Consider the following 55,110-nt stretch of genomic DNA (forward strand, 5'->3'; position numbering starts at 1 on the left):
CTCGTACGGCGCGGTGAACACCTCGCCGCTCGGAAGGTTGTGGGAGTCGTACGCGACGGATGCGGCGCTGTTGACGGCGGTGCGTCCCTCGATAGACATCGTGAGGTCGGTGTCTTCTTTGACCAGACGGACCTCGCTCCCGTCGTCGAGGACCTCCTTCATCTTCGCCATCTCGCCGGCTAGTTCCTCCCAGTCGCGGAGCACGGCGTCGTAGACGAAGTCCCGGTACTCCTCGAACGCCATCCCCGCCTGCTGGGCCAGCGACCGCGTGGGGTGGGCCGTCGACACCCAGTCGGAGTCCATGTACGCCTCGCGGACGCCCTCCTTTGCCTTCCGGTTCGCCTGCCGTCGCTCGCTCGGCACGTCAGCGGTGCCGGCGGTGTTTCGCCCGCCGCCGAGCGAGAGGACGGCGTCGGCGTTTCGGAGGAGTTCGAGTTCGTGGTCGGGGTTCTCGTCGAACTCGTCGTCGTGGGCGCGGAGGTACGCCCGCATCACCTCGCCGGAACTGTACAGCGTCACGAGGTTTGCGCCTCTCTCGCCGAGTTTCTCCGCGACGGCGACTGCCAGTTCGTGGGCGTCCGGTCCGACGTTGACCACGACGTCGTCTCCCTCCTCGATCTGCGCGCTCCAGTCGACGAGCACCTCGGCGTGCTCTGACACTCTGTCGTCCATACCAGTCCATCGCACAGCGGGACAAAAGGATCCGCGGATCCATGGTGAGAGAACGACCGCTCCTCGACCACCACCCGACCTCATGTCGTCTCCGCGTTCCTTCGCGAGTTAGATAGCGACGTTCCCGCACTTCCCGGTCGTCGAGCCGTCGCACTCCTCAGCGGTCAGAGAGGCCCTGTCGAGTACGTCGGCGGAAGCCAGCGGTCGTCCGTCGGACGAGGAAACTCGAAACGAGCGGAACGTTTTATACTACCGAGACGTACGGTACCGATAGACTATGACAAACCTTGTCAAGAACGTCGGCGAAGTGGCCGCCAACCGCCCGGAGGGAACGGCCGTCCACTTCGACGGGAGCGACGTTAGCTACGGCGCGCTCTGGCAACGAACGGGCCAGTTCGCCCAGGCGCTGGCCGACTGCGGGATCGGTCCTGGCGACAGCGTGGCCGTCTACCTACCGAACCTGCCGCAGTTCGTCACCGCGTTCCACGGGACGCTCCGCGCCGGCGGCGTCGTCGTGCCGATGAACCCGCAGTACAAGTCCAGAGAGATACGACACCTGCTGGACGACAGCGGTGCCGAGGTGGTCGTCGCGCTCGCAGACCTCGTCCCGTTCGTCGAGGAGGTGCGTGACGATACCGACGTGGAACACGTCGTGACCGTCGGCGGGGACGCGGACGCGGGAACGAAGTTCGAGTCGTTTCTCGCCGAGGAACCGCACGACGTCGTCGACCGCGATGGCGACGACATCGCGGTACAGCCGTACACGAGCGGAACGACCGGTCGTCCGAAGGGCGTCCAGTTGACTCACCGAAACCTCGAATCGAACGCCGAGATGGCCGCCGGGCTCGTCCCGGGGGGGATCGGTCCCGACGACAGGCAACTCGGCGTCCTCCCGCTGTTTCACATCTACGGGATGACGGTCGTGATGAACGCGACGCTGTTCGGCGGCGGCGCGTACTATCCGCTTCCGGAGTGGGACGCCCAGCAGGCCGTTGGCCTGATCCAGTCGGCCGACCTGACGCTGATGCACGGCGTGCCGGCGATGTACAACGACCTCGTCAACCAGCCCGACGCCGAGTCGTTCGACCTCTCGTCGCTCCGCCTCTGCGGCGTCGGCGGTGCCGGCATCCCCGTCGAAGTGCTCCGTCGCTTCGAGGAACTGTTCGACGCGACGATATACGAGGGGTACGGTCTCACCGAGACGAGTCCGGTCACACACTTCAACACCCCCGACGCCGGTCGTCGCGTCGGCAGCATCGGCAAGACGTTACCCGACGTCGACGCGAAGGTCGTCACGGAGGAGTTCGAGACAGTGGCCCCCGTCGAAAAAGGTCCCGTCGACGAGGCGGCGGTGGACCTCGACGACATCACCGGCGAACTGGTCGTCGACGGCCCGAACGTGATGAAGGGGTATTCGGGTCTCCCGGAGGCGAACGAGGCGGCGTTTACCGAGCGAGACGGCCACCGCTGGTTCCACACCGGCGACGTGGCGTATCACGACGAGGATGGCTACTACTACATCGTCGACCGCGAGAAACACGTCATCGTCAGCGGCGGCTACAACGTCTATCCGCGGGAGATAGAGGAACTACTGTTCGAACACGACGCGGTCGCCGACGCCGCCGTCGTCGGTATCCCTGACGAGCGCCGCGGTGAGACGGTCAAGGCGTTCGTAGTCCCGACGCCGGACGCCGACGTGACTGAGGACGAGATCAAGCAGTACTGTCTCGATAGGATGGCCGAGTACAAACACCCCCGCGAGGTCGAGTTCGTCGACGAACTCCCGCGGACGACCACCGGAAAGGTCCAGAAGTTCGAACTCCGCGAAGAAGAGTGAACGCTACGGGCCGCCGAACACGCCCGCGTACAGGGAACGAGTCACAGCCGGAACCGGCGAAGGGACCGACTCACCGGTCCAGTGACTGGTCACCGACGACCTCCGCGGCCCTGACGGCGAGCAGCGGCAGGCCGACGAAGACGTTCGCGCCGCCGAGCGCGAGCACGACAGCGAGGCCGGCGGGGTGGTCGGGGAGGACGGCGACTGCGACCGCCACGGCGAACGCGGTGGCGGCAGCGCCGACCAACAGCGCGGCGACCAGCGCCGCGGCGAGGGCGGCGTCGGCCAGGCCCAGTGCGCGGCGCGCGGCCGGTGCTACGCGGCCGACGGCGGTTGCGGCCGCCGCGTTCGCGTGATTTGCAAACGATTCGTCGTCGCGTCGGGAGCGATACCCGACGACTGCGTGGACTAGTTTCTCTAACATTGGTCCGAATCCGAAAGCGGTTATCGAGCGATGCGTCGTGGGTCGGGGACTCCGCGAGCGGTGTGTCGGCGGTCGTGCCGGCGTCTCCCCGACGATCAGGCGGTTTCGACCTCGACGGTCGACACCTCGTCTACGCCGAACCCGTCGGCGAGCGTCTCGCGGAGGCCCGCGGCGTCGGTCCCGGTCGAGTCGTCCGGGTCGAACCGCAGGCGGACGGCGACGCCGACCTGGAGGTCGTTCAGCGTCGGAGTGACACCGGTCAGACCCTCCACGTCGGCGCGAACGACGCCGTCGACCCGTTCGAGGACGGTTTCGGCGTCTCGCTCCAGCCGTTCGCCGTCGCGGGGTACTCGAAGTTCGAGTTCGGCGGTGGCGGTCACCGTGGGAGTTCTCTGTGCTTGCATGAGGCCCCTGGCGCGAATCGAACGCGCCCGTCGCGCGGAGCGACGGTCCGGGACCGCGGCGACGCGCCGCGGCAGGGGTGGGCAGATGCTGTCGGTCGGAGGGCAGTGACGCCTCTACCAGGTGCCGGAGCGCCCGCAACGAGCGTCGCCGCGGAACGGGCGACAGCCGCTCGGGAGCGTCAGCGGGGCACGGGCAGGGTCGCGGACGGCCCACGACCGTAGCCATCATCGGGTGCCCGGCGCTCGCCGGTACACTGTCGGACGTAGCCATCGGGGATCCGCCGGGCCGTGGCGGCGGACCCGCGGAAACGGGGGCGCTGACAGTGTGGAATCGCCGAAAGTGACGGAGAGTCGGAGAACCGTGCTCGGCCCCGACGTCCGTCAGGGACAGACCCCTCCGCGGAAACGTAGAGCCCCGGAGAAACGGTCCGCCCCTCGGCGACGCCTTTACGCGGCGAGGGTTTCGGACCGAGCACGTGGGTGAGTCACGGTTGCGCACCCATCACGGCCCGCCTCGCCGCCGTTGCCGGCGACGGCCGAGAAGGCATACCCGGCGGGAACGGACTCACCGCTCGTCTTGCGAGCGACGGTCCGGGATGGAAGTGCGATGATCATGTGATCTCACCCGTCTTCGCCCGGAGAACCGGGCTGATGACGTATGTACTCCTGTGAACGGTTGGTAAATTAAAACTATCGCCGGTGTGTGAGTGGATCACAACCAAGTATTATAATCCGAACACATGATCGACTCTCTGCGGATTACCAACAGTGAGTGATCCCTCTCGTCACGGTCGTTACCGGGCGGCCGCGAACGCCGGTACACGCCGCCGGCAACTGGCGCGCGCCCCGCCACGCTCTCTGTCCGGCACGGACCGCAGAGGGCAACGTCGCCGGATGCGTCTCACGCTAACAGGGACGGACCGGCGTGAGTCGCCTCGCTCGCACTCGCTCTACAGATAGCCCTCGTCCTTCAGATTCTCCATGATGTCGTCCACGAACGACTCGGCCGACTCGTACGGGAAGTCACCGCCGGGGATCTTCGTGTTCAGTTCCATGGCCGTCATTGAGAAGTCGCCGGATTCGAACTTCGTCCCCGGACCGTTCGGGAGTGCGGGAACGAGGTCCATCGGACTGGAGATGGGGTAGTCTGCGCCCTCGAAGGCGTCTATCATCTGCTGTCGGATCTCGGTCTCGTCTGCCATGGCCAACCCTTGTCGGGCATAAATATTAAATTTTGGTGTAGTTTCCTCGACTGATAGCCGTCTCGCCCCGCGATGAGAAAGCCGCGACGTGTTCCCGTGGCGCGCTGACGGACCTGCGTCTACGGAACCCAGTCCGTAACGTCTCGTTCACGTCGCTCCGGCGCCCGTCTCCCCGTCGCTAATCGTCCAGATGCCACAGACCAGACCGAAGTACGCTAATCCGCCCGCGAGGATCGCCGCCCCGAAATGGTAATCGGACGAGAGGCCCTCTGCGATCGAGAGGACTCCGAACACTGTCACTGCAACGAAAACGGTGCTCGGAGTTCCGCCGGACGCGCTCGCCAACCGGCGAATATCCGGACGGAGGACGACTGCGCTCCCGACGGCGTACACCTGACCGATCCCTGCAAGGAGAAGTGCGGAATCGGTAAGCGTGGCGGCGAAGACAGTGATCGCCCCGGAAATGACAAGTGCTAGCGCATACCGCGTCAAGCGGCGCATGTCGTGGAATTGATGGTCCGTTCGAATAGGTTTTTTGCTACGCCTAAACTCGCGAAAACCGTGGCGTACCACCGATGTCGGGCCGGAAAGTGTCGAGAACTGTTGGATCAGTTATCCACAGCGGCCGTCTAAGCTCCCGATGTGCGCGCGTTCGTTGTCCTGAACGTTCGTCAGATTGTTCGCATGTGTATCCCACCCATTCGAGACACCGAGTTCTACGACCGGGTTCGTAAACACCCATCCCTTGTCCTGGTCCCAGGGTGACACGGTGTATTTAGCGCCAGTGGCTATCGACAACAGCGTGCCGGCGACGATGCCCGCGAGACCGCTCACCCATCATGCCCAGCGGCGCGGGGCTTTTCGACAGGGAGGACGTACAGTGTCGTATGGACGACGACGAAATCGTCTCGGTCGCTCGCGCCCTCGTCGGGGCCGACCACGCGGTGGCGCTGACGGGGGCCGGCGTCAGCACCGCGTCCGGCATCCCGGATTTCCGCGGCGACGGCGGTCTCTGGGAACGCTACGACGAGAACGACTTCCACGTCCAGCGATTTCGCGCCAATCCCGGTCCGTTCTGGACGGACTGGGTAGACCTGCACGCGGAGTTAGCCGGCGACGCCGACCCGAACGCCGCCCACGAGTCGCTTGCAGACCTCGAAGCCCGGGGTGATCTCGACGCCGTCGTCACGCAGAACGTCGACGGCCTCCACCAGCGTGCGGGGTCGGGCCGCGTCGTCGAACTCCACGGCAACGGCGACCGCGCCGTCTGTCGGAACTGCGACGCGACGGTCGACGCGAACGAGGTGATAGCGCGCGTCCGCGACGGCGAAACGCCGCCGCGATGTGACTGCGGCGGTATCTTCAAACCAGACACCGTCCTCTTCGGCGAGCGCCTGCCGGAGACGGCGCTGTCGGCGGCGCAGATGCACGCGAGGCGGTGCGACGTGATGGTCGTCGCGGGCACGTCGCTGACGGTCGAACCGTCGGCCAGCATGCCGCGGCGGGCGGCGGAACGCGGCGCGACGCTTGCGGTCGTCAACGACGAACCGACGTCCGCAGCGAACCGCGCGGACTACGTCTTCAGAGGCGACGTGACCGACGTTCTTCCGGCAATACGGGACGCTATCGACGGAGATAGCGACGACGGCGGTGCTATCAGATAGAAACGGTCCGGGTCAGTCCATCGCCGCGGCGAGTTTCTCGATCGGATGCGCGGGCGACTCACCGCCCTGGCGGTCCCCGAGTTGCGTGCGACAGGACGCGCCGGGGGCGACGACTTCGTCCCCGTCGCTCTCGTCGACCTGCTCGAAGAGGATCGACCCGATCGCCTGACTCATCGAGTAGTGTTCTGCCTCGTAGCCGAACGACCCGGCCATGCCGCAACAGGTCGAATCCAGCGGGTCGACGTCGTAGCCCGCCCGGCGCAGGACGGCGACGGCGTGGTGGTCTTTCTTCGTCGCCTTCTGATGACAGTGACCGTGGTAGGTGAGCGCGCCGCTCGCGTTCGCGTCGAGACGCTCGTCCAGACGGAACGCGTCGAGATATTCGCAGACCCCGTAGGTGTTCCCGGCGACCTTCTCGGCGTCTCTCCCCGAATTCAGGTCGAGGTAATCGGACTGGAGCATGACGGCGTCGGACGGTTCGACGACGACCACGTCCCATCCCGTCTCGACGGCCGGCACGAGTTCGGCGACGTTCTCGCGGGCCGTCTCGCGGGACGCGTCGAGAAACCCCTTCGAGTGCGCGGGGCGGCCGCTGTCGGTGCTCTCTGCTAGTTCGACGTGGACGTCCGCGGCTTCGAGCACTCGGACGGCCGCCTTGCCGCGTTCGGGGTAGCTGTAGTTCGTGTACGTGTCCGGCAGGAGGATCACCCGGCGGTCGGCCTCGCCTTCGGCGACCGTCGACCCCCCGCGGTCCTCGAACCAGTCCCGCACCGTCTCCCGGCGGAACGTCGGCAGTTCCCGCTCGCGAGCGATACCGACTGTCTTCTCCATCAGGAGGCGCGCACCCGGCAGTTTCGGGAGCCAGTTCGACACGGGCGCGGTGGCGCTTCCGAGCGCCGAGAGCGCGTCGATGTTGGCGAACAACTTCTCCCGGAGGCTCGCACCCGTTCGCTCGTGGCGCTGATGCGTGACCTCGGCTTTCAGCTTCGCCATGTCGACCTCGCTCGGGCAGTCTTTCGCACAGCCCTTGCAGCCGATACAGAGGTCGAGCACTTCGTCGAGAAACTCCTCGGAGAGATGGGCTTGCTCCACTCCATCAGCGGCCCTCCCCGTCCGCTCCGCGGCGGCGTTCGCCGCCCCGAGACCGCCGCTCATCGCCTGTCGGAGCATGTTCGCCCGGCCGCGAGTACTCAGTATCTCCTCGTCTTCGGCGCGGTAGGTCGGACACATCACGCCGCCGGTGGTGTCCTGTCCGCCCCGACAGCCGCCGCAGCCGTGACACAGCTCCGCCATCCCCTGAAACCCGTTGTCGTTGTTCCAGTTCAGGTCGGGGTCGAAGCCGGCGTCGAACTCGTACTCCGCGTCGTAGCGGAGGTTCTCCGTCATGTCGTGGTCGCCGCAGACGGTGCCCGGATTCAGGATCCAGTCCGGGTCGAACGCGGATTTGAGGTCGCGGAACGTCTCCCAGAGCGCCTCGCCGTACAGCTTTCTGTTCCACTGCGTCCGGGCGCGCCCGTCGCCGTGCTCGCCGGATACGCTGCCGCCGTACTCCACGACGAGGTCCGTCACGTCGTCCGCGATGGCCTCCATCGTCTCGGCCCCCATCTCGGATTTGGTGTTTATCAGCGGCCGGATGTGGAGCACGCCGGGGCCGGCGTGGGCGTAGAAACTGGCGAACGTGTCGTGGTCCTCGAGGACCGCCCGAAACTCCTCGACGTACTCCGGCAGATGCTCCGGCGGGACGGCGCAGTCCTCGATGAACGAGACGTGCTTCTCGTCGGTCGTCCGCGACAGCAGGATCGGGAGGCCGGACTTTCGGAGCTTCCAGAACAGCGCGCGCTGGTCGGCGTCGTGGGCTTCGAGGGCGGCGACGGCGGGGGTACTCTCGGTGGCCGGCGCACCGTCCGGCACCGCGCCCTCGACGCCATTCCCCGGTACGCGGTCGGAGAGGAGTTCGGCTACCCTCTCGCGCCCCTCGGCGTCGTTCTCTGCGTAAAACTCCACGAGCAGTACGGAGTCGGTCCCCTCGGGCAGCATCGCGACCACGTCCTCGAACTCGGCCGTTTCGCGCGCCAGGTCGATCAGTACGTCGTCGACCAGTTCGACGGCGGCGGGGTCGTGTTCCAGGATCGGTTCGACGTCTGCCATCGCGTCGACGACGCTCCCGTAGGAGAGCAACGCCATCGATTTCGTCTCCGGAATCGGCTCAAGCGCCACCTCGACCTCGGTGACGACGGCCAGCGTCCCCTCGCTGCCGGCGAGCAGTTTAGCGAGGTTGACGGTGCCGTCCTCGGATGCCTCTAGCAGCGCGTTCAGATTGTATCCGGAGACGTTGCGCTTGAGTTCGGGGTACCGGGCCTCGATCTCGTCGGACTCCTCGTCCAGTATCCGGGCGACTTCGGCGTAGATACGCGCTTCGAGACCGTCGTCGCCGGCGCGTTCGTGGAGTTCGTCGACGCTCACCTCGCCGAACGCCGTCACGGTACCGTCCGCGAGAACGACCTCGCAGGACTCGACGTAGGCGTCGGTCTTGCCGTACTGCAGAGAGTGCGCGCCGGTCGAATTGTTGCCGACGGCACCGCCGACGGCGCTCTTGTCGCCCCACGCGGGGTCAGGCGCGAACTTCAGGTCGTGCGGTTCGAGTTCGGCGTTCAGGTCGGCGAGGACCGCGCCCGGTTGCACCCGCGCCCGGCGGGCGTCCGGGTCGACCTCGACGACGGCGTCCATGTGGCGGGTGAAATCCAGAACGACGGCCTCGTTGACGGTCTGTCCGGCGAGGCTGGTGCCGCCGCCGCGGGGGAGGACCGGTATCTCTCGCAGGCCGCAGTACTCCACGACTGCGGCCACGTCGTCGGGCGCGGCCGGGTAGACGACGCCGATCGGCGTGACCTCGTAAGCGCTCGCGTCGGTGGCGTACAGCTGACGGCTGTACTCGTCGAAGCGAACTTCGCCGACGACTATCGATTCGAGGTCGTCGACGAGGCCGGGTCGGTCGACGTCGCCGCCCTGGTAGTCGTAGTCCGCACGGTCGTCCGCGTCGGGATAGGCCGTGCTCGTTCGGGGGTCGCCGTGACTCGCAGTCACGAGCGGCCACCTCTACGCCGTGAACACGCCACTCGGGTCCCGTACGATCGCATACGCCCCCATTACGCGGCGGCGCTTGTGAGCGTTCGGATCGGGCGACCGCTACCGTTCGCCCGCGACACGCGACCCGCACTCACCGGCCAGAACGGCGGCGACGTACACCGCGATGGCGGCGAGGACGATGGTCCCGCCTGCGGCCGTCCCGTACCCGTAGGAGACGGTCACGCCGACGACGACCGCGATCTCGGCGGCGACGACGGAGAGGACGAGCGACTGGCGGAAACTCCGCGCGACCTGCGACGCGGCCGCGACCGGCACGACGAGCATCGCGGCGACGAGGATTATCCCCATGATCTGCATCGCAGCGACGACGACGCCGGCGGTCAACACGACCAGCACGCGGTTGTACAGCGTCACGTCGATGCCGCCGACCCTCGCGGCGGTTTCGTCGAACGTGGCGTACGTGAGTTGCTTGTACGTCACCGCGACGGTTCCGACGACGAGCAGCGTCAGGACGACGAGGTGGCGGACGTTCTCCTCGGTAACGGTGGCGAGACTGCCGAACAGGTACTGCCTGATCCCGACCGATATCCCGCCTTCCAGACTGATCAGAACGCTCCCGAGGGCGAACCCGCCGGTGAGGACGATCGCCATCGAGACGTCGCCGTAGGCGTCCGTCCGGTCCGCGATCCACTCGATCACGAGCGCTGCAAGCACCGCGACGACGAGGGCGGCCAGCTCCGGCGACACCGGGACGGCGAAGACGGACCCGACGAACAGGCCGATCGCGACGCCGGCGAAGGCGGTGTGGGCGAGCGTCTCGCCGACGAGCGCCATCTCCCGGTGAACGAGGAAGGTCCCGACCAACGGCGCGACGACGGCGACGCAGATACCCGCCAGGAACGCGCGTTGCATGAACCGGAAGCCGAGCATTTCGACGAAGTCAATCATGGGTGTGGTGGAGGACACGCTGGTTCGCGCCGTACGCCTGCGAGAGTGCGTCGCTCTCGACGAAGCCGTCCGGGTCGCCGTGATACTGTAGCGAGCAGTTGATGCAGGCGATGCTCGTCGCGCGGGTCGTCACGACGCCGATGTCGTGTTCGACCAGCACGATAGTCATGCCGTCGTCGTTCAGGTCGGCAAGCAGGTCGTAGAACGCGGCACGGGACTCGGCGTCGACGCCCACCGCGGGTTCGTCGAGGACGAGCAGGTCGGCGTCACCGGCGAGCGCCCGGGCGATGTACGCGCGCTGGCGCTGACCGCCCGAGAGGTCGCTGACCTTCCGGTCGGCCAGACCGTCGACGCCGACCGTCTCCATCGCTCGGTCGACGGCCGAGCGGTCGTCTCCGCCGAGTCGGCCGAACCCCGCGTGCGGGTACCGTCCCATCGTGACGACTTCGCGGACGGTGACCGGCATCCCGTCGGGCGACCGCGCGGCGTTCTGGGCGACGTAGCCGATCCGCTCTCCGTCTCCGAACTCGTGGGCCGGTTCGCCGAACAGTCGAACGGCACCGCTGTCCGGGCGGTGGAGGCCGAGCACCAGCGAGAGGAGCGTGCTCTTCCCGGAGCCGTTCGGACCGACGAGCCCGAAGAACTCGCCGTCCTCGACGGAGAGCGAAACGCCCTCGACGACGGGCCGCTCCCCGTAGCCGAACGTGACGTTTTCGATGTCGACGACGCTCATTCCGCCCCGAGCGCCGCGCGAAGCGACGGCAAGTTCACGTTCTCCTGAACCTCGACGTACCCCCACTCGTCCGACGCCCACGCTTCGGTCTGGCCGGGGATCGGCGTGATAGGCAGCACTTCGCTCGCGTCGGTTTCCTCGACGAGTTGCTCCGCGGCGCGGTCTGACTCGAACACCGGTGCGAGCACGTGGTCGACGCCGTGGTGGTCGATAGCCTCCTGGGCTTTCAGGATATCCCGCTGTGACGGCGAGTCGTCGGGAGAGATCCCCGTCAGCGCGTGTACCTCGAACCCGTAGCGGTGGCCGAGATACTGGAAGGAGTTGTGGCCGGCGACGAGTACCGTCTCGCGGGACGCTGACGCTAACGCGGACTCGAACGCCTCGTCGAGTTCCGCGAGCCGCTCCCGGTATGCGGCCGCGTTGTCGACGTACGTCTCCTCGTTTTCGGGGTCGACCGCGACGAGTCCTTCGCGGACCGTTTCGACCGCGGTCGCCGCGCGCGTCGGGTCGAGCCAGAAATGCGGGTCGACGTCGCCGTGGTCGTGGCCGTCTCCCCCGCCGTGGTTGTCTTCCCCGTCGTGGTCATCCGACCCTGTCTCCTCAGTGTGGTCGTCTTCGTCCGCCTCGTGGCCGCCTTCGTCCGCCTCGTGTCCCTCGTGGCCCTCGTGGTCGCCGTCGACCGAGAGCAGGTCGATGCCGTGGCGCGCCTCGATCACTTCGACATTCGCGTCGTCGCTCTCGACGTTCCGGACGATGTCGTCGGCCCAGGGCTGGAACCCTTCGCCCATGAAGACGAACGCGTTTGCCGTCAACACGTCGCGCTGGAGCTGCCCGGAGGGCTCCCAGCCGTGACCGTGCTGGCCGACCGGAACCAGCGTGTCCGCGTCAGCAGCGCCGCCCGCAACGTTCGCCGCGAAGTCGCCCAGCACGAAAAACGACGACTGCACCGCCGTTTCGCCGTCGCTTCCGCCCGATACGGCGTCGAGACAGCCTGCGGAACCTGCGGCTATCGTTCCCGCTCCGATGCTCAGCAGCTCTCGTTTAGTAAGCTGGTTCACTGTGTTATTAAGAAAATCAGTAAATTTAATAAGACTTGCTATTCAGGAGTGTGAGAATAATATACACGTCTCTTCGAACTCGTTCGTCGATGACGAGGTATGGACCACAGCACGGCCAGTGCGCGGCGAAAAGAGTACTCGACGCTGCGAACCGCTCAGTTTTCGATCTTCTCGACGACTTCTTTCGCCTTTTCCCGGGCCGTGTCCTCGCCTGCCTGTTTCTTGATCAGGACGCTCTGGACCTCCCAGTCGTCGCTGTCTTCCCGCTTGCCGGTTCGGACCTCGCTCCCCTCGGAGACCGAGTCCGACGCCTCGTCGGCCCAGTCCGGCGTGCGGATCGTGTCGAAGTCGTCCGGGTCGCGGAACCGGACGTGGTAGTAATCGTCGCCCTCTTCGACAGTGTCGACGGCTGGCGTGCTGGCCATACGTTTCTCTCCCACGGAAAGCGGCAAAAGTGTCGTTCTCAGTGTACTGACCGGACCGGCACCGTGATCCGTCGAGCGCTAGGCGGGCGCGACGCCGTCGCCCTCGTACTCGCGGACGGCCCCGACGATAGCGTACACGAAGGGCGTGTCCGCGACGGCGATAGCGAGTTTCAGCAGGTACTGGCCGACCATCAGTTGCGCGACGACGGTCAGGGGAAGCGCCCGACCGAGGCCGAGGAGCGCGGGTGCGACGAGGAAGGCGACGGTGACGAAGATGACCGTATCGATCGCCTGACTAGTGGCCGTCGATCCGACGTTGCGGAGCCACAGCGCGTCGCCGTCCGTGTACTCGCGGAGGCGGTGGAAGACGATCACGTCCCAGTTCTGGCTGACGACGTACGCCAGTAGGCTCCCGAGAACGACGTTCGTGCTCGCGCCGAGTGCCGCCTCGAAGACGTCCGGTGCGACGCCGTTGCCGGCGGCCGGCGCGGTGATGGTCGACCACACGAGCGCCAACACGACGAAGTTCATCGCGAACGCCACGTTGACGACCACCTGCGCCGCGCGACGGCCGTACAGTTCCGCGTAGCAGTCGCTCGCGAGGAAGGTCACGGCGTACGCGAGCGCGGCACCGGGCAGTATCAGCGTGCTGCCGGTCACCGGGAGCGAGAACGGGAGTTCGAACGCGAGGATCTTCGTTGCCGTCAACTGCGCCGTCACGAGCGCCGTCACGAACAGGGCGATCAGTCCGACCTGTCCGACCGGCAGCCCGCGACCGTACGTATCACTCATACCGAGAGGCGATGCACGACGCTTCCTTCAGTCTCCCGGCTCGGCGACGCACGGTATCACGCCGACTCGACGCCGTCACTGGCGTCTCGGCGCGACCCAACTCGTCGCTGCCCGGCACTCTCAACTCGTCGCCATCGCCGGGACCTCGACGCGACTCAGCACGTCGTCGACGACGGCGGCTTTCTCGACGGCGTTGACCGACGCCTCCGTCGTGAGAACGAGGCGATGTGCCAACACAGGGTGTGCGACCCGCTTGACGTCGTCGGGCGCGACGAAGTCGCGTCCGGCGAGGACGGCGTGGGCGCGGGCGGCCTCGAACAGGCGCTGGACTCCGCGCGGCGAGACGCCCACCTCGACGCGGGGATCGGAACGCGTCTCGCGACAGAGGTCGACGATGTAGCCGCGAACCTTGTCCTCGACCGTCACCGTCTCGGGCACCGCCTGGAGGTCCGGCACGTCGGCACCGTCGACGACTGTGTCCACCTCTGGGGCCTGTTCGTGCCGGTTCGACCGTCGCTTGAGGAGTTGAAGTTCGCCGCCGCGGCCGGGGTAGCCCATCGCCGTCTTCACGACGAAGCGGTCGCGCTGGGCCTCGGGGAGTTCGAACGTCCCCTCCTGCTCGACGGGGTTCTGCGTCGCGATGACGAAGAAGGGGTCGGGGAGGTCGTGCGTGTCGCCGTCGACGGTCACCTGTCCCTCCTCCATCGCCTCCAGCAGGGCGGCCTGGGTCTTCGGCGGCGCGCGGTTTATCTCGTCCGCCAGCACCACGTTCGCGAACACGGGACCCTGGTTGAACTCGAAGGTGCCGTCGGTCTCGTTGTACACGTGGGTCCCCGTGATGTCGCTCGGGAGGAGGTCCGGCGTGAACTGGATGCGGTTGAACGAGAGGCCGAGCGCCGTCGCCATCGACCGGGCGGTGAGCGTCTTCCCGGTTCCGGGTACGTCCTCAAGCAGGACGTGCCCCCGGGCGAGAACGCCGAGGAGGACGGTTCGAAGGAACTCTCGGTCGGCGATGACTGCGTCGTGGACCGCGTCGAGAACCGAGGAGGACTCGGCGGCGGCCTCGTCGACAGTGCGTTGCGGGGCGTCGCTCATCGTCTCACCGTAGCGGGGGCCGGTACGTATGCTTTCGGCTTCCCGGCGGTTGGGGTCGCTCCTCGGGCGAGCCAGCGAGTTTCCCGTTTACAGGTTCTGCGGAAAGCATCAGATAAAATCAATCTTTCATCGCCGCGGTTAACAGCCGAACGTTCGTCCCGAACTGACTGAGGAGCGCACGCGGGAACCGCTTTCGCGCACCTGACAGAGCGTCGTCCAGCGCCGCGTTCGCGTCCTCGAACACCCCGCCCCCGTGACCGAACAGGATCCGGTCCGGTTCGAGTTCGCCGAGCGTCTCCCGCGGCGGAAACAGTCGATGCGAGAGGGCCACGCCGACCCGTTCGTCGCTCACCGTGTATCCCGGGCCGGATCCAAGCAGATCCGGAACGATGAGTGTCCCGTCGCTCTCGCGATATGCGATCGCTTCCTGCCACAACGAGAGGGGTTCGACCCGAGTGACGTGGAACCCGGAATCGCCGAACGTCGTCTCGTACCGTTCGATAGGGGCGCTCACTCGCTCTGCGACGCGGTCCATCCACCGGGGAACGTAAACGGCAACGTCGTGACGGTTCGCGATAGCGCCGGCGTCCCGCGCGTGATAACTGCACAACACGGCGACACCGGCCACGTCGCCGAGTTCTTCGAGGAGGTCATCGATCCCTCGCGCGTCTACTGGGTCGATGACCCAGACGCCGTCGTCGGCTCTGATCGCGTGGCTCGCGCGCTCACCCTCCTCGTTCGGATGGGCCAGCCAACTGACACCGCCGCTCCATCGGCCGATCACCTGGAACTCCGTTGCGGAGGACCGTTCGTAGACGGGCATACGAAGATTTCTACCCACGAACGCCTTTAAAATTACTTCATGAGATGACACTACCTACCTACCGGACCTCAACTGATCCCCGGCAAACGGTCAGCGCAACCGCGATAGCAACAACAGCGTCCCGACGAACGCCGCAACCGCGCCGGCGGCGGCGAGGGTTCCGTCCGGAATCGAGCGCCGCATGAGGCCGTGCAGGGCAAACGCCGACAGGACGGTTCCGACGCCGACGGCGGCGCTCGTCAGTGCGTGTGTGAGTTCGCCCTGTCTGCTCCAGGCGTTCCGTCCCAGTTCCTCCGTCACGCCGACGCCGAACTCCCCCACGTCCCAGGCGACTATCGCCGTCGCGACGCCGACGTACACGACGACCGGCCGGTCGCCGATGACGCCCGACACCAGTGCGGCGACGAACAGGCCGCTACTCGCGACCGAGACGGGGGCGACCCGGTCGGTCAGGAAGCCCAGCCAACCGAGTACAGCCACCGCTCCTGCGAGGACCGTAAACAGGAGCAACGTGGCGGAGACGACGAGCAGCGCGACCGGCGTCTCGCCGACGACTCTGACCAGTTCCTCAAGCACCGGTATCGCGATGGCCGGCGTCCTGTCGCGAACTCTCGCGAGTACTGGTTCGGTAAACAGTACGACGGCGGCGACGAACGCTAACCCCGACGCGAACGGAACGATCCGCGGGGCCAGGTCCGACGCGGCGGCGTTGCGCGCCCACAGTAGCGCGTCGACGACGGTAATGACGACGAGGCTGCCGGCGAACGCGAACACGAGCAGCGTCCGCAGAAGCGACAGCGACGCGATGCCGCCCAGCAGGGCGACGACCGGTCCGGGTAGCGCCTCGTAGTGGCCCGCCCCGACGAGAGTCAGTATCCCGAGGAGAATGCCCGCGGGCGCGGCGAGACGGTACGTCTTTCTGAGGGTTTTGCGAGCGGTTCTGACCTGTTCGACCCGCCGCTCGACGTTCCGATTCCGCGCGAGTTCGGCGACCGGTAAGCGGTCTATCGCCGCCCGGACGACGTAGGCGCTGACCGCGAGCAAGAGGAGGAAGTCGGCGATTCGGGGCCCCGGTCCGGACGGCGCGACGAGTTCTTCCCACAGTCCGGCGAGGACCGGCTCGCCGACTGCGGCCGTCTCGACCGCGCCGACCTGCCACACCATCGCCCCGAGCGCGGTGACCGAAAGCGGGAACAGGGCGTACCCGAACCGGGAGATAGCCACCGTGAGCGTCCGGTTTCCGAGACTACCCGTCCAGAGGACGCCGAGGCCGCCGCTGGCGACGACGAGAGCGAGCGCCCGCAGCGCCCGTATCGGGGGGCCGCTCGCGATAGATATCAGGTCCCCCGCGAGCGACGCGCCGGCGGGAGCGAGGAGGAGACATCCGAGCGCAAGCATCTCCGGTTCGTCCTCGTTCAACAGCGACAGCGCCACGGCCACGACGAACGCGGTGAGGCTGCTTTCGACGACCTGACCGAACACCGTGCTCTGAGACCCGACGAACAGGACGCCTGCGCCGACGATGGCGGTGACGAGCAGGCGACTCGTCTCCGGTGGCGACGCGTCGCCGTTCGCCGCGCGGTCCGGGGAGACGAACGGCCGCGTCAGCTTCATTGCATCCCCTCCAGCGCGTCGGCGAGGGCGGTCGCCAGCGGCGCGTTCGGATGCCAGTCGATGACCGGAACCCCCGTGTCGCGGATGCTAGCCAGGCGGACGTCTCGTTCGAGCGTCGCGATCCGCTTCCCGGGTGAATCGTCTGTCGTGACACCGGGCGAAACGACCGTCACTGCGTGGCCGTGGGCTGAGAGCGTCCGCGTCACGTCAGCGGGGTAGTCGTCGACGAACGGACTGACGAACAGTATCTGCGTGTCCCCCGAGAGGCGCTTTCGAAGTTCGGCGAGCGCGTCCGACCCTGCGCCGCGCGCCGTTCGGGTGACGCCGCTGCCGTCGGCGACGCTCCGCTCGGCCCCCGGCGTCTCGATCACTTCGGAAAACAGGCGCTCGGCGCGGGCCCGGAGCTCCGGTCCGCTCGACGGGTCGACCCACGCGATATCGGGGGTCGACCCGCCGTCTTCGACGGCGGCGACGCCGACCTGATGGTCGGCGTTCGCCAGCGTCCCGACCAGCCGCGCCGCGGCGTACACGCCGAGGTCGACGCCGCTCGGCGCGCCCGCTACCGGCGCGATATCACATTCGGACCTGGCGTCGAGAACGACGACGATCCGCGCGGCCTGCTGCCGGCGGTAATCGATCGTCGTCAGCGACCCGCTCTTCGCGAGGTGTCGCCAGTCGATCCTGCTCGGCGGGTCGCCGCTCCGGTACTCGCGGGTTGCGTAGAACTCCACCCCGGGTCCGCCGGTATCCGTCGGCAGTTGCCCGGTAAAGCCCGTCGTCTGCTCGTGAAGCGGCACGTCGTCGACGCCGACCTCGCAGGTGAGGCGAGCGACGCCCGCAACGCGAACTGACGCGCTATCGTACCGCGTTGCGCTCGCGTTTCGCGTCCGAACCGTCGGCGGATCGAACGCGTACTCGCCGCGTCGCGCGGTCACTGAGTACGCGACCGTCTCGGTCTCGCCCGGTCTGAGGGCGAACCCGGCCCGCGGCGATCCGTCGATCACCTGTAGCGGGTCGGGCACCCCGTCGACGATGCGGACATCCGGGAGCGACTGCTCCGTCGCGTTCGTCACTCGCAGCGTTACCTCGACCCGCTCGCCGGGCATCGGGGCCTCGGGCCGAACCGTGCGCTCGACCCGAACGGCGCGCTCCGCAGGGGTCGTCCCGGAGAGCGCTCCGAACAGGACGAACCCGAGCGGGATCGCCGCCGCCGCGACCAGCGCCTGCTCGCCGCTGACGATCCCTGCCGATACCAGCGCGGCGCTCCCGGCGACCGCACCGCTCCACCGCGACACAGACCGCATCAGCGACGCACCTCCGCCTCCTCCGGTCTCCGGTCTGTCACCGCGTCGGTACGCCCGCTGCTCGCCATCCCGCCGTCGTGCCAGCGGCGTTCGTGGCGGTCGAGTTCGCGTTGCAGCGCGTCGACCGTCCGCCGTGCCCGACGCTCTGTTTCGCGCTCAGGTGCGAGCCACGCCCTCAGACGCTCACCGAACGTCCACTCGGGCGTCCGTTCGTCCCCGAGGAAGGCGGCCGCGACGCGGTCGTCAGTCCAGGTCCCCGTCGCGACCATCGCCTCGATGTCGGCGTCGTCAGGCCGTGTCCGCGCGAGCACTGTCGTCGCCGTCGAGCGGAGACGCACAGCCGGTTCCGACCCCCGCGGACCACCGATACCGATGCTCCGGTCGCCGACCTGTTCGACTGCGTCGTCGAACCCGCCCCCGGCGACTGTCGTGTCCGTTGTCGCCTCCTCCGGGGGCATCGTCACGAGCGAGTCGCCCGCGCCGCCGGTGTCACCCCCGGAGCGGACGGTCCAGAGGACGGCTATCAGGCCCACCGCCGCGACGGCGATGGAGACTCTCGAATCGCCGACCGCTCCGACCGCGGATTCGGCCGGGGCGCGGAGCGCGGCGGGGACCAGATCCGGGGCGAAGCCGAACGCCACGCCGGCGGCCACTCCCACCGCCCCGAGCGCGATCACGGCGCGTCGCGTCGGAACTGTCATCGGTCCTCCGTCCGGTCGCGCAGTCGGTCGAGCGCCCGCCGGGCCGCCGAGAGACGCCCCTCGTCCGGCGGGTCGTCGGCGTACTCCGACCGCCTGAAGGCGTTCGTCAGTCTGTACACCGGTCCGTCCGGAAACCCTCTCTTGACGGCCGAGCGGGCGATGTCACCGGGAGTCTGCGTTCGCCAGCCCCGCGGCGAGACTATTCTGACGAACTCCCGCCAGACCGCCCGGAGCGAGCGCTGGGCCTCGGTTACGTTCTCGTCGGGTGTCGCGCTGATGACGTTCCTATCGGCCCCGTCTCCGGCGCTCGCGGCCGCCCGTTCGTCAGCCACTCCGAACAGTCGAAGTATCGGGCGACACAGCCGTCGGAGCAACGCGACCGCGGCGGCGACGACGCTCAGGGCCGTCATCCCGGCGACGAGCGCCCGCAGTCGGTCGGGTATCCAGTCGAGCCGGTCCGCCGCCCGCCGCGCGAGGCGCGCGACGCCGTCGAGGCCGTCGCTCAGCGCGACGATGACGGCGAGACCCGCCCCTGCCAGCCAGCGCAGGCCGTTTCGCACGTCGTCCGCGGTCACGTCGCGCCGCCGCGCGGAGGCGACGACTCCCGCGAGGGTCCCGAGGAGGATGGCGACGCCGACAGCGATCGGAAGGAAGAGCCAGTCGAGCGCCGTTTCCGTCCGCCGCCCGTCAACCGAGGCCGCGAGCGTCGCGCCGTTCGACAGCGGCAGCGACACGGACAGTTCGCCGTTCGCGTCGGTCGTTCCGACGGCGTCGCCGTCGACGTACACGGTCGCGTTCGATACGGGCTGATCGTCGACCGTGACGGTCGCGGTGGCGTTTCGTCCGGCGACGGCTAGCCCGTCGACGCTCACGCCCAGTTCGCCGAGTTCGATCTCCGTCTCCCCGCTTACGGTCCCGCGCTCCGCTTCGACCGTGATCCGGTCGCCTGCGTCCTCCGGGATCGCCACCGCAGCAATGCCCCCGACGTCCGTCTCGCCGACCGCCCGGCCGTCGACGCGGACCGTCGCGTTCCGCATCGGTTCGCCGCCCGCCCTGACGTACAGGTCTACTGTCGCGCCCGGCGTCGCCGTCCCCCTGACCTCGAAGTCGACGGCCGTGTCAACGTCGTACGTTCGACTCCCGTTTTCCTCCTGAGCAGTCGACGTTGTGGGCACCCAGTTGCCGACAGTAGTCGGCTCGCTCGACTTGCCCGGCCCGGCCGACGGCCCCGCGGCGAACGCGTATCCGTCGCCTCGCGGCCTGACACTCACTTCGAGCTCTCCCTCGTACGGCACCGTCCCGGTCACCTCTCCGCTCGAATCGGTGACGCCGATCTCGTCGTCGTTGAACGAGACGACGACGCCCTCCACGGGCGTGCCGCCTTTCTCCACCGTCACGGTCACGTCGCGTCCCGGTGCGGGCGTGCGGTCGAGGTCGATGTTGTACGGCGGCCCGGCGTTCGAGATCGACTCGTCGCTCGGTTCGTACGTCTCGTTCGGTCCGGTTTCGACGTCGTGGGGATACTCCTCACCGTTTCCGGTCTGGTTCTCTATCGCCTGTTGCTGAGTCGTCTGCCGGTCGGCCGCCGGCGTCGGGTCGAACTTGACCCAGCCGACGTCCTCGAAGTACACCTCGACCCAGGCGTGGGCGTTCATTCCGCGCACCTGATAGCGCCCGTCGTCGGTCGGTTGGCCCTGGCTGTACCCCACGACGTAGCGCGCGGGGATGTCCTGCGACCGGAGCATCACCGCCATCGTCGTCGCGAAGTACTCGCAGTACCCCTCGTCCATCTCGAAGATGAACTGGTCGGCGACGGGTTCGCCCGACTCGTGGGAGGCGTCGAGCGAGTAATCGTGGTTCTCCTTCAACCACTTCTGGATGGTCTTTGCGCTGTCGTAGTCGGTCCGGTCGTTCGCCGTCAGTTCGCTAGTGAACTCCTCGACGCGGTCCGGCGTCGTAGCGGGGAGTTGCGTGTACGTTCTCTCGTCTCCCGGGAACTCCGTCCCGGCCCTCCGGAGCGTCGCGGGATCCGGGTCGACCCGATAGCTCATGACGGTGTACTCTGTGCCGTCCGGAACCGACTGCTCGGGGATGAGCGCCCCCCGCCGCTCGAACACGCCCGTATCGGCATCGACGTCGACCGGCCGATAAGCCGCAGGGAGCGTACTCGCTGGGCGTTCGAGTTCTATCTGCTGCTCGACGAGTTGTCCGTCGCCGGGTGGCCGCTGGCCAGTCACGTCGCTCGCGGTTCCGAGGTTCTGCCACCCCGATCCCTCGTACTCGGCGTACGCGCCGGTGCGCCAGTAGGCGGGTTCATCGCTCTCCACGTAGAAGTGCGTCTCCGCCGACTGGTTGCGCAACGCGCCGGACTGGTCGCCCAGCGATCCGCCGACCCCCGTCGAGTCCCCCGGGTTCAACGCCCCGAGTCCGGAACTGGCAGCGGGATCGCTCCCGCTCGCAGTACCGCCCGGATCAGTGCTCCCGCTGCCGGGTTGGTCGAACAGCGTCTTGTCGATACTGCCGCCGCTGAGCGGGGCCGCAAGCGCCGGCATCACCGTTCCGGCTATCACCAGCCCGATCGCACAGCAGACGGCCAGCGCCGCTCGACTGAGGTCGCGGCCGCTCGCTGACGGGCTGTTCGACGCGTCCTGTCGGTCGTCGTCAGGGGATCGAGATCCGGCCATAGATCGTGTTCACGGCCGGTGGAGGGGGACCGGCCAGTTCGGTTATGTTGGTAGTATGCCGACATCGTAATAAGTCTTCGAGGTGCCATACGGTGACGGTAGGACGCCCTGGCGGGGGTAGGATCGCTCGGATTCGAACTACGCCGTCGGATCGCCCCGTTCGCCGCGGTCGATTTCGAATCCGCGGGCTATCCGCTCCTCACGTCCGTTCGTCGCAGAAATGGGCCCGCTCGGATTCGAACCAAGGAATCGCCCGGTTATGAGCCGGGCGCTTTACCAGACTTAGCTACGGGCCCTCAGCCACCAATTGGAGGGCCCGCTTTTCAAGTCTTTTGAAGCGACTGCGTCAGAGTGCGTCGACGAAAGAGAGAAAGGAGCGCCGCCGACAGGGCTCGAACCTGTGACAACCTGGGTAACAACCAGGTGCTCTACCAGCTGAGCTACGGCGGCACGTGCGTCACTTCCGAGTAGCGGAGGGCATTTGATATGGCTTTCGTTTCCGCCCCACGGCGCGGGGCACCGACACGCTTTCGGCGCGACGGTGAGTACCGAACGGCGATGACGGACGACGACGCGTTTGACGCCGCCGTACGGGCGGTTCGCGAGGAGATAGATCCGGGTCCCGAGGAACGCGACCGCCTGTCGGCGACCGCGGCCGAACTCGTCGAACGCGCAGAAGACGCCGTCGCGGATCTCGACGCCGACGCGGACGTGATACTCGTCGGGAGTACGGCACGGAAAACGTGGATCAAGGGCGACCGCGACATCGACGTGTTCGTCCGGTTTCCCCCCGAGATCGACCGCGAGACGCTCGAAGAGTACGGCCTTCGCGTCGGCAACGAAGTCCTGCCGGACGGCCACGAGGAGTACGCCGAACACCCCTACGTTACCGGCGAGTACGACGGGTTCGACGTCGACCTCGTACCGTGTTACGACGTGCCCGCGGCGACCGAGATACAGTCGGCCGTCGACCGCACGCCGTTTCACACCGAGTACTTGCGCGAACGGCTTGACGACGACAGCGCCGCGGACGTACGCCTCGCAAAGCAGTTCCTCAAGGGGATCGGCGCGTACGGAAGCGACCTCCGGACGCGGGGGTTCAGTGGCTACCTCACCGAACTGCTCGTTCTGGAGTACGGCGATTTCCGCGGGTTCGTCGAGGCGGCGGCGGACTGGAACCCGCCGGTCCGTCTGGATCCGGAGAACCACGGCGCGCGTGAGACCGCGTCGCCCTCTCGGAACGACGAGGGCGGCACCGCCGACCTCGCTTTCGACGACCCTCTCGTCGTGATAGACCCAACGGACCCCGAGCGCAACGTCGCGGCCGTCCTCTCCGCGGACAACCTCGCCCGCCTCCAGCACTACGCCCGCGAGTTACTCGACGACCCGCGTTCCGACCTGTTCTTCCCGTCCGAACCGACCCCGCTCTCGGCGGACGACGTCCGCGCGCATATCGCCGAACGCGGGACGACGCCCGTCGCCGTCCGGTTCGACGCGCCCGACATCGTCGAGGACCAACTGTACCCGCAACTCCGAAAGTCGCTTTCCGGCGTGACCGACGAACTCGACCGCCGCGGGTTCGACGTCCTCCGCGCGACGACGTTCGCCAACGACGACGACGCGGTCCTGTTCGCGGAACTGGCCGTCGCCGAACGCCCCGCCGTCGAACGCCACGAGGGCCCGCCCGTCCACCTCCGCCAGCACGCGACGGGGTTTTACGAGAAGTACGCCGACAACGGCCGTCAGTCGGACTCCGAGTCCCGAGACGGCCAGTCCTCGGGCCGGTTCGGTCCGCCCTACGGTCCGTTCGTCGACGGCGACCGCTACGTCGCCGAGCGACGCCGGGAGCACGCGACCGCCGCGGGCTTTCTGGAGAGCGACGCGCTGTTCGACGGCGGCCTCGGCGTGACTGTCGAGGACGCGCTCAGAGAGGAGTACGACGTGCTGGTCGGCGACGACGTGGCGGCTCTCGCCGAAGCGTTCGGCGTTGAACTCGCCCGCTACTTCTCGCCCAGGCCGTGAACACGGCGCAGTTCGTCACGTAATCCGTCGACGTCGTCGTTGACTTCGTTTTCGGGTTCGACCGGTGACCGGCCGTCGAACACCTCGTGGACCATCCTGACGCCCTCGGCGAGCACGTCCAGGCCGTAGCCGCCTTCGAGGACGAACCCGAGGGCGGCGTCCGTGTCGTCGGCGATGCTCCGAACCCGGTCTGTGAGAACGCCGTACCCCTCCGTAGAGACGCGCATCCGCGATATCGGGTCGTGGCGGTGGGCGTCGAACCCCGCGCTCACGAGCAGTAGGTCGGGGTCGAAATCGACGAGTGCGGGCGTCACCACCGTCTCCGCGACGCCGGCGTATTCGGCGTCACCCGATCCGGCCGGGAGCGGGACGTTCATCGTGTACCCGCCGCCCGCCCCCTCGCCCGTCTCGTCCACTTCTCCGGTCCCGGGGTAGATGCCGTCCTCGTGGATCGAGACGAAGAACACGTCGTCGCGGTCGTAGAATATCTCCTGAGTGCCGTTGCCGTGGTGAACGTCCCAGTCGATGACCGCGACGCTGTCGACGCCCGCGTCGTTGTCCAGTGCGGCCTGGGCGGCGACGGCGACGTTGTTGACGAAGCAAAACCCCATCGCGTCGTCGGTGACAGCGTGGTGTCCGGGCGGACGGCCGATCGCGAACGGGGTCTTGCGACCGTCTTCGCCCGCGAGCGCGGTTTCGGCCGCCCACTGTGCGAGGCCCGCGCTCTTCAGGGCCGCGTCCCACGTGCGTTCGACGGCCACCGTGTCGGGGTCCCAGTTGCCGCCGCCGTCGTCGCAGAACTCGCGGAACTCCGCGACGTACTCCGGGTCGTGGACCGCCTCGACGGCGGCCGGGTCTGCGGACGAGGCGTCGACGTACGAGACGCCGTGCTCCCGCTTCAGACCCTCCCGGATCGCTCGGAGGCGGTCCGGCGTCTCCGGGTGGCGCGTGCCCGTATCGTGGTCCAGGCAGACCTCGCTGTAACCGAACTTCATCAATCGAAGAGCGTGAAGTACGTCTCGATGTCCTCGGCCTTAATCGTTCGCCGGTCGGCGTGACGCGCCAGCGTCGCCGCCGCGGCGGCCACGTTGTCGGCGTAATCTTCGAGGATGTCCGCCAGAGCGATCCTGGCGTCCATCGAGACGCGATAGCTGTTATCTATGGTCAGGCGTGCGATGCGGTCTACCGGTGCGACCGGCAGTTCCAGTGAATCCTTGTCGACTACCTGTTCGACGCCGAAATCCTCCGCCATTAGCGTCTTCCGCCCGTCCTCGGTGGCGTGCTCCGCGGCGTCGACCGCCAGCGTCGCTCCGTGTTCCTGAATACGACGAGCCAATTCCTCGGCGGCCTCTGCACTCACGCGCAACTCCCCGGCGTTGCGGCGAATAATGGTGTCGACCGGGGCGAACGGTAACTCGACGCTCATACCCAAACCCGGGTGGGACGCACCCTTAACCTTTTTCGTAGTGACGATCCACCGATCTGCGCTCGTTTCAGAACACGTCGTCCGCGTCGATGCGGCCGTCGGCGGCGGTCCCCCGGACCGTCACTTCCTGTCCTAACCGCACGTCGGCGTCGGTTTCGACGCTCATCGTCTCCTCGCCGTCGTCGAGGACGACCGGGTCGCCAGCCTGGACGACGGTCCCGGTGAACTCTACTTCCTCGCCGTCCACGGTGACCGCCGCGGCCCCGCCGCCATCGCCGGACCTGTCGGTCGCGGCGGCTTGGGTCGGGTCGTCGCTCGCTGTACCGTCGCGGCTCGCAGTCGAACTGCCGTCGTCCGCGTCGTCGCCGAACGCGTCGAGACCGGTCGTCCCGTCGTCGCTTTCGGCTCCGCCCGAAACGCCGTCGGACTCGCCGAGTACGGTCACGGTCGACTGCCAACCGGCGGAGGCTTCGATGTCGTCTTGCCACCCGTCCTGGATCTCGACGTCCGTCAGCGCGATCTCGTCGCCCGGAGCGATGTCCTCGTCCGCCTTGTCGCCCCACAGGGCGACGCGGATATCTCCAGTGTCGTCTTGCACGCGGACGTTGCGGACCTGGCCCTCGCTCCCGTCGTCGCGGTCGAACGTGCGTTTCGGGTCGGCCGAACGGACGACGCCGCTGATGTCGACCGTCTGGCCGATCTCCAGCGTCTCGATCGGCGTGCTCTCGGGGGTGTACTCTATCTCCTCGTCTATCTCCTCGACCGCGCCGCGGTCGCCGACGTGGAGTTCGAGCGACCCGTCCCGTTCGCGGACGTAGCCATCGACTACTTCGACGGCGTTACCCGACGACAGTTCGTCGGCGTGGTCGGCCATGTCGTCCCACATCGTCACGCGAACTTTGCCGGTCGAGTCGCCGAGGACGAGGTTCGCCACCTTCCCTTCGCTCCCGTCGTCGCGGTCGAACGTGCGGACGGACTCGGTGTCCAGCACTTTGCCCGCGAGGTTCACGTTCGAGAGGCCGAGCGAGAGGTCCTCGACGCGGTACGCGTCCTGGATCTGTACGTCGATGTCGTCGGTTACGTCGGGGTCGACGTCGTTGACGTTGACCTCGACGCCGTTGTACCCCTCTTTCGGGCGGCCCTTGACGGCGATCACGTCACCTACTGCGAGTTCTTCAGTGGCGCTTGCGGCCATCTTGTCCCAGAAGGTGACGCGGATAGCCCCGGTCTCGTCCGCGAGTTCGACGTTGACGACCTGCCCGTCTTCCTCCTCTTCGCCGTCCCGTTCGAACGTCCGAACCTCGCCGACGCCGGTCACCTTCGCGGTGAACTCGACGTCTTCCATCCCCGGTTCCACGTCGGCGACGCCGTCGACCTCGCTCTCGTCGAGTTCGTGGGCGATGAGCATCGCCGCAGTCTCCTCGTCCGCGAGTCCGCCCATCTGGTCGACCTTCTCCTCGACGGCTTCCCGGAACTCTTCGAGGGAGACGTCCGCATCGAGATCCTCGTAGACGTCCTCTATCTCGCCCATGAATATACGGACAGGCAAGGTTGGACCGCGCTTAAGCGTTGTCCTTGCCCATTCGGCCCGCCGCAGTCTTGCGATCGGCGCTTCGCTCTTGTGTCCATCTCGCCGGTTGCTTGCGCCCCGATAGCTGATAAACCCTCGCTACGGCGAGGCGGTCGTAACGGTCGTGGTCTCTTCCTGCCTGCGGTGTTTTACGGTCACTGTTTCAGGAACACCTTCTTCGAACCCGACCGACCCCTCGTACTCGACGACTCCCACGCACTGCATGCAGGCCTTGCCGTCCGAGGCTACGCCGATGACGACGACGAACTCGTCGCCGTCGTACTTGGCTGATTCGAACGCCGCCTCGTGACACGGGTCCGGTGCGCTGACGACGCCGCTCAGGTCCACTTGACCGTCACCGAACGAGACGCTCGCGGTCTCCGAATCGCCGGACGACTGACAGTCCGTGTTCGTAGTGCTGATCGATCTGGCTGTGACATCCGACGCTCCTCCGCCGGCCGCTTCTTCCGTCGTCGTTTCTCGGTTCGTCTCCTCGTCGTCCGTCGCTTCTGTCGTGGTGTCCTGGCTCGTCTCCCCGTCGTCTGTCTCGTCTGTCTCCGTGCTACCGTCGTCGTTACCCCCGTCGTCCGGGTCGGACAGACAACCCGCTCCCGCGCCGACTGCGACTGCCGCCGCCACCGACGTCCGCCGAAGCACATCGCGTCGTTTCATGAATTCACATCAGACAGCGTTGGGAAAAGCCCTTGTGTACGGTCAAAGGCGGTTTTGACCTTCCCCGGACGCCGATCTGACGATGAGTCCGTCCGTCCGGACGCCGGCGGTCGTTCTCCCGTGTCACCGTGCCGCACCCCGTTTGTAGACCGTAACCGCTTTACGTATCACCCGGAAACGTAGAGTTGAGTCCGGGTAGGGTAGTGGACTATCCTCTTGGCTTGCGGAGCCAGGGACCGGAGTTCAAATCTCCGTCCGGACGCTTCTCACACGTTTTGTTTCTGAACAGCAGTTACTCCGTTTCACGGTTCGCCTACCGACCGACTGAGTGGATGGTCGATACGTCCGTCAGAGCGTTCTGGACCGGTTACCGCGAGGCCGCTCCGTCTCCCGCGTCGTTCGAGCGTCTGCGAACTCCGCGTCTGCCGAGCGAAAGGCGTTAGGGCCGGAGCGGCCAACTCCGGATATGCGCGACCACCTCCGAGCGGGCGTGGCAGTGTACAACGCCGGCGAGTACCACGCCGCGCACGACGCCTGGGAGGACTACTGGCTCGACCTAGAGCGAGACACCGACGACGAGCGACTGCTTCACGGTCTGATTCAGTTCACCGCAGTGGTGCATCACGCTCGCCAGCGAAACTGGCAGGGCGTTGCCGGTCTCGCCGAGAGCGCGACCGAGTACCTCGCCGGCCTGCCCGACGAGTACCGCGGGATAGACGTCGCCGCGGTGCGGTCGGCTCTCGCACGCTTTGACTCGGACCCGGAGCGGATAGAGCGGTCGCCGCCGCCGCGTCTCGTCCACGAGGGAGACCCCGTCACGCCGGACGACCTCCGGTTCGGCCCGTCGGCTATCGCGGCCCGGATCATCGCCGAGGAGTCCGAGCGGTTCGACGAAGACGTACTGGAACAGGGGGCGGCCTACGCCCGCGACGACCTCGACTCCGGACAGGGAACGAGCGAGTTCGTCACGTTCGTGATGGATTTCGCCCGGTCCCCGGACGACCGCGACATCATCTACCAGCGACTCGCAGAACACGTCGCACAGCGCGACCACCGGGCGTCGGACGTCGCCGGGCTGTTCGACTAGTCCGCCGCCTGAAGGCGGAGCGTCACGACGCTACCGCGGGGGTCGTTATCGTCGAACCGTACCTCGCCGCCGAGGGACGTGACTATCCAGTTGACCAGCCACAGACCGAGACCGCTCCCGTGGTCGAGTTGGGTTATCTCGCGGTTGCCGGTGAGGACCTCCCGCTCCGTCTCCGGGATGCCCGGCCCGTCGTCGCGGATCTCGATCTCGACCCAGTCGTCGACCCGTCTCCCGGTGACGCGGACCGAGGGGACCGCGCGATCGGTGTGTTCGACCGCGTTGTCGAGGACGTGTTCGAGCGCTCGTCCGAGTCCGTCGTCGGCCTCCACGGTGAGTCGGTCGGGGAGGTCCGTGCTCAGATCGACCGCCGTATCGCCGTGTGCGGCGACCACCCGGTCGACGAGCGCAACGACATCGACCGGATACCGGTCATCGTCGTCACGGTCGAGCGTTCGCTCTATCTCGCGGATCTTGTTGCTCAGGTCCGCGACCTCGTTCGCCGTCTGCTCTATCGCCGTCGCCGCCGACTCGATGTAGTCCGCATCGGCGTCGGGGTCGACGAGTTCGGCGTAGCCGCTGATGACGTTCATCTCGTTACGCATGTTGTGGCGGAGTACCCGGTTGAGCACTTTCCGGCGGCGTTCACGCGTCTTCCGGTCGGTGATGTCCGTGTAGATGCCGTAGCCCTCGTACTCGTCGCTCTCGTCGCTTCGGTCGATCGGCACGCCGCGGAACAGGAAATGCCGGATCCCGTCCTCGGTCTGCCGACGGATCTCGGCTTTGACGCGCCCGTCCGTCACGACGCGTTCGTCGAGATCGGCCGCGTTTCTCCGCTCGTCCGGCGGGACGACGAAATCATTGAGTGGCTCCCCGGCTATCTCCTCGGCGTCGTAACCGAACGCGTCCTCGAAGGCTCGGTTGACGTCGCGGACGAGCGGTTCGCCGCCCTCGAACGACGTGCGGACGACGGCGTCCGGAATGTTCTCGAACAGCGCCGACAGCCGGTCGCGCTCCTGTTCGAGTTCCGCTCTCACTCGTCTTCGGTCGCTGATGTCCCGCACGACGCCGACCACGCCGTGTAACTCGGTGTCCGGACGGGAGAGGATCGCGCTGTCTATCTCGACTGGGATCCGCTCACCGTCCGCCGTGGTCACGTCCGTCTCGACGACGGTCCCCGTTCGGTCCCCACGCAGGAGTGCCCGCTCGTCGTCCGTATCGGTGATGACGGTGGAGACGTGCGCGCCGAGCAGATCCGCCCGTCCGTAGCCGACCATCGCGAGAAACGGGTCGTTGACGAGCAGGAACGCGCCGGTCTCGTCCAGCACGCACACCCGGTCTTGGACCGTTTCGAATATCTGCTCGTATCGTTCGAGTTCCCGCTCGCGCTCGCGGAGTAGTTCGACCCGCTGCGCTCGTTCGAGTGCGACCTCCACGTTGGCGGCGAACAACTGCGCGAAGTCGATGTCGTGGTCGGCGAACTCCCGTCGCTCGGTCGACGAGGTGACCAAGACGCCGTGACTTCCGAGCGGGATCTGGAGTTCCGTTCGAACCTCCGTGTCCGGGTTGTAGACGTGGTCCGCCTCCCGGATGTCCGGATAATAGACGAGTTTGCCGGTTTCGAACGCGCTCCACACGATAGACTCGTCCGGCCCGAAATCGGGAATGTCCCCGAACAGGTCTCGCGTCTCCTGCGTACTGGCGACCGGTTCGAGACGCTCGGTCTCCTCGTCGTAGAGAAACACCGAGGTAAGCGACAGACCAAGTACGTCCTTCGCCGCTTGGACGGCGATATCGCAGATCTCCGTTCGCGACTCTCCGGCCATCAAGTCACGGGTGGCCGCGTGCAGTTCTGCGAGCGTCTTCTCGTGTCCGTCGCTCCCACCGTCGGTATCGCCGATCGATCCCGTGCCGAGCGGCCGCGTCGCCGGATCGCCGGGCGCGCCGGTCACGGAACGGATCCGCTTCGCGAGTCGGTCCTCAGCGTCGGGTCCGTTCCGCAGGACGTACTCGGCCGCGCCGGCCGTGATAGCCTCGCTCGCAAGCGTCTCGTCGCCGTCGGCGGGAAACAGGATAACCGGCAGGTCGGGGTACTGGCATCCGAGCGTCTCCACGAGGCTGAGGCAGTTCATCTCCCCGAGGTCCTGTGCGCAGACGACGCAGTCGGCCTCTCCCCCGGTCTCGACGGCGGCGTTCTCGCTCACCGCATCGACGTCGATCCCGTCCCGTTCGAGCGCCGCTACGCTGTTTTCGTCGCCGCCGACGTAGAGCACTCGGATGGACGACTGCATTACGGTACCGCCGACAACGGAACCCCCACATATAAGCTGTTTTGCCGATCCGTTCAGTTCGGTGTTTACCGATCCGTTCAGTTCGGTGCCCGCGGCGTCGGGAACTGACCGGTCGGACCCCGCGAGTAGAAGAAAGAGTTATTTCGACCCGAACTCTTCGTTCATCTATGGCTCAAAATCCGGTCGAGGACAATGTTGTCACGCGGTTCCTCCTCGGCTTAGCGGTCTTTGCGGCCATGGCGATCGGCGGACAGGCGGTCGCTATGTCGTTTCTCTCCCTCGGTGTCCCGTACTCGAAATGGGTCGGCGTCGGTGTCGGAGCAATCGCCGTATTCATCGCGTTTACCGCGCTCTACAGGCGCTACGATGCGTCCTACTCCGCCGAGTAACGAGGCGTCTTCTCATGCTGTCGGCTGTCCTCCCTTGCAGAATATCGGGCTCCCGGGGGTCCGAGTATCGTTCCGAAGGTACAGCCGACAGTATCACACGGCAGGCGGAGCGGTTCACCGATACGCCGCCTCCGCTTCGGGAGCGCCCTGCGAGGATCTGAATTACCCCCGAACTTGAGCGGTACCGCGCTTAGCTTCCTTCAGAAGCCCGCTCGTCGCCGTCCCACGCGGCGGAGTTGTCCTGCGGGTCGTATCCCAGCACCTCACGGGCGCGGTCGATGGAGTAGTACTTCCGGTCGTTGTCGCTGATGCCGTAGACGATCTCGTACTCGTAGTCGGCCCGGAGCGCGCGGTCGAAGAGGTGGGCGCAGTCGCGGTAAGAGAGCCACATCGCCTGCCCGCGCTCGTAATCTATCGGCGGGTGCGATTCGGTGAGATTGCCGATGCGGACACAACAGACCCGCAGGTCGCGGTGGTCGTGGTAGTAGCGCCCGAGCACCTCGCCGGTCGCCTTCGAGACGCCGTAGAGGTTGCTCGGCCGCGGAAGCTCGGTCCCGTCCAGTCGGTACTCGTCGTGCGAGCGGTACAGTCCCGGCGTTCGCTCGTCGGTTTCGTACGCCCCGACGGCGTGGTTCGAGGAGGCGAAGACGACGCGGTCGACGTCGGCGTCGGCCGCCGCCTCGAACACAGTCTTCGCCCCGTCGATGTTGTTCGTCAGCACGCTGTCCCACGGCGCTTCCGGGCGCGGATCCCCGGCGAGGTGGATCACCGCGCCGACCCCGTCCATCGCGTCGCGGATCGCCTCCTCGTCGGTCACGTCCGCGACGACGAACTCACCGGGCTGGTCGCCGGTCGGCGGGTCCCGGTCCAGCAGACGCCACTCGTACTCGTCCGCCAGACCACCGAGGATCGCCTGCCCGACACGGCCCGACGCGCCCGTGAGCAAGACAGGGTCGTCCATTCGTGTGTTTCCAGAGGATACCGGGATAAGAAACGTGCGATCCGTTCCGTCGCCGCTGCGCCGACGCGCTCTCGGGACCCGAACGCACTTGCCCCGGGCGACCATCCGTCCGGCCATGGATCCGACCGACAGGGAGGCCGCCTGCTTCGAGGCCGGCATCAAGTTCGGGTCGCTGTATCACCAGTTCGCGGGCACGCCGGTGAGTCCGGAGAGCGCCGCGAGCCTCGAACGGGCGATGGCGGAGGCCATCGAGAACCAGCCGTACTGCGAATCGGTTACCGTCGACGTGTTAGACGAGGCTCTCGCCGCCGAATTAGCGGAGCAGTCGGCAGACTACACGGAACTAACCGGGCGGTTCGTGGAAGTCGAGATGCGGATCGAGTACGAGGGCGTCACCGCCCGGACGCGGATGGAGATGGAGGGCGACTACCCGCTGATGAAACTGGTCGATGTCGGCGAATAGCCGTTTCGGGCGCGCCATCGTCGGATTACACTTCCGCTTTCGGGCAACCTTTTAAAGCTACCCGCGTGGAATGTCAGCACATGAGTCAATCCAGTCTGGACGACGACGAACTGTTCGGCGAGGCGGCTTCCGAGATGCGGTCGGACGTCGAGGAATCACTCGACGCCGCGCGGTCGGAGCTGCCCGATAGCGACGATGTTTGGGAGACCGACGCCGACAACGTACTCGGCGTGCTCAACGGGCTTCGGTCCGCACTGGACGCCGGCGAGGCGGAGGACCACCTCCGCGACGCCAAGAAGTGGTTCACGATGGGCCAGCGAGCGGACGCGTTCGACGACGCCGACGACCTAGAGGAGGCTATCGGGGACCTGGAGGAACTCGTCGAGGAGATGGAAGAGGCGGCCGACCAGGTCGGCGACCTCACTGCGACGGTGCCGGACCTCCGCGGGTCGCTGGACGAGGCCGAGACCGAGACCGAGGAGGCCGAGGACGACGGCGACGAAGCCGACGAGGAGTGATACGGACTGTTGTACGTCATTTCCGGATAGCGCCGACACGGGGTCGGCGCATACCGATACACAGTTACAACTCTCACTATACGGGTTCGACGGCGGAGGTTCACCTGTCCGGCGGCCGGGAGATGTCCCGCTCCGCGACGGCGGCCAGCAGCTCAGCGAGCGCCGCGGCGGCCAGGTCGAGCAGTTCCGCGCCGCGAGCGGCGTCCCCCTGAGCGGGGTCGCCCACCACGCCGTTTTCCGTGAACTCGGCCGAATCGTAGGCGAGGTTCGTGCCGCTCACCCAGTCGCCCCAGCCGTCACTGGCACCGTCGCGTGCCGCCTCGATGCGATCCTCTCGCACCGACTCGGGGCGGACGTGCCGCAGGAGTGCGGTTTCGAGGGGGCCGCCGTGACCCATGTCCGCGGCGTGGTCGCCGACGGCGTCGAACCAGGTGAACGGGACGGCGTACGCCTCGTCCTGTCGGGTTATCGTCCCGGCGACTTCGCGGAGAGCGGGGACGTTACCGCCGTGACCGTTCGCGAGGACGACGCGGTCCCAGCCGTGGTACGCGAGGCTGTCGACCGTCTCTCGGACGTAGTCGCGGAAGGTGTCCTCGCTGACCCACAGCGTCCCAGGGAACTGGCGGTGCTCTTCGGCCACGCCGACCGAGACGGGCGGCGCGACGACCACCTCGCCGTCGTACGCATCGACGCCCGCTTCGGCGACGGCTTCGGCGGTGATGGCGTCGGTCCCGAGCGCTGCGTGGGGACCGTGCTGTTCCGTGCTCCCCACGGGTAGCACAGCCAGATCCGTCTCTGCGTCCGCGGCGTCCGTCCACGTGGCGTCGGTCAGATGCACGTTCCGAGACTGCACGTCGGCCGGCTTATATGTGGGGCAAACGGTTTGCCTTCGCTCGTCGTCGTTTCTCACGGGGGAAATCAGCATGACAGACGACGATACGGAGATGGGGGTCGATTTCGGCGAGTTGAACGACCAGATCGAGAATCACGAGTATCCGACAGATTCCGAGGAGTTACTGGACGAATACGGCGACGAAACAGTCACGTTCTCGGAAGGTGAGGCGACCGTCCGCGAACTCCTCGACCCGATGGGCGAACAGGAGTTCGCGAACGCCGAGGAAGTCCGTCAGTCCCTGCTCAACATGGTCGGCGACGAGGCGATCGGACGGAAAAACTACAGTGACCGAACCCCGCCAGCGCCCGGCGAGGACCGTCAGGACGAGGGAGCGCCCGGCCAGGACGTGTCCGAGGACCAGGAGTCATTTTAACGGCCTTTTTCGGCCCACACAGAGGGTAGTAACCCGAGGTTTCTCCGACTGTGTTGTGGGAGAGACTCCTGCGGTCGCTGTAACTGTGACTTACCTGGAGAAACAGAGCGCAACGGACTCTGTCTCTTATTCGGCCCGTGGCGATAGGGGATTGTACATCTACATGCCGCACAAAAACAGCGTACGGCGACGCGATACGAGGGCTGATCGGTCCAACGGAACGACAGTGACCGACCCACAGCAATTCGCCGTCGATCACTCCGCTGACTGGGGTGTTCACCGTGACCAACGATAGCGCGGCCGAGGCGACGCGCGCGGTTGCTTCGCTTCAAGGGGACGGCGCTCCCATCGTCGTTTCGAACCGCCAACCGTACAGCCACGAGTACGAGGGCGGTGAAGTGACGGTCGACCGACCCGCAGGAGGGTTGACTGCCGCGCTCGATCCGGTGTTACAGACGGTAAACGGGACGTGGGTCGCATGGGGAAGCGGTGACGCTGACCGTGACGCCAGTGACAACGGCGTTGTCGCCGTACCTCCCGACGACCCGTCGTACGACCTTCACCGCGTGTGGCTGGACGAGGAAGCGGTCGAAGGGTACTACTACGGCTTCAGTAACCAGATGCTGTGGCCGCTGTGCCACACCGACACGGCCCGGGCCTCGTTCTCCCAGGACGACTGGGAGCAGTACCGGAGCGTCAACGCTCAGTTCGCGGAGGCGGCGACGGCCGCCGCAGACCAGTCCTCTCCCGTCATCTGGTTTCAGGACTACCACCTGTCGCTCGCGCCGCGTATCGTCCGCGAACGCCTCCTCCCCGACGCGTTCTGCATGCACTTCTGGCATCTCCCCTGGCCGGGATGGGACGCGTTCAGGGTCTGTCCGCGGGCGGCCGCGGTGCTCGACGGACTGCTCGCAAACGACCTCCTCGGCTTTCACACGCCGGAGTACTGTCAGCACTTCTTCGACTGCGTCGAACGGACGCTCGACGCGGCAGTCGACCGCGACACCGGAACGGTGCGCTACCGCGGCGGGGTCACCACGGTACGGCCCTACCGTCTCGGCATCGACGCTGCGGCGCAGGCCAAACGCGCTCGGTCGTCCGAGGCAGCGGACTTCGGGTCCGCGTTCCGCGAGACACACGGGATCCACGAGAACACGCGCCTCGTGCTCGGCGTCGACCGCCTCGACTACACGAAAGGTATCGAGCGACGTCTGGACGCGATCGAACGGCTCTTGGAGCGCTCGCCGGAGTGGCGAAACCGCCTCACGTTCGTCCAGAAGGGGGCCGAGAGCCGGAGTTCGATCCCGGCTTACAGCCGCCTCCAGACCCGCGTCGAGGAGCGGGTCGAGGAGATAAACGACCGCTTCGGTACTGACGACTGGCAACCCGTCGTCTACACCACGTCGATGTTCTCTCAGGAACACCTCGCCGGACTGTACCGCGAGGCGGACCTCGCGCTCGTCACGCCTATCCGCGACGGGATGAACCTGGTCTCCAAGGAGTTCGTCGCCGCACAGGTCGGCGACCCCGGAACGCTCGTCCTGAGCGAGTTCGCCGGCGCGGCCGAGGAGCTAGGGGAGGGTGCCGAACTGGTCAACCCGTACGACGTCGAAGCCGTGGCTGACGCCGTCGAACGCGGCCTGCGACTACCGACCAAGGAGCGCCAGCAGCGAATGCAGGTCGCCGGCACTCAGGTTCACGGGAACGACGTGTACGACTGGATCGCCGACCAGTTCCGGACCGCACGCTCGATACAGGCGGGCAAGCGATTCCCCGCCCAGCGCAGTCCTCAGTCACAGTGATGTCCGGGGAGACCGACCCAGACAACGCTCCCGAGGAGGTCGCGGCCGCCGTGACTGCCGTGACTGAAGCGCTCGGAGACGCGGACGGTCTCGCGGCGTTCACCGACTTCGACGGAACGCTCGCACCGATCGTCGACCGTCCGGATGCGGCGAGGATAGCCCCCGCCGTCGAGGAAGAACTGACGGTGCTCCGAGACCACCCCGAGACGGTTGTCGCCGTCGTCAGCGGTCGCGCGCTTGACGACCTGCGCGAACGCGTCGGCGTCGACGGGATCGGTCTCGCCGGGAACCACGGCCTCGAACTCCACGCGGGCGACGAGACGGTGGTCAACCCGGACGCCAAAGCCGCAAAAGAGACGATCGACGCGGTGTGCCAGCGCCTTCGCGAAACTATCGACATCGCCGGTGCGGTCGTCGAGAACAAGGGCGTGACGGCGACGATCCATTACCGGATGGTCGACGACAGCGAGGTCCCTCTGGTGCGCGACCGCGTCCAGGACGCTATCGCGCCCACGTCGCTGCGACTCACCGAGGGCAAGGAAGTACTCGAACTCCGTCCGGACGTGGAGTGGGACAAGGGCCGTGCCGTCGAGTGGTTGCTCGACCACCTCACGCCCGACGGGGAAGGGTGGACGCCGGTGTACGTCGGCGACGACACGACCGACGAGGCGGCCTTTCGCGCGCTGCCGCCCGAGGGCGTCGGCGTGAAGGTCGGAGGCGAGGAGACGGCAGCGGACTATCGCGTCCGGGACGTGGACGACGTTCGCAGGTTCTTCGAGGGCGTCGTGGGATCCCCGGAACTGGGCGACTCCTGATGCCAGTTCGCGTGAACGCTCCTCACTGTCGGCTGTACCTTCGGAACGATCCTCGGACTCCCCGGGACCCGATGTTCTTCTCGGGATCGCAGCCGACGGTATCAGTCGTCGGTAGTCTCGGTCCGCGCCTGGCGTTTCGCCGCTCGCTCGACGAACTCCTCCGGTAACTCGTCGATTTCGCCGGCCTGAACGCCCCAGAGGTGGGCGTAGAGGCCGTCGTTTTCGAGCAGGTCCTCGTGTGTGCCCCGCTCGACGATCTGGCCGTCTTCGAGGACGACGATCTGGTCCGCGTCCTTGATCGTCGACAGGCGGTGAGCGATCGCGAACGTGGTTCGGTCCGCGGTGAGTTTGTCCAGCGAGCGCTGGATGAGCATCTCCGTCTCCGTGTCCACGTCGCTGGTTGCCTCGTCGAGGATCAGGATCTCGGGGTCCTTGAGGATCGCTCGGGCGATGGAGATCCGCTGGCGCTGGCCGCCGGAGAGTTTCACGCCCCGCTCGCCGATATCCGTGTCGTAGCCGTCAGGCAGGTTCTGGATGAACTCGTGGGCCTCGGCCATCTTCGCGGCTTCCTCTATCTCCGCTTCGTCCGCGTCGAACGTCCCGTAGGTGATGTTTTCCTCGACCGTTCCGTAGAACAGGAACGTCTCCTGGCTCACGTAGCCGATCGACCGCCGGAGACTTGGGATCGTCACGTCGCGGAGGTCGGTGCCGTCGATCTCGATGGCTCCCTCGTTCACGTCGTACATCCGCAGGAGGAGTTTCAACACCGTCGACTTGCCGGCCCCTGTCGGGCCGACCAGCGCGAGGGTGTCTCCGCCCTCGACCTCGAACGAGACGTCCTCGATTATCGTCTCTGCCTCCTCGTAGCCGAAGGTCACGTCGTCGTAGACGACGTCGCCGTCGTCGACTGTGAGTTCATCGGCGGCGGGGTCTTCCTCGATCCGACTGGGCTCGTCCATCAGGCCGAAGATACGCTCGCTCGACGCGCGAGCGCGCTGGTACATGTTGATTATCTGCCCGAACTGCGCCATCGGCCAGATGAACCGCTGGGTAAGCAGGATGAACGTGACGAACTCGCCGCTGCTCAGCGTCCCGGTCAGCGGGCCGGGACCGCCGGCGCTCGCGGGCATAAGCACCCAGAGACCACCCGCGAGGAACGTGATGACGAAGCTCACGCCGGCGAGCAGGCGCAGTCCGGGGAAGAACTTGATCCGCGTCGCGATGGCGTCCCAGTTGGCGTCGAAGTAGTTCTGGGAGACGTCCTCGACGCGGTCCGATTCGTACTCCTCGGTGTTGCTCGTCTTGATCACCTGAATGCCGCCGAGGTTGTTCTCCAGGCGGGAGTTGACCTTCCCGACGCTGGAGCGGACGTCGGCGTACTTCGGCTGGATCGTCTCGATGAACTTCCAGGTGAACAGCCCGATCAGCGGCACGGCAACAAGCGCCACGAGGGCGAGTTGCCAGTTGTAGTAAAAGAGGATCCCGGCGATGCCGAGCACCATCACCGACAGGCGAAACATGGAGTTCATCCCGTCGTTGAGAAAGCGCTCCAGGCGATTCACGTCGTTCGAGAGGATAGACATCATCTCCCCGGTCTGCTTGTCGGCGAAAAAGTCCATGTTCAGCCGCTGCATTTTGTCGTACGTGTCCGTCCGCACCGCGTGCTGGATGTTCTGTGCGAATGAGTTCCAGCCCCAGTTGCGGATCCAGTGAAACGCCGCACCGAACGTGAACGCGGCGGCGATCAGACCGACGGTGAATATCAGTTGACTCTCCGGGTCCGACGGCAGCCACGCGTCCGGGACCAGCCACAGCGCCGCGAAGGATTTCTCGTCCCGAAAGATGGCGTCGAGCGCGAACCCGAGCAGCACGGGCGGCACGAGGTCCAGCAACCGCGCGAAGATGCTCGCGACGAGCCCGACGACGAACTGAAACGCGTTTTCACGGCCGTACTCCCCGAACAACCGCCGCATCGGGTTCTCGGCGCTCTCGCGCTGTTCCTCGAACGGGTCGTCGTCCTCCGCGTGGATACCCATCGGTATGGATCAGATCTTCCACGGTAAAAGAGATTTGTTTCGAACCGAAACACTACAGCGTCCGGGACTCGACTTCGGGGTCGATGCCGGCCTCGACTAGATCCTGTCGGATGCGGTCCCGTAACGGCGACGGGACGGACTCTCTGGCGACCGGCACCGCAGTCGACCCGTCCCCTTTCACTTTCCTTGAGGGGAGAGGGGCATAAGGGTGGGGCCGGGCTGTCACCGTGTCGCTGGTGTCGTGGGTTCCGAAATAGACGCTAACGGCGGTGGAACAGAGGGACCCGTTGGTGGAGGTAGCGGTGGTATGGAACCTACGGAAAATCACGTTATAGGGGAAATAAGGCGTGCCGAGATTGAAGGTCACGATGAAGCGAGAGTTGCTGTGTTCCCGACAAAGAAGTCTGGTCTTCCATTCCTGAAGGAAAACAACGCATGGGGGTTCGTTCGTGTAGGAAGCGAGTTTGAGTATGTAGCAATATACGTAACCGGTGATGTACGACAAGTCCTGTACTTCGCCACCGTTCAAGATGTGCTGCTACCAGAGGAAGCTGACTTGGAACGTTCTCCGCTGTCATACGTAGATAGGGACGAAATTAGTGAAGGGAAAATGGTCATTCAATTTGAACCGGGTAGTGTATATGAATTGGAAGACCCGGTTCCATTCGAAACAAAGTACCCCCAGTCGCTACAGTATACTACTCTCGGGGCGCTACGGACAGCAGAAACAACCGACGATATGCTTTAATTCTCTCTATATAATTATACTCGAAATAGAATATTTCTTTATGAATTCTGAATCGTTATCTCATTCGCCTCATCTGATTCAATGTCCAATGATTCAATCAGTGCCCTAATGACGGATTCAAAGTTCTGCAATGTAATTTCTCCCAATTCGTTAACACCGTATTCACCTTCGCTTATTCCAGCGTCGATTTTCTTAGATACCTCTTTTTTGTCCAATACAATTCCGTTAGTATCACCTAATTCTAGAACCTCTTTTATTGCACCATCGACTCTGTGGGATAACGGTTTTGAACTTTCAGAAAGTGCCTGTAACAACGATTCTTTTTCAATATTATGGACTTCAGCTGCCACTTCACAATAGAATTCTTCGAGGAATAAGTCTTCAATTGTAAACTCTCCTTCTCCGTCCATAATATCTGTTATTTGGGTGATTTTTTCTTCGGAAACATCCTGTTTAGTGAGTGTATCTTTAGCCCTTTGACCCGCATCATCAGAATCTAGTAATACTGCATATTCATAGTTCTCAGCGCTTACTAACCGACTCATATAATCGGTTTTTGATGCCCCTCCGCAATCTATTATTTTCATTTCTGCATCAAAGAATGGGCCTTCATTATCCCGACGGAAAAATTCAGAAAACCGGTTCAAATAAACCCTATCTTCAAACCCTTCAACTAATATCGTATATTTACTTGAAAATAAGGAATCCGCAAATGTGGCACCGAGGGAAGCGCGAACAGGAGCTAAGCTATCATCACTTGCCGTGTTCTGCTGACCTACTCTTTTTACTTTTGTTCCTATCCTTTGTTCTGCGCGTTCCACAACCCGAATTTGACGCAGGTTTCCCGTATCTATCATATATGGTGCATGAGTGCTATATATGACCTGATTATCCTCTGCAAGGCGATTAAGTGCCCTACGTAGGTCTTTGTGACCGCTAGGATGAAGATGAACTCCCGGGTCATCTAACAGTATGATAGAATTCGCAAATCCTTCCTCTGATTGCGTAATAACTCGTGCTAAGAAGGAAAGGAACCACCGGAGTCCTGTACTTCGGTCCGATGGCTGTTTTCTAACGTCTGATTCGTCATAGAGGTGTAAAGAGACTCTACCTCCAGATAATTCCATTCTGATGTCTATATTAGATTGGTCCCAATATCTGTTAAAAATCTGTGTGAGCCTTTTACCTGCCTGTTTTCGTCTATCGCGAATTTGGCCTGAATCTAATTCAGGGAGTTGTGACGGTTCTAATCCTGCAAATTGTAATAACGAAAAATACGCGTTACTCGCACTGGGGTCTTCCTCTAGTTCTTTTATTTTTGCTTCGTCGTCTATCTCCGTTATATTATCAAAAGAGTATATTCTTGGAAATAGTTCTAAATCTCTAACATATAAAATTATGTCGTCCCTTTCTCTATATGAATCTATCATCCCGACTACTTCTTTTATCAACTGAGATACTGACTTTCCACCCTCAGATTCCCCTCCAGATTCTGTGAGTATCTCTCTATTTTCAATCAAATAAGATTTAATACCTTCCAATATAGCTAGGAAGTCTTCTATCCTAGCGTCATCATGTAACAACTTCTCAGAACCCGTTAATTTTCCTAATCTCTCGTCCAAGTCCTTGATAAGCTGCCTCACAGTCACCTTGTACTCTATTTCTTCGATTCTTTCAGAGATGGCATATTGTAGATATTTTCGGGCATCTTGTCCCTCCTCTCGGAACTCTAACCGATGAGTTCCGTCGGCATATCGTCTTGCTATCACCTCTCTATCTTTTAGTTCTACATCTCGCTTATGTGAAAAGGCATCCTGACGTTTTGCTTTATGGTATGCTGGCCTAGTTCTTCCTGATAACTCTAGTACTGAGTACAAATGGGATACTGGGATTTTAGATTCTAAGATGACAATATTCTCTTTATCTTTTGATAGTAATTCATTGGAATTATAATCGCAGAGTTCGTTATCGTCAACGGTTCGTGTATTACCTAGCAGTGTTATGGATTCGAGAAAATTGGTTTTTCCTGCCTCGTTCCCTCCTACAAGTGTAGTAACCATCTCATCGACATTCACCCATCCAGATTTCCGAATAGACTTGTAATTTTGCACCCTAATTTCTCTAATCATACTCCACAAAGAGAAAATCCCGATATTTATATCTGCGGCCCATTTATTTCTATAATACTATATATAGTATTATGAATACTACAGGAGGCAAGATATAGCGGCAGTTCTTGTACCGCTTCTCCACCTACCATTTTGTGAATCATGAATACGTCAATACCTGATTTGGTATCGTAGAAACTGGATTTGAATCAGACAAATAATACTATTTAGGAACGGTTAAATGGTGTTGCTAAGCATGACCATGATATCGGAAATAATTGCAATTCTTCTTCAAGGTATTTCCGTAACGGTACTCGGCTGGTTTGTTTATAATGCTGGGAAACACGGTTTCTGGGTATCTGGTGACCCCCAGACAAAGGAATTCGCACAAGCGGCTGTTGTAGGATTTCTACTGGTTACTGGATTCGCAAGCAGTGCAATCCTTCGGTTTTTTCAAGAGATGACAGTTGGTTTTACTGATATCCAATTGATTGGGATAGGTATTATCATAAGTCGAGTTGTAGTAAATGAGATGGTAGACCGGTGGAGACAGGACGATAGGAAGTCACTCTACATTCACGGAATCGGATTTCTTCTGATTATATTGCCTACATTTTGATATGAGGGCGACCATCAATTGCGAGAATCGAAGGATTACCTCATTCGGTCCAATGCGTCTCGACGGTCCTCAACAGGAATAGCGTCGTACTTCATCGTTGTCTTGACCGACTTGTGGGGTGGTTGTGCCTTTATCGCTGCGGGAATTAATGACAGTGATTAAACTTATAATCTCTCCTGCCCTATCTACTAATGGAATCACACAACAGCGGCGACACGGGTGATGGCTTATCTCCTACAGAGAACGCCCCTCGATTTGGGGGTCGACGCCCGCGTCGGCGAGGTCCTCGCGAATGCGGTCCCGCAGCGGGTCCGGCACCGTCTCGCGGCCGACCGGCACCGCAGTCGACCCGTCCCCTTTCACTTTCCAGTAGAGGACGCATTCGCTCGGTTCGTAGTACTCGATACTGTACCGGTCGTCGGCACCTTCGTAGTGGACCCGCGCCGCGAACTCCTCCGCTTTCCACCCTTTCTGTGTCGCGAGGGCATTGATTGGGTCGGTCATGATCGTCTGACTGCCTCCCGCTCGGCAAGTTCGAGAGACTCTCCGGTGGTGCTGGTCGTATTCTGGCTCACGTTTACAGTCGCGTTCTCGCTCTGGTTCGCTGTTCCGTTTCCGTACTCTATCTCGATGGTGTCTCCCTCGTCGATGTCGTTCGCGTCAGTGTATCCCCGTGGCACTTCGAGGACCCACTTCCCCCGACCGCTGTACTTCTGTTCCTCGCCGTCTTCGTTCGGTCCCGGCTTTGGCGCATCGTGGATAGACGTGATAGTCCGGTTCTCGCCGATGAAGATGATGTCGAGACCGAAGTCCATCTCGCGCATGACGTAGGTCAGGTCCTGTTCGTCGTCGTAGACGAACAGCATTCCGGACCCGTTGTCCAGCGAGTCGTGTTCACTCAATCCCGTGATCCGCTCCGACTGCGTGTCCGCGACTTCCGCGTCCACGACGGCGAGCACTTCGTCGTCGCCGTCCCTGCCGTTCTCGCCGCCGTTTTCCGTGGTCTCGTTACCCCCATCTCGGACCGTCACCGTCGCCTGGTCGCGGTCTTCGGCGAAGGGGTTTTCGACGAACCCGGCCTGGACGGCGAATCCGCCGAGCAGGGCGACGACGACGAGGATCCCGGCGACGTTCAGGATCTGCCTGCGTTCCATGTCCGAACGGTCACTCTCGGGGCCCTAAGTGGTTCCGACGAGAAAGAAAACGTTATTCCTCGTGAGGGACTTGCAACGGATGCGGGCTTGTGGTCTAGTTGGTCATGACGCGGCCTTTACAAGGCCGAGATCAGCGGTTCAACTCCGCTCAAGCCCACTCTCTTCGCGTACGACCGCCCCGCAGTCGGGACACTTCTCGTCGACGATAGTCACCTGCGCGTCGCACTCCGGACAGTAGTCGCGGTAGCAGGCGCGGTCTCCCATGACTGGATGGTGTCCACGCCGATGGACAAAACACCTTCGCCGCCCCTTCTGTGTCCCCTAACGCTTTCCTGTCGGCCATCGAAGCACCTCCAATGAGCGTTGAGGTCCGTCCCGCGACGACCGACGACGTGGCGGGCGTCCGTCGCGTCGCCCATGCGGCGTGGGAGGCGGCGTACGACGACCTACTGGCCGCGGAAACGCGAGAACAGTGCCTCTCCGAGTGGTACTCGCCGGTGGCGGTCGAACGGGCCGTCACGGACACCTCGGTCGGCTACTTCGTCGCCGTCGACGACGACGTGGTGGGGTACGCGAGCGGCAGCACCGCTGGAACGGAAGGGATCGGGCACCTGTCGAGCATTTACGTCCATCCCGACCACTGGGACAATGGCGTCGGGTCTCACCTTCTGGACGCCGTCGAACAGTTCTTGGCCGCCGAAGGGGTCCGAGAGGTTCGGATACGCGTCCTCGCTGAAAACGATCTGGGTATCGAGTTCTACCGCGCCAGGGGATACGAACGCGAAGAAACCCAGACTGCCGAACTCGGCGGTCGTTCGTACCGAGAACACGTCTTCCGCGGTCGGCTCTGACCGGTTCTGTCCCGAATCGCGGTTCGGCGTAGCGTTTCGAAATCCTTTTTGCCTACATCGACCGAGAAGTGAGTGCGCGCCGCCTTAGCTCAGACTGGGAGAGCACTCGACTGAAGATCGAGCTGTCCCCGGTTCAAATCCGGGAGGCGGCATTTCTATCACGACTGAATTGTAATCGGGAGATCAGTCCCTTCTCCGTAAAGTCAAGCGGCAACCTCGATTATTCGCTTCCCGACTGCTCGCCCTCGTAGTCGTCGAGCCAGCCGCTGACGGTCTGTTGTAGCGCACCGGTCGTACTTCCGAGATTGAGGATCTGGTAGCCGTTCGACGCTTTTTCGTTCACGTCGTCCATCCCGAAGCCGAGGCCGCCGACGGGGACGTCCGCGTCGACGGCGCTGGAACGGACCGTCTCGACGGCGTCCTGCACGTCGGGGTGGTCGACCTCGCCCGGGTGTCCGAGCGACACTGAGAGGTCGAGCGGGCCGATGAAGACGAATCCCAGTTCCGGAACGGCAAGGATTTCGTCCAGGTTCTCGACCGATTCTCGGTTTTCGATCGTCACGCCCACGAGCGTTTCGCGGTCCTCGGTTTCGACGTAGTCGTCGGCGAGCCCCCAACGCCGTGCCCGTGGAGCGGCAAGACCGCGGTCACCTGCGCCGTCGTCGTACCGGAACCGCGCGGACCGGACCGCCTCGCGGACCTCCGCCGCCGTCTCCACGCGCGGGAGAAACACGTTTCTGACGCCGAGATCCAGCGCCTTCCGGACCAGCGTCGGGTCGGTGTCGGGAAGTCGGACCAGTGCTTCGATGCCCGTCCGCTCGGCCGCGCGCAGAAGATCCTCGACCGTTCCCGCGTCCCACGGATCCGGGCCGCCGTGTTCGAAGTCGAGCCAGACGAAGTCGAGCCCGAGTTCGCCGTAAAACTCCACGAGCGATGGACTGTACGTGTTGTCGAGCAGGCCCACTGCGACTTCCCCATCGTTCAGCGTCGCTGCGAGGTCGTTCGTCGGTTGTGCGTTCCCCATGGACCGACGACACTCCCGGTTTCGATAAACGTAGTGGAGCCGGTCCGTGTTGACAGTTCTCAGGATGCACAGAGGTCGCTCTCGCGTCGATCGGGGTAACGTGTCGACACCCGAGCGCCTATTCGGTGACTTCCATACAGGCCTCGTGAACGATCTCGTTGTTCTCATCGGGCCGCCGCGACTGCCCCGGGACTATCGGTTCGCCACAGGCCGAACAGCGTAGCTCCACGTCCTCGCTATCCGTTTCGATACCGATCTCCGCTTCCAGCCCTTCAGATTCACTCGTCGCTGTATATCCGACCGCGACCGCTCCGACGCCCGCAAGCGTCCCGGTCAATCGCTTCCCCTTCCGAAATGACCTGAGCGCTACGGCACCAAGAACGACAGTGAGAAGTGTCCGAGCCAGCCGGTCACGATCTTCGATCTCCTTGCTCAACTCCATATCTCGTAGATCGGGCTCCGTGTCCTTGAAGTTCATTCATCCTGGTCGATACGCGAGATCCGCGCAAGTGGCGGAGACGACGGTTCGCGTTTCCGGGCGTCCGGCCACGAACGTCGGCAGAAACCGGTCCGCGTGAGAAAGCGGAACTAGATCTGCCGGCGGAACGCGCGCAGTTCAGCGTACGCGGCGTCGTACTCGTCGTCGACGTCAGACATATCGGGCGTTCGACCGGCCGGACCAAAGTCCTGCTGCCCGATCACTTCTCCCCGTTCCGGTCGCCGAACCACAGGGTCAGCGGCGTCGCCGTCGACCCGTGAGCGACTATCGACCCGGCGACGATCAGGCTCGTGACGGCCCACACTGACCGATGTCCGGTGTGTCGAACGGCGAGGGTCGCATAGAAGACGGCGGCGACGCCGATAGGGCCGAACCAGCCGACGAACACGGCATCGCGTCGACCGTCGAGCGGGTCCAACCACCGGCACAGAGCGAAGACCATCGGTAGCCGTCTGAATAGGAGGACGGCGACGACGAGTACGGGGCCGGACGCGCCCAGCGACTCCCACGCGGCCCAGGGTACGGCCATCCCGAAGAGCACGAACACGGGGACGGTGAACAGTTGATTGACGACTTCCTGAAACCGCTGTCCCTCGATCTCGTCGGCCGGGTCGACAAGGACGCTGTAGATGTACCCGGCTGCAAACACCGCGAGGATACCGTCGCTCCCGAGCAGTTTCACCGTTCCAAGTACGGCGAACGTGAGCCCGACGGTCACCGTGAGCAACGCCGTGTCGTCCAGGTACTCCTGCTCGCTCGTCCAGCGTTCTACCGCGCCCGCGACGCCTCCGACGAGGACACCGATGACCACTGCACCGGCGACTTCCCAGAGCAACGTCTCGGTCAGCCAGCCGACGGCTACCGTCTCGGCCGGGTGCGACAGGGCGAAGATGGCGAGAGAGACGAAGGGGTACGCACCGCCGTCGTTGGCTCCCGCTTCGCCCGACAGGAAGTTCCGGACGGTTTTCGGGATGTTCTCCGCGGCTGTCCCGCCGGTGACGATGGTATTCGCGATAACGGGGTCCGTCGGCGTCACGGCCGCGCCGACGAGGAGCGAGACCCAAAGCGGCAGGTCGAGTACGAGATAGGTCAGCAGTCCGCTCGTCAGCCACATGAACGTCATTCCGACGACGAGTATCGTTCCGAGCGACCGCGCCTGCCGCCGGAAGTAGTCGTCGGGGATGCGCAACGCGATGCTCATCACGGCTATCGCCACGGTGAATCGCGCGAACTGCTCGAGTATCGCCAACGGATCGCCGAACCGGGCGAGAGTCAGGAGGTCGAATCCCTGGGGTCCGACCGCGACCCCGACCAGCGTGGCAGCCATCGGAGCCGAGAGGACGTACACCCTACTCTGTAACATCCCAGAAAACAGGCCGAGTACCAGCGCCAGACCCCCGATAACCGTCAGTCCGACGTTCAACGCCTCCATCGTCCGTGTTTCGCCGTTCAGTGACTAAACGGTCCGTGTGGTTCGCTCCAGTGCCGCTACGCGCCGAGCCAGGACCCGGTAGACACCTCTTTGCCGCGGTCCCGACAGATGTCGGCACCTTTCTGTCGCACCTCCCGCGCACGCGGCAACTGCTTTTCGTCCCGGATCGTCGCCTCGATCCAGTCGGCGAGTTCGCACGCCGCGTCATCGCCGGCGATCGCTCGCGCTTCGCGGAGCGCCTTCTTGTACGCCTGTCGTCGGTGGTCGTACTGCGACTTTCGCCTGGCGGCCTCGGTGAGCGCCCCCTCTTTCGCGGCGTCTATCTCCCGAAGTGCGTCGTTTACGTCCATGTCCGACTGTTCGACGCGAACCGGCAAAAACGCACACCGCGTGGTCGCGTCTGGCCGCGGAGACCGGCACAACACCCATGTCTTCAGGGACCCTACGCACGAGCATGCCGAACGACACAGCGTCCGACGACCTGCCGGAGTCCGAGGCGGAGTGGCGCGAACGACTGACCGACGAGGAGTACGAGATGCTCCGAGAGGGCGGGACCGAACCGCGCGGAAGCGGCGAGTACCTCAACCAGAAAGCGGACGGGACGTACGCCTGTGCCGGGTGCGGTGCCGACCTGTTCGATTCAGAGACGAAATACGAGTCCGGGTCCGGGTGGCCGAGCTTCTGGGACGCCGTCGACGACGACCGTATCGAGTCCTGTCCCGACACCAGTCTCGGCATGGAGCGGACCGAAATCGTCTGCGCTCGCTGCGGCGGCCATCTGGGCCACGTCTTCGACGACGGGCCGGACCCGACCGGAAAGCGCTACTGCGTCAACTCCGCTTCGCTCGACTTCGACGGCGATCAGTAATTCCCGCTTTCACTGTGTAGCCCCGGATTCTCGCCTGCCGGGCCGGCGATCACTCCCTTGAGTGAGGGGTGCGAACCCATAAGGAAATTCACGGGGGACGATCCCGTATGGATCTTCCCAGCCCGACCGAATCTGGCGGCGTGTTCCGGTATCTGATGGCGTTCCTGCTGGTCATCCTCGCTATCCTCCTGCTGTACGCTCTCGCGGTCGTGGCGGGACTACTGCCGCCGCCGACGTGGTTCCCTGAACCCGGCACGGAAGGGACCGAGTCGGCGGTGAGAACGGCGAGGCTCGCAGCCGTCGTCGGAACCGCCAACGTCTCCGTCCTCTGAATGCGACTCCGCTGACCGTTCACTCTGTGATGTCGAAGTATCGGTCGTAGTGGTTCGCACACCCCGGATTGAACGCAGCGCCGCAGTGCGGACACGCGTTATCGCAGTATAAATACGCCCGAACGGAAAGCGTCGTCCCGCAAACGCCGCACAGAACCGCCGCCTCGTCGAACGCGTCGCGCGGCCACCGCTCGATATCGTGGTCGGCGACCGCCTCGTGGCAGCGGAAACAGGGGTAGTACGCGCCGCAGCAGGCGAACTGTAGCGCGACCACGTCTCTCGGGCCGTCGTAATGGACACACCGCGTTTCGTGGTCCACTTCGACGCCGCGGACTGTCTCACCGCCGACTGTAACCGACACTTCTCGCTGCGTCACGGTTGTGATCCCCATCCCATCGCGTGCTCCGTCACGGTCGTAAACTCTCCGTCATTCCGTACGCGGACAGTCGTAGGTATCGCGGACCGTGTCGGCAAGCAGTCCGCCTTTCTCTATCGTGAGGTAGACGATGACGAACGGGTCTGCGGCGGGGCGGATGACGAACACCTCGAACGGCCGTTCCTCGCCGTCAGCGAGGCGGTCGATCAGTGGTTCGAGCGGTCGCATTCCGTCCCGAAACTCGCCGAACAGGTCGCGTTCGCCGCCCTGTTCGGCGAACGTGTAGACGACGCCGTTCGCCTCGCCGTCCGTGCTGTAGGTCACGTCCGCGTTCATCCCGGCACCGTCCGCGCGGGCGTCCCGCCAGGTCTCCTGGGCGGCGTCGAAGACAGTGTCCGCACCGTCGACGAACTCGATCACCGTCCGGTCCAGTACGTCGATGTCGGCCACCCGTGGAGTCTCGTCCTCCCACGCTATCGTGGCGTCGATCCGATAGCCGGGTTCGAGTTCGTCGACCGCGGACTGGGCGTCGCCGTGGCCCGTCTTCGTGACGTAGGTCGGATCCATCGTATCCACGTCGAGAAACAGCCACTCGTCGCCCTCTCGCGTCCCCTCAAGCACCCGGAACCGCCCGCTCGTTCTCGGTTGCACGTCGGATGGTTGTCGTCCGTCTCCTAAAGACTCGTCGCGTCGGCTCCCGAGTAAACTGCAGACAACTCAAACGCTATTTATTTATTTTCCTTCCATAATCGGGGGATATGTCTCCTTCCTTCAAGACATATAATCACACGGAATCGATCATTGGTGTATTAATTCACTGCAACATAGGCTCTTATACTATCACGTCGCACTCGTAGACGAGACAAAATGAGCACGAAACAGGCTTTCCAGAGCAGATCCGTTCAGCCGATCCCCGCCGAACTCGATTCGCCCCGCGCGAAACTCGTCTACCTTCAGCTGTCGGTCACGGGCGAAACGTCTATAGATGACCTCCAGTCCGCACTGGACATGCAGAAGATCACCCTTTTCGGCATCCTCAATACGCTGACGACCCACGGGTTCGCCGAGAAGCACGGCGACACCGTCGCGCCGGCCTGAGGGGATCGCAATTCGTTTCGGTATCTCGCCGAGCGGGGTCGGCAAACACCGGGACACAGTTACAGAAATCCCTATGAGATGCCCGTTCGACACGCGCTGTCGAACGATGTCGTCGACCCGCGAGCGCGAACCTATTGCCTACTGACGCCCGTTTTTCCCGCCGCCCCGTACCCGTTCGCGGGACCCCGTTTCCGACCGTACTGCGTCGGTCTCGTCGTTGATACACTGTCGGACAGCCGTCAGTACTGTTTCGTCAGTCATCGCGCGCCGAGACCCGTTGACAGTACGGCTTCGAAGGGTTTATTCGCGCGGTCAGCCTCAGTACCCTGTAATAACCATGTCAGACAAGCCAGCCTCGATGTACCGGAACATCGACAAGCCACCGTACACGCGACGCGAGTACATCACCGGCATTCCCGGATCGAAGATCGCACAGCACAAGATGGGGAACGCCGACACTGACCCCGAGGACTACCCCGTTCAGATCAGCCTCGAAGTCGAGGAAGAGGTCCAACTCCGCCACGGTTCGATGGAAGCCGCTCGCCTGTCGGCCAACCGCCACATGCTCAAGGAGGTCGGACAGGAGAACTACAAGATGATCCTGCGGAAGTTCCCCCACCACGTCATCCGGGAGAACAAGCAGGCGACCGGTGCGGGTGCGGACCGTGTCTCCGACGGGATGCGCCAGGCCTTCGGGAAGATCGTCGGCACCGCCGCCCGTATCCAGAACGGCGAGCGCATCTTCACCGTCTGGTGCGAGGTCGAGGACGCCGATGTCGCCAAGGAAGCGTTCCGCCGCGCCTACAACAAGATCTCCCCGCCGTGTCGCGTCGTCGTCGAGCGCGGCGAGGAAGAACTCATCGCGTAGACGCGACCGCTCGCCGCGGAATCGCGACCCGTTTTCACGCGGTTTTTTCGTCCCGTAGTCGTTTGTACCGCTATGCTACGACTGGCGGTCGCCAACCGCGAAGAGACGTTCGAGCGGATGGTCGACCCCCTCGAAGAACGCGGTATCGAGGCCGTTCACGTCCCGGCGCGCGAACGAGCGATCGCTTTGACCGGCGACGATCCGTTCGACGCCACCGACGACGGCCGGTTCGCTCCCGACGGGTTCGACGCCGGATTCGTGTTCCCGGGCCGGATAATGGAGGGCGGTGCCGTCGACGCTCTCCTCGACGTGCCGTGGCTCAACGGCCGTGAGGCCGTCCTCACGTCGCGGAACAAGGGAGCTGTGATAGCGGAACTTGGTCAAGCGGGACTGCCCGTTCCCGAGACGGTGATGGTGTCGAACCCCGCCGACCGGGCCGACCTGGTCGACGCGTTCGAACGGTTCGACCCGCCCGTCGTCGTCAAGCCGAACTCAGCGACCCGCGGCGCGGGCGTGGCGAAAGCGCACGACCTCGACTCCTTTCTCGGCGTCGTCGACTATCTCGACCTGGTCCACGACTACCGAGCGACCGGCGACAAGACGTTTCTCGTCCAGGAGTACCTGCCCGAGGCGACGGATTACCGGGCGATGGTCGTCGACGGCGAGTTCGTCGGCGCGGTCGAGCGCCGCCTTCCGGGGGACGCGCTGGCGGCGGGGCAGTGGAAACACAACGTCCACCGGGGGGCAGTCGCCGAGGGAGTTGACCTGTCCGCGGAACTGTGCCGCCTCGCGGAGCGGACGGCGGCGACGCTCGGCGTTCGGTTTCTCGGGGTCGACCTCCTCGTCACGCCTGACCGGACGGTGGTCAACGAGACGAACGCCCGGCCGACGATAGACGCGGCGACGAAGTATCGACCGGACTTCTACGACAGGATAGCAACCGCGATCAGAGACCTCGTCTGACGGCGGTTCGGAGCGGACGGATGCTGACGGCGACTTCGGGTACCGTTCTGCCGGGGAGTTCAGTTAACGTCGATGTCGGCGGAGTCGTCGCCCGCGCGCTCGAACGACACTTCGAGGACGCCGTTGTTGTAGGTGGCCGATGCGGAGTGTTCGTCGACCCGCACGGGGAGCGAGACGCGCTCGTCGTACTCGCGGCGTTCGCTGGCGGCGCTGATGGTGAGCACCTTTCCGTCGCACTGGAGTTCGATGTCGTCTTTCTCCACGCCGGGCAGGTCCGCGACGACGCGGATCTGTTCGTCGGTCTCGTGGATGTCGACGTGGGTGTCGGATCCGAACCCGGCCGAACTCTCGAAACGCATGTCGGCACTACCGGTGCCGGCACCCATCATCTCGTTCATCATCCGCTCTATCTCCCGGAACAGGTCGTCGAAAGGCTCGTCGCGGTCGTCGCGTCGCATACGACACCGTAGGGACAGCGCGGGCAAAAACCTTCTGTCAGTCGCGGATGTCGCCGGACACTGACGACGCAGAAACCAGAATCGGCGTCCGGGCCGCGCTCAGATGCCGAGGTCGAGCGCCTCGTTCGTTCGCTCGATGCTCTCCTCGGCGTCGGCGAGTTCGGACACTGCACGGAGCGCGTCGACGTTCTCCGGGACGACGTCGCTCTCCTGGTGGATCGCCTGAAAGAGGAACAGTTCGTCGTCCTCCATCGTTATCGACTCCTCCCAGATGCAGTTCTCCCAGATGTCACCTCGCGGGCGGCCGACGTCCCGAGCGAGTTCCTTGAGCTTGCCGGGACCGTCGATCCGCATCCCTTCGGGGACGAGGAACAGCCGAGACTCGTCGGCCAGCAACTCCTTCACTTCGGCGGCGTCGGGCGCGGAGCCGAGCTGGACGTTGATACTGTGGACGTGCATCAGCGTCGACGGGACCTTCAGCCCGGCGGTGTGGATGTCGAGGTCCGGGAAAACCGTCTGAACGTCCGGACCGTGGTGGGACGGCAACTCGACCGGGTCCGGGAGAATGTCGTCGATCGGACCGCGGTTCGACTGGTCGGGGTCGCCGCCGCGGCGGACGAGCGTCGCGCGGACCTGCTCTACACCGTACGCCTCGTACAGCGGTGCGAGAAGGCGCGACAGTCCGGTCGTGTTGCAGGAGACGACCCGCACGTACTGCTCGCCGAGCGCTTCGGAGTAGTTCGCGCGGGCGTTGAAACTGGTTTCGGCGACGTCCGGCGCTTCGGCCCCTTGGAACAGCGCCGGCGTGTCGTGGTTCTCGTACAGCGGTTTGTTCTCTGCACCTATGCCGCCGGGCGTCGCGTCGACGACGACGTCGCTTTCGGCGACGAGGTCGTCGACGGTTCCGTCGACGTCGAGACCGGCCGTCTCGAACTCTCCCACCCCGTCGGCACCCGCTACGTACAGCGAGTAACCGGCGCGGTCGGCACTCTCGGCGACGAAGTCCGCCGACGTCTTCGCGACGCCGTGGACTTCCATGTCCGGTTGCGCCTGGACGGCGTCCGCGACGCGTTTCCCGATAGTGCCGTACCCGTTGATGCCCACATGGAGCATATGACCTCCTCCGACGTTGATGGGGATAACCTTTTCGTGTCAATATGATAGATTTTAACTCGAAATTGAGTAGTGGCGGGGAAATTCAGGGGACGTAGCCGGCCTTCTCTCGGTGCAAGTTAACTACTCCCTATGAAATAAATATTACCTATCCGAACTTTTCTCAGTGTGGGCGTCGTGTCTCCCGTCGTCGACCGCGGAACACCTGACTGTCTTTCGATAGCTTCGAGAGCTCTCAGATCGCCGGTTTGTTGGATAAATACTTTACTGCCCGCCCTCTATTATTCAGATATGAGTAAAGATTCAGATGCTACGCGTACGGTCGCGGAGAGTGCCGATCCCATCAGAATCGGGCTGAACGGGTTCGGTCGCATCGGCCGGAACGTCTTCCGGGCGGCGATGGACACGGCCGGCGCGGAGGTCGTCGGCATCAACGACGTGATGGACAGCGAGGACATGGCGTACCTTCTGGAGTACGACACCGTTCACAGCACGCTCGACGGCGTCGACCTCGACGGCGACGAACTCACCGTCGGCGACCTCTCCGTTCCGCTTCTCTCCGAGAAGGACCCCGCAAAGCTCCCGTGGGACGAGTACGACGTCGACGTCGCCTTCGAGTGCACCGGTCTCTTCCGGACCTACGACGACGCGTACAAACACATCGAGGCCGGCGCGGACAAGGCCGTCATCTCCGCTCCGCCGAAGGGCGAGACGGAGGTCAAGACGATCGTCTACGGCGTCAACGACGACGAGTACGAGGGCGAGGACGTGGTCTCGAACGCCTCCTGTACGACGAACAGCGTCTCCCCCGTCGCGAAGGTGTTAGACGAGGAGTTCGGCATCGAGTCCGGCATGCTGACCACGGTCCACGCCTACACCGGGTCCCAGAACCTCATCGACGGGCCGAAGGCGAAGACCCGACGCGGCCGCGCTGCAGCGGAGAACATCGTCCCGACGTCGACCGGTGCCGCGAAGGCGACGACGGAAGTCCTGCCGGAACTGGCCGGGAAACTCGACGGCATGGCGATGCGCGTCCCCGTCCCCGACGGCTCCATCACGGACTTCACCGTCGACCTCGAAGCGGACGCCTCCGCCGAGGAGGTAAACGAGGCGTTCAAGCGGGCCGCCCGCGGCGACCTGGAAGGCGTTCTCGGCTACACCGAAGACGAGGTCGTCTCTCGCGACATCGTCGGCGTTCCCTTCTCGTCGCTGGTCGACCTCCAGTCGACGATGGAAGTCGAGGCCGAAGACGGCCTGATCAAGGTACTCGCCTGGTACGACAACGAGTACGGCTTCGCGAATCGGATGCTAGACGTCGCCGGGCTCGTCAGCGAGAAGGAAACGGACAAGTCCGCAGAGGTTGAGCCTTCGGCCTGAGTCCGAATGTTCCAAACTCTCGACGACCTCGCGCCCGATCAGCGACTGCTGGTCCGCCTCGACCTGAACGCGCCCATCGAAGACGGCCGCGCGCAGGACCACCGCCGGTTCGAGCGTCACGCAGACACGGTGCAGGAACTGGTCGACGACGGCCACGCAGTCGTCCTGATGGCTCACCAGGGCCGTCCGGGCCGAGATACGTTCGTCTCGCTGGAATCTCACGCCGACGTGCTCGCCTCCCATCTCGACCGTGCGGTCTCGTTCGTGGACGACGTGTACGGCGACGACGCCCTGTCCGCCATCGACGACACCGAGAGAGGCGACGTTCTCCTGCTGGAGAACGTCCGCTTTCTCGAAGACGAGGAGTTGGGCGACCGTTCGCCCGAGGACCACGCCCGGAGCGAGTTCGTACAGACGCTCGCGCCGGAGTTCGACGCC

60 protein-coding genes and 5 tRNA genes (2 of these 65 cut by a window edge) are annotated in these 55,110 nt (G+C 64.4%); 23 read left to right on the forward strand and 42 right to left on the reverse strand.

All coding sequences use genetic code 11. The features are described from left to right. A protein-coding gene (locus SM753_RS10110; RefSeq protein ID WP_323191504.1) for an aminopeptidase crosses the window boundary here: on the reverse strand, nt 1–672 show its 5' portion. The gene continues 426 nt to the left of window position 1, outside the view; the window shows 672 of its 1,098 coding nt (coding positions 1–672); its start codon is at nt 670–672; the stop codon falls past the left edge of the window. A 277-nt stretch (nt 673–949) separates the two neighbouring features. On the opposite strand from SM753_RS10110, the gene SM753_RS10115 reads away from it, so the two are divergent. Next, nucleotides 950–2,509, forward strand: a complete 1,560-nt coding sequence (locus tag SM753_RS10115) for a long-chain fatty acid--CoA ligase (protein ID WP_323191505.1) — start codon at nt 950–952, stop codon at nt 2,507–2,509. A gap of 70 nt (nt 2,510–2,579) precedes the next feature. Here SM753_RS10115 and SM753_RS10120 read toward each other — a convergent pair whose 3' ends face one another. The 6 genes from SM753_RS10120 to SM753_RS10145 all read right to left on the reverse strand — a co-directional run bounded on the left by SM753_RS10120 (nt 2,580) and on the right by SM753_RS10145 (nt 5,373). Then, nucleotides 2,580–2,933 carry a hypothetical protein gene (locus SM753_RS10120; protein ID WP_323191506.1) on the reverse strand — a complete coding sequence of 118 codons (354 nt, stop codon included), beginning with the start codon at nt 2,931–2,933 and terminating at the stop codon, nt 2,580–2,582. A 95-nt stretch (nt 2,934–3,028) separates the two neighbouring features. Continuing rightward, nucleotides 3,029–3,337, reverse strand: coding sequence for a hypothetical protein (locus SM753_RS10125; RefSeq protein ID WP_323191507.1), 309 nt, complete (start codon nt 3,335–3,337; stop codon nt 3,029–3,031). A gap of 447 nt (nt 3,338–3,784) precedes the next feature. Continuing rightward, nucleotides 3,785–3,952, reverse strand: a complete 168-nt coding sequence (locus SM753_RS10130) for a hypothetical protein (RefSeq protein ID WP_323191508.1) — start codon at nt 3,950–3,952, stop codon at nt 3,785–3,787. Nucleotides 3,953–4,287: 335 nt separating this feature from the next. Continuing rightward, on the reverse strand, nt 4,288–4,539 hold the full coding sequence (locus SM753_RS10135; RefSeq protein WP_323191509.1) for an MTH865 family protein: 252 nt from the start codon (nt 4,537–4,539) through the stop codon (nt 4,288–4,290). 147 nt (nt 4,540–4,686) lie between these two features. Further along, nucleotides 4,687–5,040, reverse strand: a complete 354-nt coding sequence (locus SM753_RS10140) for a hypothetical protein (RefSeq protein WP_323191510.1) — start codon at nt 5,038–5,040, stop codon at nt 4,687–4,689. Between the two features lie 111 nt (nt 5,041–5,151). Beyond that, nucleotides 5,152–5,373 carry a hypothetical protein gene (locus SM753_RS10145; RefSeq protein ID WP_323191511.1) on the reverse strand — a complete coding sequence of 74 codons (222 nt, stop codon included), beginning with the start codon at nt 5,371–5,373 and terminating at the stop codon, nt 5,152–5,154. 53 nt (nt 5,374–5,426) lie between these two features. On the opposite strand from SM753_RS10145, the gene SM753_RS10150 reads away from it, so the two are divergent. Continuing rightward, a complete protein-coding gene (locus tag SM753_RS10150) occupies nt 5,427–6,203 on the forward strand; it encodes a Sir2 family NAD-dependent protein deacetylase (RefSeq protein ID WP_323191512.1) in 777 nt (258 codons plus the stop codon). A 12-nt stretch (nt 6,204–6,215) separates the two neighbouring features. Here the strand turns inward: SM753_RS10150 and SM753_RS10155 are convergent, their stop codons facing one another. From SM753_RS10155 to SM753_RS10220, 14 genes are all read right to left on the reverse strand, one after another. Then, nucleotides 6,216–9,287: an FAD-linked oxidase C-terminal domain-containing protein gene (locus tag SM753_RS10155; protein ID WP_323191513.1), complete on the reverse strand. Its 3,072-nt coding sequence runs from the start codon at nt 9,285–9,287 to the stop codon at nt 6,216–6,218. Nucleotides 9,288–9,389: 102 nt separating this feature from the next. Further along, a complete protein-coding gene (locus SM753_RS10160) occupies nt 9,390–10,238 on the reverse strand; it encodes a metal ABC transporter permease (RefSeq protein ID WP_323191514.1) in 849 nt (282 codons plus the stop codon). Next, the gene (locus SM753_RS10165) at nt 10,231–10,971 is read right to left on the reverse strand and encodes a metal ABC transporter ATP-binding protein (RefSeq protein WP_323191515.1); all 741 of its coding nucleotides are present in this window, start codon (nt 10,969–10,971) and stop codon (nt 10,231–10,233) included. Before SM753_RS10165 ends, SM753_RS10160 begins: the two co-directional genes overlap by 8 nt. After that, nucleotides 10,968–12,029, reverse strand: coding sequence for a metal ABC transporter solute-binding protein, Zn/Mn family (locus tag SM753_RS10170; protein WP_323191516.1), 1,062 nt, complete (start codon nt 12,027–12,029; stop codon nt 10,968–10,970). The genes SM753_RS10165 and SM753_RS10170 overlap by 4 nt, the downstream gene beginning before the upstream one ends. Nucleotides 12,030–12,184: 155 nt before the next feature. Then, nucleotides 12,185–12,454 (reverse strand): hypothetical protein, encoded by a 270-nt coding sequence (locus SM753_RS10175; protein WP_323191517.1) that lies wholly within the window; start codon nt 12,452–12,454, stop codon nt 12,185–12,187. Between the two features lie 78 nt (nt 12,455–12,532). Then, nucleotides 12,533–13,246: a queuosine precursor transporter gene (locus SM753_RS10180; protein WP_323191518.1), complete on the reverse strand. Its 714-nt coding sequence runs from the start codon at nt 13,244–13,246 to the stop codon at nt 12,533–12,535. A 120-nt stretch (nt 13,247–13,366) separates the two neighbouring features. Then, complete coding sequence (locus SM753_RS10185; RefSeq protein ID WP_138796564.1) at nt 13,367–14,341, reverse strand: MoxR family ATPase; 975 nt, start codon at nt 14,339–14,341, stop codon at nt 13,367–13,369. Nucleotides 14,342–14,459: 118 nt separating this feature from the next. After that, entirely contained in the window at nt 14,460–15,164 is a 705-nt protein-coding gene (locus SM753_RS10190) for a hypothetical protein (RefSeq protein ID WP_323191519.1), read from the reverse strand. 90 nt (nt 15,165–15,254) lie between these two features. After that, nucleotides 15,255–16,778 (reverse strand): hypothetical protein, encoded by a 1,524-nt coding sequence (locus SM753_RS10195; protein WP_323191520.1) that lies wholly within the window; start codon nt 16,776–16,778, stop codon nt 15,255–15,257. Beyond that, on the reverse strand, nt 16,775–18,082 hold the full coding sequence (locus tag SM753_RS10200; protein ID WP_138796567.1) for a DUF58 domain-containing protein: 1,308 nt from the start codon (nt 18,080–18,082) through the stop codon (nt 16,775–16,777). The genes SM753_RS10195 and SM753_RS10200 overlap by 4 nt, the downstream gene beginning before the upstream one ends. Then, entirely contained in the window at nt 18,082–18,783 is a 702-nt protein-coding gene (locus SM753_RS10205; RefSeq protein WP_323191521.1) for a hypothetical protein, read from the reverse strand. The genes SM753_RS10200 and SM753_RS10205 overlap by 1 nt, the downstream gene beginning before the upstream one ends. After that, nucleotides 18,780–21,467, reverse strand: coding sequence for a transglutaminaseTgpA domain-containing protein (locus tag SM753_RS10210; protein ID WP_323191522.1), 2,688 nt, complete (start codon nt 21,465–21,467; stop codon nt 18,780–18,782). Before SM753_RS10210 ends, SM753_RS10205 begins: the two co-directional genes overlap by 4 nt. Nucleotides 21,468–21,688: 221 nt before the next feature. Continuing rightward, nucleotides 21,689–21,763 (reverse strand) — tRNA-Ile (locus SM753_RS10215). A gap of 81 nt (nt 21,764–21,844) precedes the next feature. Beyond that, nucleotides 21,845–21,917: transfer RNA gene (locus SM753_RS10220), tRNA-Asn, on the reverse strand. Between the two features lie 108 nt (nt 21,918–22,025). On the opposite strand from SM753_RS10220, the gene cca reads away from it, so the two are divergent. Next, nucleotides 22,026–23,489: a CCA tRNA nucleotidyltransferase gene (gene cca, locus SM753_RS10225; protein ID WP_323191523.1), complete on the forward strand. Its 1,464-nt coding sequence runs from the start codon at nt 22,026–22,028 to the stop codon at nt 23,487–23,489. Here cca and SM753_RS10230 read toward each other — a convergent pair. The 4 genes from SM753_RS10230 to SM753_RS10245 form a co-directional block, all read right to left on the reverse strand. After that, nucleotides 23,468–24,484: a histone deacetylase gene (locus tag SM753_RS10230; protein WP_323191524.1), complete on the reverse strand. Its 1,017-nt coding sequence runs from the start codon at nt 24,482–24,484 to the stop codon at nt 23,468–23,470. The genes cca and SM753_RS10230 overlap by 22 nt on opposite strands. Next, on the reverse strand, nt 24,484–24,915 hold the full coding sequence (locus SM753_RS10235; protein WP_135533941.1) for a histone: 432 nt from the start codon (nt 24,913–24,915) through the stop codon (nt 24,484–24,486). Before SM753_RS10235 ends, SM753_RS10230 begins: the two co-directional genes overlap by 1 nt. Before the next feature lie 67 nt (nt 24,916–24,982). Further along, nucleotides 24,983–26,446 carry a single-stranded DNA binding protein gene (locus SM753_RS10240; protein WP_323191525.1) on the reverse strand — a complete coding sequence of 488 codons (1,464 nt, stop codon included), beginning with the start codon at nt 26,444–26,446 and terminating at the stop codon, nt 24,983–24,985. Nucleotides 26,447–26,584: 138 nt separating this feature from the next. After that, nucleotides 26,585–27,157: a hypothetical protein gene (locus tag SM753_RS10245; RefSeq protein ID WP_323191526.1), complete on the reverse strand. Its 573-nt coding sequence runs from the start codon at nt 27,155–27,157 to the stop codon at nt 26,585–26,587. Between the two features lie 189 nt (nt 27,158–27,346). Here SM753_RS10245 and SM753_RS10250 point away from each other — a divergent pair. Further along, nucleotides 27,347–27,419, forward strand: a tRNA-Arg gene (locus SM753_RS10250). Between the two features lie 204 nt (nt 27,420–27,623). Further along, entirely contained in the window at nt 27,624–28,244 is a 621-nt protein-coding gene (locus SM753_RS10255; protein WP_323191527.1) for a DUF309 domain-containing protein, read from the forward strand. Here SM753_RS10255 and SM753_RS10260 read toward each other — a convergent pair. After that, nucleotides 28,241–30,532, reverse strand: coding sequence for a PAS domain S-box protein (locus SM753_RS10260; protein WP_323191528.1), 2,292 nt, complete (start codon nt 30,530–30,532; stop codon nt 28,241–28,243). The two genes, SM753_RS10255 and SM753_RS10260, sit on opposite strands and share 4 nt — an antisense overlap. A 167-nt stretch (nt 30,533–30,699) precedes the next feature. On the opposite strand from SM753_RS10260, the gene SM753_RS10265 reads away from it, so the two are divergent. Then, nucleotides 30,700–30,921 (forward strand): hypothetical protein, encoded by a 222-nt coding sequence (locus SM753_RS10265; protein ID WP_323191529.1) that lies wholly within the window; start codon nt 30,700–30,702, stop codon nt 30,919–30,921. Nucleotides 30,922–31,111: 190 nt separating this feature from the next. Here the strand turns inward: SM753_RS10265 and azf are convergent, their stop codons facing one another. Next, nucleotides 31,112–31,882 carry an NAD-dependent glucose-6-phosphate dehydrogenase Azf gene (azf, locus tag SM753_RS10270; protein ID WP_323191530.1) on the reverse strand — a complete coding sequence of 257 codons (771 nt, stop codon included), beginning with the start codon at nt 31,880–31,882 and terminating at the stop codon, nt 31,112–31,114. Between the two features lie 115 nt (nt 31,883–31,997). Here azf and SM753_RS10275 point away from each other — a divergent pair, with 115 nt between their 5' ends. Then, a complete protein-coding gene (locus SM753_RS10275) occupies nt 31,998–32,345 on the forward strand; it encodes a dihydroneopterin aldolase family protein (protein WP_135533934.1) in 348 nt (115 codons plus the stop codon). A gap of 80 nt (nt 32,346–32,425) precedes the next feature. Further along, nucleotides 32,426–32,863, forward strand: a complete 438-nt coding sequence (locus SM753_RS10280; protein WP_138796576.1) for a DUF5790 family protein — start codon at nt 32,426–32,428, stop codon at nt 32,861–32,863. Nucleotides 32,864–32,963: 100 nt separating this feature from the next. On the opposite strand, the gene SM753_RS10285 is transcribed toward SM753_RS10280, so the two are convergent. Then, nucleotides 32,964–33,701, reverse strand: a complete 738-nt coding sequence (locus SM753_RS10285; RefSeq protein WP_323191531.1) for a creatininase family protein — start codon at nt 33,699–33,701, stop codon at nt 32,964–32,966. A gap of 85 nt (nt 33,702–33,786) precedes the next feature. Between SM753_RS10285 and SM753_RS10290 the strand changes: the two genes are divergently transcribed. The 3 genes from SM753_RS10290 to otsB all read left to right on the forward strand — a co-directional run bounded on the left by SM753_RS10290 (nt 33,787) and on the right by otsB (nt 36,748). Then, complete coding sequence (locus SM753_RS10290; protein WP_323191532.1) at nt 33,787–34,131, forward strand: hypothetical protein; 345 nt, start codon at nt 33,787–33,789, stop codon at nt 34,129–34,131. A gap of 281 nt (nt 34,132–34,412) precedes the next feature. Continuing rightward, nucleotides 34,413–35,933, forward strand: coding sequence for a trehalose-6-phosphate synthase (locus SM753_RS10295; RefSeq protein WP_323191533.1), 1,521 nt, complete (start codon nt 34,413–34,415; stop codon nt 35,931–35,933). Next, nucleotides 35,933–36,748 (forward strand): trehalose-phosphatase, encoded by an 816-nt coding sequence (otsB, locus tag SM753_RS10300; protein ID WP_323191534.1) that lies wholly within the window; start codon nt 35,933–35,935, stop codon nt 36,746–36,748. Before SM753_RS10295 ends, otsB begins: the two co-directional genes overlap by 1 nt. A 101-nt stretch (nt 36,749–36,849) precedes the next feature. Here the strand turns inward: otsB and SM753_RS10305 are convergent, their stop codons facing one another. Both SM753_RS10305 and SM753_RS21375 read right to left on the reverse strand, forming a co-directional pair. After that, nucleotides 36,850–38,784, reverse strand: a complete 1,935-nt coding sequence (locus SM753_RS10305; RefSeq protein ID WP_323191535.1) for an ABC transporter ATP-binding protein — start codon at nt 38,782–38,784, stop codon at nt 36,850–36,852. Nucleotides 38,785–38,836: 52 nt separating this feature from the next. Continuing rightward, nucleotides 38,837–39,112: a hypothetical protein gene (locus tag SM753_RS21375; protein WP_369335347.1), complete on the reverse strand. Its 276-nt coding sequence runs from the start codon at nt 39,110–39,112 to the stop codon at nt 38,837–38,839. On the opposite strand from SM753_RS21375, the gene SM753_RS10315 reads away from it, so the two are divergent. Further along, nucleotides 39,092–39,532, forward strand: coding sequence for a hypothetical protein (locus tag SM753_RS10315; RefSeq protein WP_323191537.1), 441 nt, complete (start codon nt 39,092–39,094; stop codon nt 39,530–39,532). The genes SM753_RS21375 and SM753_RS10315 overlap by 21 nt on opposite strands. A 38-nt stretch (nt 39,533–39,570) precedes the next feature. On the opposite strand, the gene SM753_RS10320 is transcribed toward SM753_RS10315, so the two are convergent. Beyond that, a complete protein-coding gene (locus SM753_RS10320) occupies nt 39,571–41,661 on the reverse strand; it encodes an AAA family ATPase (RefSeq protein ID WP_323191538.1) in 2,091 nt (696 codons plus the stop codon). A 235-nt stretch (nt 41,662–41,896) separates the two neighbouring features. Between SM753_RS10320 and SM753_RS10325 the strand changes: the two genes are divergently transcribed. Next, the gene (locus SM753_RS10325) at nt 41,897–42,259 is read left to right on the forward strand and encodes a hypothetical protein (RefSeq protein ID WP_323191539.1); all 363 of its coding nucleotides are present in this window, start codon (nt 41,897–41,899) and stop codon (nt 42,257–42,259) included. A gap of 234 nt (nt 42,260–42,493) precedes the next feature. Here the strand turns inward: SM753_RS10325 and SM753_RS10330 are convergent, their stop codons facing one another. After that, a complete protein-coding gene (locus tag SM753_RS10330) occupies nt 42,494–42,763 on the reverse strand; it encodes a hypothetical protein (protein ID WP_323191540.1) in 270 nt (89 codons plus the stop codon). Next, nucleotides 42,760–43,413 carry a DUF192 domain-containing protein gene (locus SM753_RS10335; protein ID WP_323191541.1) on the reverse strand — a complete coding sequence of 218 codons (654 nt, stop codon included), beginning with the start codon at nt 43,411–43,413 and terminating at the stop codon, nt 42,760–42,762. The genes SM753_RS10330 and SM753_RS10335 overlap by 4 nt, the downstream gene beginning before the upstream one ends. Before the next feature lie 83 nt (nt 43,414–43,496). Between SM753_RS10335 and SM753_RS10340 the strand changes: the two genes are divergently transcribed. After that, nucleotides 43,497–43,570, forward strand: a tRNA-Val gene (locus SM753_RS10340). Here the strand turns inward: SM753_RS10340 and SM753_RS10345 are convergent. Then, on the reverse strand, nt 43,552–43,677 hold the full coding sequence (locus SM753_RS10345) for a hypothetical protein (protein WP_259371274.1): 126 nt from the start codon (nt 43,675–43,677) through the stop codon (nt 43,552–43,554). The genes SM753_RS10340 and SM753_RS10345 overlap by 19 nt on opposite strands. A 92-nt stretch (nt 43,678–43,769) precedes the next feature. On the opposite strand from SM753_RS10345, the gene SM753_RS10350 reads away from it, so the two are divergent. Both SM753_RS10350 and SM753_RS10355 read left to right on the forward strand, forming a co-directional pair. Further along, a complete protein-coding gene (locus SM753_RS10350) occupies nt 43,770–44,264 on the forward strand; it encodes a GNAT family N-acetyltransferase (protein ID WP_323191542.1) in 495 nt (164 codons plus the stop codon). A 78-nt stretch (nt 44,265–44,342) separates the two neighbouring features. Next, nucleotides 44,343–44,416, forward strand: a tRNA-Phe gene (locus SM753_RS10355). 68 nt (nt 44,417–44,484) lie between these two features. Here SM753_RS10355 and SM753_RS10360 read toward each other — a convergent pair. From SM753_RS10360 to SM753_RS10375, 4 genes are all read right to left on the reverse strand, one after another. After that, complete coding sequence (locus tag SM753_RS10360; protein ID WP_323191543.1) at nt 44,485–45,288, reverse strand: aldolase/citrate lyase family protein; 804 nt, start codon at nt 45,286–45,288, stop codon at nt 44,485–44,487. A 118-nt stretch (nt 45,289–45,406) separates the two neighbouring features. Next, nucleotides 45,407–45,730: a DUF2892 domain-containing protein gene (locus SM753_RS10365; RefSeq protein ID WP_138796607.1), complete on the reverse strand. Its 324-nt coding sequence runs from the start codon at nt 45,728–45,730 to the stop codon at nt 45,407–45,409. Nucleotides 45,731–45,986: 256 nt separating this feature from the next. Beyond that, nucleotides 45,987–47,219: a cation:proton antiporter gene (locus SM753_RS10370; protein ID WP_323191544.1), complete on the reverse strand. Its 1,233-nt coding sequence runs from the start codon at nt 47,217–47,219 to the stop codon at nt 45,987–45,989. Nucleotides 47,220–47,275: 56 nt separating this feature from the next. Beyond that, nucleotides 47,276–47,569: a hypothetical protein gene (locus SM753_RS10375; RefSeq protein WP_323191545.1), complete on the reverse strand. Its 294-nt coding sequence runs from the start codon at nt 47,567–47,569 to the stop codon at nt 47,276–47,278. 104 nt (nt 47,570–47,673) lie between these two features. Between SM753_RS10375 and msrB the strand changes: the two genes are divergently transcribed. Both msrB and SM753_RS10385 read left to right on the forward strand, forming a co-directional pair. Further along, nucleotides 47,674–48,087 (forward strand): peptide-methionine (R)-S-oxide reductase MsrB, encoded by a 414-nt coding sequence (gene msrB / locus SM753_RS10380; protein ID WP_323191546.1) that lies wholly within the window; start codon nt 47,674–47,676, stop codon nt 48,085–48,087. A 107-nt stretch (nt 48,088–48,194) separates the two neighbouring features. Continuing rightward, on the forward strand, nt 48,195–48,419 hold the full coding sequence (locus SM753_RS10385; protein WP_323191547.1) for a hypothetical protein: 225 nt from the start codon (nt 48,195–48,197) through the stop codon (nt 48,417–48,419). Nucleotides 48,420–48,438: 19 nt separating this feature from the next. On the opposite strand, the gene SM753_RS10390 is transcribed toward SM753_RS10385, so the two are convergent. Together SM753_RS10390 and SM753_RS10395 are read right to left on the reverse strand one after the other, a co-directional pair. Then, complete coding sequence (locus SM753_RS10390) at nt 48,439–48,810, reverse strand: CHY zinc finger protein (protein ID WP_323191548.1); 372 nt, start codon at nt 48,808–48,810, stop codon at nt 48,439–48,441. 36 nt (nt 48,811–48,846) lie between these two features. After that, a complete protein-coding gene (locus SM753_RS10395; protein ID WP_323191549.1) occupies nt 48,847–49,446 on the reverse strand; it encodes a DUF6663 family protein in 600 nt (199 codons plus the stop codon). A 216-nt stretch (nt 49,447–49,662) separates the two neighbouring features. Here SM753_RS10395 and SM753_RS10400 point away from each other — a divergent pair, with 216 nt between their 5' ends. The 3 genes from SM753_RS10400 (at nt 49,663) to SM753_RS10410 (ending at nt 51,724) form a co-directional block, all read left to right on the forward strand. Then, nucleotides 49,663–49,893, forward strand: coding sequence for a TrmB family transcriptional regulator (locus SM753_RS10400; protein ID WP_323191550.1), 231 nt, complete (start codon nt 49,663–49,665; stop codon nt 49,891–49,893). 337 nt (nt 49,894–50,230) lie between these two features. Further along, complete coding sequence (locus SM753_RS10405) at nt 50,231–50,761, forward strand: 50S ribosomal protein L16 (RefSeq protein ID WP_323191551.1); 531 nt, start codon at nt 50,231–50,233, stop codon at nt 50,759–50,761. 72 nt (nt 50,762–50,833) lie between these two features. Continuing rightward, nucleotides 50,834–51,724, forward strand: a complete 891-nt coding sequence (locus tag SM753_RS10410; protein ID WP_323191552.1) for a RimK family alpha-L-glutamate ligase — start codon at nt 50,834–50,836, stop codon at nt 51,722–51,724. Between the two features lie 59 nt (nt 51,725–51,783). On the opposite strand, the gene SM753_RS10415 is transcribed toward SM753_RS10410, so the two are convergent. Then, complete coding sequence (locus SM753_RS10415; RefSeq protein WP_323191553.1) at nt 51,784–52,182, reverse strand: Hsp20/alpha crystallin family protein; 399 nt, start codon at nt 52,180–52,182, stop codon at nt 51,784–51,786. Between the two features lie 99 nt (nt 52,183–52,281). Then, nucleotides 52,282–53,295, reverse strand: a complete 1,014-nt coding sequence (locus SM753_RS10420; RefSeq protein WP_135533909.1) for a type II glyceraldehyde-3-phosphate dehydrogenase — start codon at nt 53,293–53,295, stop codon at nt 52,282–52,284. 291 nt (nt 53,296–53,586) lie between these two features. On the opposite strand from SM753_RS10420, the gene gap reads away from it, so the two are divergent. Beyond that, nucleotides 53,587–54,672, forward strand: coding sequence for a type I glyceraldehyde-3-phosphate dehydrogenase (gap, locus tag SM753_RS10425; protein ID WP_323191554.1), 1,086 nt, complete (start codon nt 53,587–53,589; stop codon nt 54,670–54,672). Nucleotides 54,673–54,678: 6 nt separating this feature from the next. After that, nucleotides 54,679–55,110, forward strand: the 5' end (the start) of a protein-coding gene (gene pgk, locus SM753_RS10430) for a phosphoglycerate kinase (RefSeq protein ID WP_323191555.1). The gene runs 780 nt beyond the window's last position; 432 of the gene's 1,212 nt are visible here — the first part of the coding sequence; the start codon lies at nt 54,679–54,681; its stop codon lies beyond the right edge, outside the window.

Origin of the sequence: Halostella sp. PRR32, assembly GCF_034808085.1 — an archaeon.
GTDB classification, from domain to species: domain Archaea; phylum Halobacteriota; class Halobacteria; order Halobacteriales; family Natronoarchaeaceae; genus Halostella; species Halostella pelagica.

Coding starts and splice junctions, on each gene's coding strand:
- SM753_RS10115 (WP_323191505.1), top strand. CDS start 950: ATGACAAACCTTGTCAAGAACGTCGGCGAAGTGGCCGCCAACCGCCCG.
- SM753_RS10120 (WP_323191506.1), bottom strand. CDS start 2,933: ATGTTAGAGAAACTAGTCCACGCAGTCGTCGGGTATCGCTCCCGACGC.
- SM753_RS10125 (WP_323191507.1), bottom strand. CDS start 3,337: ATGCAAGCACAGAGAACTCCCACGGTGACCGCCACCGCCGAACTCGAA.
- SM753_RS10130 (WP_323191508.1), bottom strand. CDS start 3,952: ATGATCATCGCACTTCCATCCCGGACCGTCGCTCGCAAGACGAGCGGT.
- SM753_RS10135 (WP_323191509.1), bottom strand. CDS start 4,539: ATGGCAGACGAGACCGAGATCCGACAGCAGATGATAGACGCCTTCGAG.
- SM753_RS10140 (WP_323191510.1), bottom strand. CDS start 5,040: ATGCGCCGCTTGACGCGGTATGCGCTAGCACTTGTCATTTCCGGGGCG.
- SM753_RS10150 (WP_323191512.1), top strand. CDS start 5,427: ATGGACGACGACGAAATCGTCTCGGTCGCTCGCGCCCTCGTCGGGGCC.
- SM753_RS10160 (WP_323191514.1), bottom strand. CDS start 10,238: ATGATTGACTTCGTCGAAATGCTCGGCTTCCGGTTCATGCAACGCGCG.
- SM753_RS10165 (WP_323191515.1), bottom strand. CDS start 10,971: ATGAGCGTCGTCGACATCGAAAACGTCACGTTCGGCTACGGGGAGCGG.
- SM753_RS10175 (WP_323191517.1), bottom strand. CDS start 12,454: ATGGCCAGCACGCCAGCCGTCGACACTGTCGAAGAGGGCGACGATTAC.
- SM753_RS10180 (WP_323191518.1), bottom strand. CDS start 13,246: ATGAGTGATACGTACGGTCGCGGGCTGCCGGTCGGACAGGTCGGACTG.
- SM753_RS10185 (WP_138796564.1), bottom strand. CDS start 14,341: ATGAGCGACGCCCCGCAACGCACTGTCGACGAGGCCGCCGCCGAGTCC.
- SM753_RS10190 (WP_323191519.1), bottom strand. CDS start 15,164: ATGCCCGTCTACGAACGGTCCTCCGCAACGGAGTTCCAGGTGATCGGC.
- SM753_RS10195 (WP_323191520.1), bottom strand. CDS start 16,778: ATGAAGCTGACGCGGCCGTTCGTCTCCCCGGACCGCGCGGCGAACGGC.
- SM753_RS10200 (WP_138796567.1), bottom strand. CDS start 18,082: ATGCGGTCTGTGTCGCGGTGGAGCGGTGCGGTCGCCGGGAGCGCCGCG.
- SM753_RS10205 (WP_323191521.1), bottom strand. CDS start 18,783: ATGACAGTTCCGACGCGACGCGCCGTGATCGCGCTCGGGGCGGTGGGA.
- SM753_RS10210 (WP_323191522.1), bottom strand. CDS start 21,467: ATGGCCGGATCTCGATCCCCTGACGACGACCGACAGGACGCGTCGAAC.
- cca (WP_323191523.1), top strand. CDS start 22,026: ATGACGGACGACGACGCGTTTGACGCCGCCGTACGGGCGGTTCGCGAG.
- SM753_RS10230 (WP_323191524.1), bottom strand. CDS start 24,484: ATGAAGTTCGGTTACAGCGAGGTCTGCCTGGACCACGATACGGGCACG.
- SM753_RS10235 (WP_135533941.1), bottom strand. CDS start 24,915: ATGAGCGTCGAGTTACCGTTCGCCCCGGTCGACACCATTATTCGCCGC.
- SM753_RS10240 (WP_323191525.1), bottom strand. CDS start 26,446: ATGGGCGAGATAGAGGACGTCTACGAGGATCTCGATGCGGACGTCTCC.
- SM753_RS10245 (WP_323191526.1), bottom strand. CDS start 27,157: ATGAAACGACGCGATGTGCTTCGGCGGACGTCGGTGGCGGCGGCAGTC.
- SM753_RS10255 (WP_323191527.1), top strand. CDS start 27,624: ATGCGCGACCACCTCCGAGCGGGCGTGGCAGTGTACAACGCCGGCGAG.
- SM753_RS10260 (WP_323191528.1), bottom strand. CDS start 30,532: ATGCAGTCGTCCATCCGAGTGCTCTACGTCGGCGGCGACGAAAACAGC.
- SM753_RS10265 (WP_323191529.1), top strand. CDS start 30,700: ATGGCTCAAAATCCGGTCGAGGACAATGTTGTCACGCGGTTCCTCCTC.
- azf (WP_323191530.1), bottom strand. CDS start 31,882: ATGGACGACCCTGTCTTGCTCACGGGCGCGTCGGGCCGTGTCGGGCAG.
- SM753_RS10275 (WP_135533934.1), top strand. CDS start 31,998: ATGGATCCGACCGACAGGGAGGCCGCCTGCTTCGAGGCCGGCATCAAG.
- SM753_RS10280 (WP_138796576.1), top strand. CDS start 32,426: ATGAGTCAATCCAGTCTGGACGACGACGAACTGTTCGGCGAGGCGGCT.
- SM753_RS10290 (WP_323191532.1), top strand. CDS start 33,787: ATGACAGACGACGATACGGAGATGGGGGTCGATTTCGGCGAGTTGAAC.
- otsB (WP_323191534.1), top strand. CDS start 35,933: ATGTCCGGGGAGACCGACCCAGACAACGCTCCCGAGGAGGTCGCGGCC.
- SM753_RS10305 (WP_323191535.1), bottom strand. CDS start 38,784: ATGGGTATCCACGCGGAGGACGACGACCCGTTCGAGGAACAGCGCGAG.
- SM753_RS10315 (WP_323191537.1), top strand. CDS start 39,092: ATGGAACCTACGGAAAATCACGTTATAGGGGAAATAAGGCGTGCCGAG.
- SM753_RS10320 (WP_323191538.1), bottom strand. CDS start 41,661: ATGATTAGAGAAATTAGGGTGCAAAATTACAAGTCTATTCGGAAATCT.
- SM753_RS10325 (WP_323191539.1), top strand. CDS start 41,897: ATGACCATGATATCGGAAATAATTGCAATTCTTCTTCAAGGTATTTCC.
- SM753_RS10330 (WP_323191540.1), bottom strand. CDS start 42,763: ATGACCGACCCAATCAATGCCCTCGCGACACAGAAAGGGTGGAAAGCG.
- SM753_RS10335 (WP_323191541.1), bottom strand. CDS start 43,413: ATGGAACGCAGGCAGATCCTGAACGTCGCCGGGATCCTCGTCGTCGTC.
- SM753_RS10345 (WP_259371274.1), bottom strand. CDS start 43,677: ATGGGAGACCGCGCCTGCTACCGCGACTACTGTCCGGAGTGCGACGCG.
- SM753_RS10350 (WP_323191542.1), top strand. CDS start 43,770: ATGAGCGTTGAGGTCCGTCCCGCGACGACCGACGACGTGGCGGGCGTC.
- SM753_RS10360 (WP_323191543.1), bottom strand. CDS start 45,288: ATGGGGAACGCACAACCGACGAACGACCTCGCAGCGACGCTGAACGAT.
- SM753_RS10365 (WP_138796607.1), bottom strand. CDS start 45,730: ATGGAGTTGAGCAAGGAGATCGAAGATCGTGACCGGCTGGCTCGGACA.
- SM753_RS10370 (WP_323191544.1), bottom strand. CDS start 47,219: ATGGAGGCGTTGAACGTCGGACTGACGGTTATCGGGGGTCTGGCGCTG.
- SM753_RS10375 (WP_323191545.1), bottom strand. CDS start 47,569: ATGGACGTAAACGACGCACTTCGGGAGATAGACGCCGCGAAAGAGGGG.
- msrB (WP_323191546.1), top strand. CDS start 47,674: ATGCCGAACGACACAGCGTCCGACGACCTGCCGGAGTCCGAGGCGGAG.
- SM753_RS10385 (WP_323191547.1), top strand. CDS start 48,195: ATGGATCTTCCCAGCCCGACCGAATCTGGCGGCGTGTTCCGGTATCTG.
- SM753_RS10390 (WP_323191548.1), bottom strand. CDS start 48,810: ATGGGGATCACAACCGTGACGCAGCGAGAAGTGTCGGTTACAGTCGGC.
- SM753_RS10400 (WP_323191550.1), top strand. CDS start 49,663: ATGAGCACGAAACAGGCTTTCCAGAGCAGATCCGTTCAGCCGATCCCC.
- SM753_RS10405 (WP_323191551.1), top strand. CDS start 50,231: ATGTCAGACAAGCCAGCCTCGATGTACCGGAACATCGACAAGCCACCG.
- SM753_RS10410 (WP_323191552.1), top strand. CDS start 50,834: ATGCTACGACTGGCGGTCGCCAACCGCGAAGAGACGTTCGAGCGGATG.
- SM753_RS10415 (WP_323191553.1), bottom strand. CDS start 52,182: ATGCGACGCGACGACCGCGACGAGCCTTTCGACGACCTGTTCCGGGAG.
- SM753_RS10420 (WP_135533909.1), bottom strand. CDS start 53,295: ATGCTCCATGTGGGCATCAACGGGTACGGCACTATCGGGAAACGCGTC.
- gap (WP_323191554.1), top strand. CDS start 53,587: ATGAGTAAAGATTCAGATGCTACGCGTACGGTCGCGGAGAGTGCCGAT.